Below are 57,671 nucleotides of genomic sequence, written 5' to 3' on the forward strand. Positions count from 1 at the left end.
GCCAGCGAAATATCGGCGTAAACATTCCCAAACACATTGACATTGTTCCGCTGGTCCCAGTTATTGATATCCAGGACCATATAAGGGTTTTCATCGTCTGTAAACGCCCCGGTTATCGGGCCCGAATAGTTGCCGTCGTCCGTCAGAACCGGCAGGATCGGGCGCACACTCAATGCCCTTTCCAAAGGCAGCAAACCGCTGAACCCATTATCCATCACATTGGAAACAGAAAGATTTTGTCCAATTCTTACTTTCTTGTCAAAAAAGTCCTGCCGCGTGTTGATCCTGGTACTATACCTTTTGTTGTTCTTGGCATGCAGCACATATTTATCGTCGTAAAACCGGAATGATATCACAGAACCTGTGTTTTTGCCACTGGCCGACAGAGACAGGTTATGCTCCTGGATAAAGCCCGTCCGGCTGATCGCCTTGAACCAGTCGGTATTCGCGGACTTCACGCCTGGGATCAGGTATTCCGGAATATTTATTTTATTTAAAACCGCCTTCCCACTGGCGTCGCGCGACCAGTCGTAGTCAATGAAGGGGATATTGTCCGGGTTTCCGCCGTCGTTGATCGTGGCCTGCCAGTGTACCCTCGCCCGCTCCATGGTATTCAGCATTTTGGGCATGCTGATGTATCTGGAGTGTGTAAAAGCAGACGAATAGTTGATCTGAAAACCTTCCGATTTGGCTTGTTTGGTGGTAACGATGATCACACCATTGGAAGCCCGCGAACCATAGATCGCCGCAGACGCCCCGTCCTTCAATACCTGTATGGATTCTATATCATTGGAATTCAATATATTAAAAGCGCTGGATTTGGTGGGCACGCCGTCGATGATATAGAGCGGATCGTTGTTGTTCAGCGTGCTCACGCCCCGTATCCTGACCGTCGCGCCGCCCGCGGGATTACCGTCTGTCTGAATGGAAACGCCGGGAACCTGTCCCTGCAATGCTTTGATAGGGTTCGGGTTTGGGCTGTTTTTCAGCATTTTGGTATTGACAATGGAAACTGCGCCGGTGAGGTCCACTTTCCGCTGCGTGCCATAGCCTGTAACAACCACTTCCTCCAGTGAAGCGTTTTCGATCATCATCCTGAAATTGAGCACAGATGATTTGCCGACCGTTAACTCCTGCGTCAGGTAACCGACATAAGTTACCTGGATCACTGCGTTTTCGGAAGCTACCGGCAAAGTATATTTCCCGTTTGCATCGGTCACCGCGCCGTTGATGCCGCCGGTTTCCCTGACGGTGGCGCCCACCAGCGGTTCATTGCTGGCCTGATCCATAACAGCGCCTGTTATGGTAATCTGTGCTTGCGTATGCTGTATGACCATGCAACAGCATACGATTGAAAATAGAATTTTCAGTCTCATATCATGCGTTAAGGTTTAATTGGGTTTAAGATTTTTTCAAAGGATTTGCGTTACATACAGGCAACAGCGAACCAGGCGGTGCCAGGTGCGGCAACGTCGGTATAGTGTGTGCGAAATACGGTATGCGGGAACCTGTCAGTTTCCCGAAGCGATGATCAGCCCCAGGCCTGCCACGAACAGAGCCAGCATGGATTTGATCAGGAGCGAAATGGTTTTATCCCCGCCTTTGAATTCCTTCCAGATCACCACGCCCCACAACGCCGCCACGAGGGTAGCGCCCTGTCCAAGCCCGTAAGAAATGGCCGGCCCCGCCTTTCCGGCCGCGATCAGGTTGAAGAGGTTGCCCAAACCCCAGATAGCTCCCCCCAGTATGCCGATACTATGCGTGCCAAAGCTACCCTGGAAATATGCCCTGTAACTGGTAGGCGTTCCTTCCAGCGGCTTGTACATGAGATAGCTGATAAACAGTATATTACTGACCAGAATACCGGCTGCAAAAATGACAAACGCCGTGTAAGGTGTCATTTTTCCCACAGCCGGTGAGATGAAATTGTCCAGGTCCATGGCGGACGCTACAAAAGAGTAGAATGTCGACATCAGGATCCCCGCAACGATGGAAACGATCACCCATTTGGTCACATTCTTTTTCTTTACATTTCCCGCATAGCGCTTGTAGGCGGTGGCGTTCAGTACAATCGCGATGGTGACCAGAAGTACACCAGAAAAAAGCAGGAAAGGATCGCCTTTGCTGAGCATCAGATAATTGATCAGTACTCCGATGATGAGCGCAATGCCGATCCCGATCGGAAACGCCACAGCCATTCCGGCGGCTTCTATGGCGGCTGTCAGTAATATATTGGCCAGGTTGAACACCACGCCGCCGATCAGCGCGCTGATGATATTATCGGGATCTGCCTGCAAAAGATCATCAATAAAGGCTCTCCCCGATTCGCCGGTACTGCCCATGGTAAGCGCGCCCAGCAACGCGAGCAGAAAGATCCCGACGGCATAATCCCAGTAAAAAAGCTCGAACCGCCATCGGTCCTGTACGATCTTCTGGGTATTCGCCCAGGATCCCCAGCATAGCATGGTCACGACGCAGAACATCACGGCCATCGGGTAACTTTCGACAATAAACATAGTTAAGGGTTTGGTTTAGTTTTAAAGGTTCGTGAGCGGATTGATGTTGTTGAGCAACGGCAGCTGGTCTACTTCTTTTCGCAGCGGAATGGAGCTTTGCGCGCCCATGCGGGTTACGCTGATCGCCGCCACTTTGCAGGCAAATGATACTGCTTCGTCCAGGGCCATACCTTCGGATAAACCCACGGCAAGCGCCCCATTGAAACAGTCACCTGCCGCGGTGGTGTCCACTGCGGTCACAGCGGGTGCAGGGATAACTTTGCGGATATTTTCGGTGTATAAAAAAGCGCCCTTGCTGCCCAGCGTGATGATCACATTCCTGCATCCTTTCGCCACTAAAATGGACGAAGCCTGCTCGGCAGTTTCATCGTTTACAACCCGGATCCCGGTCAGCAGCTCGGCCTCTGTTTCGTTGGGGGTGATCAGGTAAAGGCATTGCAGGACATCGTCCGGCAGGTACTGCGCCGGTGCCGGATTCAATATGACCTTTACATTTTTTTCAAATGCGGTTTTAATGCTGAAGATGACCGTTTCCAATGGTATCTCCAGTTGTATCAAAAGAATATCGCTGGGTGTCAGATCTTCGAATGCCAGGATAACCTCGCTCGGCTTTAAAGAACTGTTCGCGCCCGGCGCTACCGAAATACAGTTTTCGCCGTCATGGTCTACATTGATCAGCGCCACACCGGAAGGCAGGAGCGCATCGGTAACAATAAAATCCGTTCCGATCTTTTCTCTTTTAAACTGCTGCAATGCCTGTTTGCCAAAAAGGTCGTTGCCCACTTTGCATATAAAATTCACCTTCCCGCCTAGCCTGGACGCGCTCAAAGCCTGATTAGCTCCCTTTCCGCCCGGGTTCATCAGGAAATTTCCGCCCATTACTGTTTCCCCCGGCATGGGCAGCTTATGCGACTTCACCACCATATCTGTATTGGAACTTCCCACTACGTAAATCATACTATCCGATATATCGCTTGATTGATTATTGAAAAATGCTGAGTGTTTCTAAACCCTATGATCCAAAACTATCTCTAAATAATATCATTTTAAATCCACAAATTGTTCATTTCAGTCAATGCTATAAAAGCATTAAAATGACTTAAAATCCCTCCATAGCAGTATTTTATCAAAAAATGCCTCTTTTTTATCAATAAAAATCAATACTTCCATTCAATGCTATGCTTTCCATACCCGAACTGTTTTCTCTGACAAAATCCCTGACCAAATCAGAAAAGCGTTATTTCAGGATGTGCCAGAATTTTCAGGAGGGAGATAAAGGCTATATGAAAATGTACTGCATCCTCGAGACCGCGGACATGTATACCGATGCTTTGCTGGCCCAGATCGTTGCCGAACTCGGCGAGAGCACCGTGGAACCAGCCCGGAAACATCTGGCGCGCGTGTTATCGAAAAGCCTCAGTCAGTTTGAAGGCGAAAAATTGATCGATAATCAGCTTTGGAACCTCTATCAGAACAGCAATACTTTGTACCGGAAAGGCCTGTACCCGGCTGCGATGCGGCTTATATTAAAAGGCGAAAAGCTCGCTATGGAGCACGGGAAGCATATATTTTACAATATGCTGAACAGGAAAAAGATCGAATATATGATGCACCAGCAGTTTATCGACTGGGACGAATCGGAGCTGGTTCTGATGCAGGAAAAATCCAGGGACGCTATTTCCAACGAAAATGCAGTGCAGCAGCATGCCTCACTTTACGAGATCCTTTTGTGCCGGTACTGGAAAAACGGCACCATCCGCAGCGTGCGGGAGCAAACGCTTCTCAACGACCTGATCCTGGAAGAGCACCTGACGATCACCAATAACAAGAATACGTCTTTCGAATCCAATATCACCCACCTTCATTTTCAGTCAGTGTTTTTTTTGGTGACCGGGGATGTGGAGGGCAGCCTGCAGATATTTTACGAGCTGGACCATTTGTATCAGGCCAACCCGAAGGCCTGGGCAAACGCCCCGCAGTACTACGTGCAATTTCTCAACGGGATTTTGCAGACGCTGAGAAGGGTGGAAAAATTTGATGAAATGCCCTTTTTCCTGGAAAGGTTAAGGTCGTTGAACAGCGTGTCGGAATATCAGGACATACGGGTCCGCTATCATGTTTTGGAACACGAGCTGCACATTCTGATCGCCAAACAGCAGATTTCAGCGATCCCCGGTTTTCTGAATTCCCTGCCTGCCGAGAACGAAAAAACGCTGGCACTGATCCCCTACCAGGAAAAAGCGCAGTGGTGGTTTACATTGGCAAGAGCGCATTTCGACACAGGCCATTACGATAAGGCGCTTTTTTATATCAATACCATTCTCAACAGCAGCCACGGCCAGATCAGCCGGCTTTTGTACGTGACTTACCGCATCTTAAAGCTTATGGTACACTACCATCTGGGCGACCATGATTATCTGGACTACGAAATGCGGTCTATTGAGCGGAAATTGAAAAAAGGGAACCAGTGGTACCGGACTGAAAAATGTGTCATTTCCCTTTTGAGAAAAAACCTGAATTTAAAATCCGTATCGGGCCTGATACAGGAGCTGATCGATCTGAAAAATGATCCTTACGAGCAGCATATCATTACCGAGCTAGCACTGATTCCCTGGTTTAATAAATGGTTCGGGCATATTGCACCGGAACTTAAGACTTCTAGGCCGTTTTCGGTACCCGGGTCCTTGTCAGCAAATGGATGATCAGCCAGGCGACGGAATACGTGAACCCACAGAGCGTGAAGATCACATAATATCCTCCCTGCAGATCCCCCTGCGCTTTGTACATGTCCAGCAGGTAACCGATCAGCATCGGGAACAATATCCCGCCGATAGCACCCGACATCCCGGCAATCCCGACAACCGAACTGACAGATTCTTTGGGAAAAAGATCCGCCGCCAGCGTGAAAACATTGGTTGCCCAGGCCTGATGCAATGCTACGGCAAAACTCAGCAGTCCCACAGCTACCCACACATCGGTTACAAACTGTACCAGTATCACCGAAAATTCGAGCATGGCCAGGGCCAGCAAAACACTTTTGCGGGCTTTCAGTACAGGCCAACCCTTTTTGATCAGCCAGGAAGAAAGATATCCTCCGCCCACAGACCCGATGGTCGTGGCGGCGTAAATGACCATCAGCGGCAGGCTTGGCTTTTTGAGATCAAGGCCAAAAGTAGAGGCAAAATAAGAGGGCAGCCAGAACAGGAAAAACCAGTAAATCGGGTCGATCAGGAATTTGCCGGTAACTACCGCCCAGGTATGCGGCATACGGAACAATGCGCTCCATTTGATCGCGGGGGCCGCCTGCATCGCATGATCCTGCCCTTCCTCAATTAAAGCAAGTTCCTCAGCAGTAATGCGTTGATGCCGGGAAGGAAGCTCGTACACCAGCCACCATACGCCCAGCCAGACAAATCCGAGGACGCCCGTGATCCAGAAAACTTCCTGCCAGCCGTAGGAGCTCAATATCCAGGGCACGATCACAAGCGCGGCTACCACGCCCACACTCGACCCGGCATTTAATATGCCGGTGGCCAGCCCTTTTTCTTTTTTCGGAAACCATTCGGAAACCGCTTTCATCGCTGCAGGAAAATTTCCCGCTTCTCCGATCCCGAGTATCATCCTGACCACCGCAAATCCGGCAACACTGCGCACTACGGCGTGCATCATCCCTGCGACACTCCAGATGATCACCGCAATAGAATATCCTTTTTTTGTCCCAACCCTGTCGATGAGGCGGCCCATCAGCAACAGGCCCGTGGCATACGCGGCGCTGAAAGCCATCACGATGCGTGCAAAATCGGTCTCACTCCAGCTGAACTCCTTTTCCAGGATCGGTTTCAGCAGGCCTATCACCTGCCGGTCGATATAATTAATGGTAGTCGCGATCAGCAGCATGGTCACAATGAACCATCTGTAATTTTTCATTTTGGAAGAAGGCATCGGACCGGGGTTAATTTGGGAGCCGGACTGCCTGCCGCGCCAACAACAACCATTTGCCTTTTTGCTTTTGCCAAATCTGCAGAACTTTGAGCTTTACAGTGCCGGGATCTTTACCGGCGTCGTGGGTATGGGCAAAAAAGTCGTGACGGACAATGGCCGTATTCTCAACGATCTGAATGGTTTGCTGAGAAAGCTCCAGTGAGGTGAATTTGTACTTGCCCGTCACCATCGACTCGATACAGGTCTTTTTATCCTCAACCAGCCCAAGAGAATGCCCGTAGCTCAGCGACTCGGAGATAAGGCCATCGAACACTTTTGCGTCGGGACTGACCATGGTTTTACGTAACAATTCCACTGCGGAAGCCACTGCGGCTTCATCCTTGCCCTGCGCCTGAACTACGTTGATACTCATCATGAATAAGATTAAAAGGCTAAATAAATTTTTCATTGTATACAAGGTTAATCGAACGTTTATTTTCCATAATTACCGATGGCCGCGGAAGTCGTCAGCGCCCGGTCGTAAATTGTTACTTGCCTGATCGCACCATTGATTTTAGGGCCGATTAACAGTTGCGGTTCCCCCGCCACCGACTGAAGATAGGGATTAAACCTGCCCCAGCCAAACTGTCGCGTATCGCCCCCGTCGTTCAGGATACCGTTCACAACGAACGAAATGATGCGGGGCCCGCCGTCAACAATAATGCTCACATGCTGGTCGGTGGCTGCTTTTAAAAGACCTTCATCACTGCTCCATACTGATTGCGTACGGCCGTCGCTGAGTGTTATTTCCAATGTTTTTTTGTCAGTTAACCTTACACTCCAGCCTGTCCCTTCGGGTTTGCGGTTATCCAGTAATACCTGTCCGAATGTCAGGTCTTTGAGGTTAAAAACCATATCAATGGTAAAGCCGTTGCGCGTGGCAAACCCGCCGCCATCTACACGTTTCGCGTCTCTTTTGTAAAAATCAATAGCAGGACTTTTAACAGAAACAGGGAATTTTTCAGCCTGATGCTTCCAGCTGATCACTGCTCCGTCTTCCGCTTTTTTGTGGTTTTCAAATTGCGCCCAGAGGTTGTCCAGCAGCTTGTTATCGATCTGATGTACGGCCGCAATGTCTTTCTGTGTTTCCGTGATGTAATAGTTGCCTTTGTCCTCGACAAGGTCCGGGTAGCTCATACGGATGATCGGCTCGTCGTCGTACAGCAGGATTTCGGGCTGCGTCCAGCGAATGATCTTTCCTTTGGGAGAATCTGCTTCCACCCCGCCCATAATCCACACAGGATTGCGGTCATTGTAGGCCATGCTCCTCCGGTTCGGATGTTCTTTGATAAATTTCCCGCCGTGGTTATGAAACCAGTAGAGGTACTTTCCATTCTCGCATTTCCAGACAAAATTGGCGGCGCGCGGATGTTTCACCAGCCTTCCGTTGGCGTATTTCAAATATTGGGGCGAGTCCCAGGTGTGGCCCCGGTCGCGGCTGTAAGTGTATGCAGGATGCCCGTCGATGGTGCGGTAAACGCAGAAGAACGATCCGTCGCTCAGCACCGTAAAACTCTGCTCCTCAGCAATAGGCCCGCCGCCTTGGGAAGGTGTCCGCAGACCGATTTCTCCGTCGGGAAGCGTGTTCCATTTGGCCTGGGCAGGGTCGGATACTTTAAACAAATCCTCACTTTGCAGGAGCGCACCTTCGCTTTTTGTAAAAAATCCTTCCCCAAAACCCCCTACTTTATGCACCGGCACATAAGCCGAACCTTTGTCCGCAAAAGCCCGGCCCACATTCCAGAAGTACTGGATTTTGCCCTGGTAAGGGTTGTTTTTATCGATTTCAAAATTCCGCATCGGAATCGTATACCGCTGTTTCGACCAGCTTTTCCCGTTGTCGTCGGAATATTTGAATACAAAATATCCCTGGCTGTCCACCCGCTTCACCAGCCCGTCCTTGTATGGGGGATTGTCGCCTTTTACGGCGCGGGTGTTATCGGTATTGTGGTTATAAAAAACAAAAAGCCTGCCGTTCGGCGATTTCAGAAGTACCGCATAGGACGCTTCCGGGCCGTTTGCAGGCTCAACGTCCACTTTGTCTGTCCAGGTTTTGCCCTGGTCGAGGCTGCGCTGAGTGACCACATGCTGGCCGGTTTCGCCTTCATGGCTCTGGCCGGTGGTCAATACGCAAAGCCAGGCACCATCATTGGTTTTGACGATGTAGGGCTGATCGCTGTAACTTTCATCCGGGATCACCATTCCGGTTTTGATATTCCTTTTATCAGTTTCCTGGGCAAAAAGCGGGTTTTGCAAACAAAAAATCACCGCACAAAGCCATGCCTTTTTTGCCAAAAAATTTATAATTCCTGCCTTCATAATCATAATAAGTAAATTAGCGTATACAAATACCTCTTTCGGGCACCATTTATTCGGCAATGATCCGCGATTCAGCCTTCGGATATTCATGGCAGAGATAATACCGCCGCGCCTCATCTTCCTCGATTTCGGGAAAACGCAAACCATAATCCACCAGAAAAACATTGTCATTGAGGTCATCGCAGACGCTGGAAATTTCGGAGCTCAGCGTGTAGCCTACGCCGTCGATTTCCCAGCCGGTACCTTCTTCTCCCCAAAACTGGTGGATCGTGCGCGGGTGTATGGTGAGGCTTTCGCCGGGATGCAGCCTGACAATTTCGCCCGGACCCAATCTGCGGACGCAGCCGTCAACCTGGGTGGTAAATGTTTCGGACGAAGGATTTCCGTCGGGATCTGCTTTGGTAAGCTGTACCAGGATATTCCCGCCGGCGCGGCAGATAATGTCTTCGCGTTTGGACAAATGAAAATGAGCCGGGGCACGCTGGTTTTCAGGATCAATCAGCCATTTTTCAGCATATTGTTTGGGATACAAAGGATTGTTCGGGCGACCGTTCCGGGCTGTGAACAGCACCCGCCCGATGTTGTAAAAGTCCTTGCTGCCAAAGTCCGTAACATCCCAACCCAGCATACAGTCGCGGATTTCGTCATAATCCGGGCCTGCGGCGAGCCACTCGTCGGTGGTCAGATAAGCGAAAGGCGGCAGGTGTACACCATAATGTTTGATTACCTCTTTGGCAATGTCGATACTGTGATTGATGATGGATCTTTTCAGGTTCATTTTTGTAAGTTTTCTGTTTGTAAAAATGTTTTATTCAATCCCCGCCCGGAAACTCCCGATGGCTTCGGAGGTGGTGAGATAGCGGTTGTAGACGCGTATGTTTTTGATTTGATTTTGCCCGGCAGGCGAGATTTTTAATGGCGAAGATGTATTGATATCCGCCAGCCCGCCGCTGAACCACGTCCACCCGAATGGCCGGTAGCGTCCACCATCGCAGAGTTTTCCGTTTACGACCGTGGTAATGATATTGGGGCCGCCGTCGACGATAAATACCACGTGCTGCGGTTTGCCGGTTTGGATCACACCGGGATCGGTGTCCCAGGAACTTGTCTGCTTTCCGTCATGCAGCGTCACCGCGAGCGTTCGCCGGTCGGTAATGGTTACGGACATTCCCTTTCCCCGGCTGTCAAGGTTATCGAGCAGGATTTCGCCCGGTTTCAATTCGTTAAAATGCAGCCAAAGATCAATGGCAAAGCCGCCTGCATTGAGATCAGGAAGTTTAGGAACAGTAATTTCGGAAGTCGTTGTCAGATCGTGCTTTTCAGCGATCAACCCCGATCTGGCAATGGTTTTGAAAGTCGCCTGTTTCCACAGACCTTCCAGCAAAAGCGGGTCAATGGCATGTACAGCGGCAACTTCTTTCTGCGTTTCCGTGATCCAGAATTTACCGTTTTCCTCGATCAGGTCCGGGTAGCTCATGCGCGCCGACGAGTCCGTTTCGTACAGTAATATTTCCGGCTGGGACCAATGTATCACCCCGTCCTTTTCCACCCCGCCGCTCACCCAGGCCGGGTTCCGGTGCTGCCAGCGTACGACCTGGTTGTGGTTATGGTACCAAAGCAGGTACTTTCCATTGGCACATTTGAACAAACGCGGGCAAGCCCTGGGATTTTTAACAACCTGACCGCCTGGCTCATACGTCATAAATTCGGGTTTTGTCCAGGTTTTTCCGCCGTCTTTGCTGTAACTCTGCGCCGGGAAACCTTCATTGGTACGATACACGCAGTAAAGGCCGCCGCTATTGAGCCCCACAATATTATGTTCCTCCTGCACGAGGCCCAGGCCGGCGGTGCTCAATCCTTGCTCCCCGTCGGGCAGCAGCTGCCAGTTGAGTTTTTCAGGATTTTTTTCGGTGGCAATATTGTCGGATTTAAAAAACCAGCCTTCGCCCACGTCAGCATGGTATCTGCCCATTTTTGTGAGGGCAAAATACATGCTCTTTCCGATCTCGACAGGTTTGGATATACCCCAGAAAAGCTGCGCTTCGCCTTTCCAGTTGTTCATGTAATCGACTGTGGTTTTTCGCAGCGGCAGCCGGTAGCGTTCCGACCAGGTGCGGCCGTTGTCATCCGAGTATTTGTAACAATACCAGCCGAGCAAGGCCGAATTTGAGATCGGTTTTCCGTCAGGCGTATTGAAAACCGCGTCTCCATTGTAATTGTAAAACACATAAATACGACCGTAAGGCGTAACATAGGGTGTTGCCCACGAGCTCATCTGATCGGTCGCTTTTTCAATATCGATCGGTTTTGACCAGGATTTTCCCTGATCGGAACTGATGATCGCACAGACATGCTGGCCCTTCTGGCTTTCGCCCCCCGGCCCGGTAGTGATCACGCACAGCCATTCTCTGGACAGCGTTTTGACCACATACGGCTGATCGCAATACCCTTCGTCGGGAATAATGCTTACTGCGTTTTTCATGTTCCGCAGGTCCGCATATTGCGCAGATACGATGTCTGCATTCCGGCACAGCAATGCCAGCAACAGATAAAAAACAGATTTGTTCATCAATAAAAAATCTAAAAATGACATGCAGGAATTACAGCCCCGCATTGAAATTGGCTACGGCCTCGGACGTTCGCAGGTAGCGGTCGTAGACGCGTACACGATGGATTTTCATTTCCTGCGGGGCATCGAATGTGCATTTATACGTATCGTTCATATCCCGCATGAAGGTATGCACCCTACCCCAGCCGTATTTTCTTCCGCCCGGGTTTCCATCGCTCAAAATGCCATCGACAACGATGGAAACGATTTTAGAAGCTCCGTCGACGATGAACACGATATGGTGTTTTTTGCCTTTTGACAAAACATTGGCATCCGAAACAAACGACTGCCCGTTCAAAAATTTCCCGTCCGAATCGCGCATTTCGCCGTCGTGGATATGCAGTTTAATGGTATTGCTGTCACCCACAGAAACCTCGATCCCTTTGTGTTTCGGACCAAAAGTCGACAGGATTTTCTGACCTGCTTTCAGATCACCCGGCGTAAGCCAGAGTTCCACGGCAAAGCCGCCGCCTTTGATCAGATCCGGAAGTGCAGGAAACGGTATGGTACCAGATTGCAACATTTCCGAACCCGCATCCAGAATAATTCCCTCGCGGACGACTTTTTTGACAGTATTCTGCGCCCACATACCATTCAAAAGATCCGGGTCAAGGGGATGCACGCGGGCCTTGTTTTTCTGGGTTTCGATCAGCCACATTTTACCATTCTGCTCGATGAAATCGGGATAGCTCATTCCAAAAGCCTCGGGATCATTGTCATACAATGCAATTTCGGGCTGCGACCACACAATCTCCCCGTCCTTTTCAATGCCGCCGCTGAGCCAGGCCGGGTTTCGTCCCTGGTAGGAATGGTCGCGGAAATTGTTGTGAAACCAAAACAGGTACTTTCCCTCGGCAGTACGATGGATTTTAGGGCAGGCCCTTGGATTTCCCATCGGCTGACCGTTGGCATAATGCATGATTTTAGGCTGAGAAAAAGTTTTGCCGCCGTCTCTGCTGACCGCATAAGCCGGAAAACCTTCCTCCGTCCGGTACACGGTATAAATGTTTCCGTTGCCCAGGATCACCGAATTATGCTCTTCCTGCACTTTTCCGAACGCTGGATTATTGATTCCTGTGTCCGCTTCCGGCAGCATATCCCATTTGATATCGTCGGGATTTATTACCGTCAGGATATTGCTGCTTTTCATGATATACCCCTCCCCCCGGGACGCAAAACCCTTTCCTTCGGGATTCGTCAGCAATATTTTGGAAAAAGTAATGTAGGCGGCTTTATCGGTCACATCCGGCTTATCGATACTCCAGAAGAAATTGTACCTGCCTTTTGAGAAATTGTCCCGGTCGATCTGCGTTTTGCGCATTGGCACTTCGTAACGTTTTTCCGACCAGGTTTTTCCGTTATCATCCGAGTATTTGAACATGAACGGCCCGCTCATCACCCCGGCAAGACCCGGGTGACGGTTCTGGTTATAGTTGTAAAAAACATAAACCCGCCCCGAAGGCGTTTTCAGCGGCACTGCCCAGGACGACTGCGGCACACCCGAAGTTTCCACGTCGCTCAGCGCAGTCCAGGTTTTGCCCTGGTCATAACTTTTCGTCGCTACGATATGGTTCATGTACGCGTACTCGGTGCCCGACGAGGTGGTCATGGTGCAGAGCCAGCTCCCGTCGTTGCAGACAATCACGTAAGGCTGGTCGGCATAGTGTTCCGTGGGCAGCGGGTAGCCGTTTTCGATACACCGCGGGTCGGAATTCCGGGTTGCTATATACTGGGCCGCGGCGTCAACATATAGCAACATCAGAACCGACAGGCTGCATGCTTTCAATCCGTAATCAAAGTATTTTTTCAAGCCTGAATCAATTGAAATGAAAAGTGGGTTTCTGTGTTAAAATGCCGGGTCCTGGATTAGTACGCCTTTCTGGATGTCGATCTGGCTCTGCGGGATCGGCCAGTGATCGTTAACTCCTTTTTTATACTGCGCACCTTTCATGAAAACCCTGAACTTGGAATCGTTTTCTACAAACTTCGTCAGTACTTCCGCGTCCTTTTCCCAGCGTACCAGATCAAAAAAGCGGTTTCCTTCCATGGCCGTTTCGAGGCGCAGCTCCATTTGCAGTGCTTCCCGGGCATAAGCCTGGCTAGGGAATGTTTTGTATTCACCCAAAAGATAATTGGCTGCCGGTTTGGTATAATCTACGTCAATGGTGACGCTGGAAGGGAATGCATAAGTATTTACTTTCCCCATCACGAAATCATCCGAAGCCCGTTTTCGGACCTGATTAATCAGCTGCATGGCTTTGGGCAGGTCATTTTCTTCGATGGCACATTCAGCCCGCCATAGTAAAATATGTGCATAGCGGTACAAACGGTAGTTGATCGCCGTCGCCCGGGCAAAAGTGGTGTGTGACGCATCTTTCTGAGCAGCTTTGGTAAACATTTGCTTGATCGGAATATAAGGCCCGCCATTCACCTGGTCCCTCACCCACTCGTTGCCGGTGTTGATTCCCCAGTCCAGGTACGGTATGCCCCGGCGCCCAACCGTCCAGTCGAGGCGCGGATCGAGGAGGTGGGTGTCGGGCACGAAATTGTCTGCGGAATTGATTCCCATGTCATTTTTGAGGTTGGTATCATTGTATTTCGGGCCTCCAATCCCCAGCAAAGGCAAACCGTCTTTGTCCACTTTGAAAGCATTCACCAGATCCTGCGAAGGCTGGTACATCCCGCAGCAGGTCGGTAAAAAACGGTTGTAAGGATTGGTTGTCCAGGAATCGGGGTTACCATTGAAGCCCTGGCTGGTACCATCATTGACGGCAGATTGTATCTCAAAAACCGACTCTTTGTTATTCTCGGTCGAAGCCGTATAGTTGTCGCGAAAATTATCGACCAGCGCAAATCTCCCGCTTGCTATGATGGCGTCCAGTAAAATCTTGGCGGCTGGAAATTCCTTTTGAAACAAATGAACATGTGCCTTGGCAGCCATCACAGCCCATTTGGTGGCACGGCCCGGCTCCCCGGGAAAACTCTCGGGCAGGTTGTCAATGGCGAACTGCAGGTCCGTTTCCACTTCGTCCCAAACCGGGTGATCATTTTTTACCAATGCCGGATCGGCCACATCTTCGGTAATGTAGGGAATCTGGAAATGCATCTGCTGTAACCGGAAATGGAAAAACCCTCTCAGGAATCTGGCCTGGGCACTGAGCACATTGACATTGGCCTCACTCATGTTCACTTTGGCCTTAGCCAGCGCTTTCAGCACATCATTGGCGCGGGAAACGCCGTCGTACATTACATACCATTTCTGCTCGATCAGCTGATTGGTAGGCAGCGCTTCATATCTTTCCACCTCCCCGCCCGTGGCAAAATCGCCGAGGGTGGTGCCTTTATAGGCATCGTCAGAAGCACAATCCCAGACCCAGTTCCGGATGGAAGCAGGGTATGCATAGGATGGAAACCCGTTGGAACTTCCGGCCCCGTCGAGTAAAGAATATGCTCCGATCAGCAGGTTATCGACACCTTTTGGCGTATTCAGCAGATCGGCCACCACTACCCCTTTGGGTTCTTTGGTGAGAAAATCGTCACTGCACGAGAGCAGGCTGATGACGAGCGCAGAGAAGATACTTTTTATATATAATCGATTGATGCGTTTCATGATGTTGATTTTATAATTCAATATTGATTCCGACTAAAAACCTTTTAGGGGTTGGCCACACTGCTATGTCTACACCGTAACCGTTGTCCCCTGTCTGTATCTGCGGATCCAGTCCGGTGTATTTGGTTAGGGTGAACAAATTCGTCGCCATCGCGTAAACCCGGAGTTTTTTGGCAAAGATCTTTTTGGCGATCCCGTCGGGCAGGTTATAACCCAGTTGCAGCGACTGCAGTCTCAAAAACGAGCCGTCTTCGACATAGTAGGACGATGGCTGCTGGCTTACCGCGTCGTTGATTTCCGCGATCGGCATTTTAGCGTCTGCATTGTCTTGCAGGTAAGGGCTTCCCCAGGATTCATACAGCCTTCTTTTGCCGCGGTTTCTCTGGAAAAGGTTAAAATCAAGCGAACGGCGGTTGAGGTTCAGGATATCATTGCCGACGCTGGCATAAAATACAGCCGTGAAATCAAACTGTTTATACTGTACATTTCCGTTCAGACCGGCGGTAAAATCCGGGTGCGGGTTACCAACATAAGTACGGTCTCTGGTATCGATCACATTATCCCCGTTCACGTCCCTGAACTTGAAATGTCCGGGCGCATTATATGCCGAACCAAACGCAACCGGGTAATTGGTGGCTTCTTCCTGTGTCTGGAAAATCCCGTCTACCTGATAACCGTAGAACTGAGGGAAAGAAGTACCTTTTTCGGCCCTGGTATACACTTGTTCGCGAATCGCGCCTCCCTGGATCGCTTCCAGGTCATTGCCCGACAGCCTTACGATCTTGTTGCGGTAATGCGAAATGTTCGCAGTGACATTGTACTTCAGATCCTGCCCGAGCGCGGTACCATGCGTTCCGATCTGCAGGTCTATTCCCCTGTTCTGCATATCGCCTATGTTCACCGACGGATTGGTCGCTATTCCATATACGTAAGGAACGCTCAAGGGGTAGAGCATGTCATTGGTATTACGCTGCCAGATGTCTACGGTGATATCCAGTTTTTTGAAAAAAGTAGCATCCACCCCGAAATTGGTCGTTGTGGTGGTTTCCCATCTCGCATTCGGATTTCCGAAAGTACCTGATTCGAAACCGGTCGCAAGGGCTGTATTGGAGCCTGTGATCGGATAATACGAGGTAATAGGCGATGTTTTAAAGGTTGTAAAACCATTGTAATTCCCGATCTGGTCATTACCCGATTTCCCCCAGCTCGCACGTACTTTCAGGAAGTCGAGCCAGGTAGCGGACGATTTCAAAAACGCTTCTTCGGATAGTATCCATCCTGCCGAAAACGCGGGGAAATTACCGTAACGGCTGTTTTTACCGAATCTCGACGAACCGTCCCGGCGTATGGTCGCATCAATCAGGTATTTGTTGGCAAATTCATAATTGATCCTCCCAAACAGCGAAAAAGTAGACCAGTCGCTGGCATTGCCCGAATTCTGAATGTTGCCCTCGCCTGCATCCAGCACCCAGTAATCTTCGGTCGTGGCGAAAAACTGGTTCCGGGACGCGCTGATGTTCTGTGAAGTACTGTTGATAGCCTCCGTACCCAGCAGCACGCCGATATTGTGTTTGCCTCCCAATGTGGTATTGTAATTGACGGTGTTGGTCCAGTTCCATTGACGGCCTTCGCTGTAACCCTCGCTCAGCTCGGGGTATGGCCGGGCCACGTAACTTTCAGGATTGGGCTCGTTGGGTGATTTGCTATGAAAATTGCTGAAATTGAGCCCAAACAAGGATTTAACGGAGAGGTTTTTCAGGATATTAACTTTGGCATAGGCATTTCCGGATATACCGAGGTTTTTTCCTGTAAAGTCTTCCTTGCGGTACAATTCGGCGATCGGGTTGTTATTGGTCTGAATCCCGGTCATCCGCGAAGTCGGCGCCCAGTTTCCCCGGATATCGCGGACAGGCATGATCGCGGTCAGTTCGAGAAGCTGTCCGAACGGAGAATCCTCGCCGCTCGCTTCCTGGTTCCCGTGGTCGTTGGTATAGCTGAAACCCAGGTTTTCTCCCACTTCCAGCCATTTGTTAACCTGCGTGGTGATATTGGACCTCAGCGTGTAACGTTCGTAGCCGGTCTTGATAATGATCCCGTCCTCTTTCAGCATGCCCGCGCTGAAACCGTAAGTCGTGTTTTCCGAACCTCCTGTAATAGCCAGCGAGTATTCTTTGGTCATGCCTTTTCGGTACATTTCTTTGTACCAGTCGGTGCCCTGCGGATTAGCCTCGGTGATCGGGAAAGTGTTGATATCGTATTTTGAAAGATCTGCTTCATCGGCTCCGGTCGGGATCAGGTATTTGGGAACCCGGGGCGTGGCACCACTTCCATAGATCGGATGCGTGGGCGTTATACCCGAATTTTTTGATTGCAGCCACAGCATTTCGCCGTATTCATCCACACTGAGCATATCGTGGCGGCGCGTATTTTTGGTAGTTCCCACGCGCACATTCAGGCTGATGCGCGGCGCCTGGCCTTTTTTACCCTGAATGGTCGTTACCAGAATTACCCCGTTGGCGCCCCTGGCGCCATAGATCGCCGTGGCCGAAGCATCTTTCAGGACGGTCAGTGTCTGGATATCGTTCGGACTGATCTCGTTGATGCCTCCATAACGCGGCACGCCATCAACGACCCACAAAGGATTGTTGTTATTGATCGTACCCAGTCCTCGGATCCGGATCGTAGCGTCGCCTCCCGGGGTATTGGCCGTGGTGACAGTAACCCCCGGAACGCTTCCCTGCAATGCCTGGGTCAGGTTCCCGACTGCATTGGACTGCAATGTTTTAGGCTCAACAGTGGCTATACTTCCCGTCAAAGTCACCTTTTTCTGAGTGCCATAACCTACCACCACCACATCGTCCAGTGTTTTGCTGTCTACTTTCAGCACCACATCAATGGTACTTGACGCACCAACATTGATTTCCTGTTTTTCAAATCCCACAGAACTGAAAACAAGCACTGCATTTGCGTCCGCCACAGCAATCGCATATTTACCGTCGGCACCGGTGGTAGTTCCGTTGGCAGTGCCTTTTACGAGTACGTTTACACATGGCAGCTCTTCGCCGGTTTCCGAAGTTACCCTGCCGCTGACCTCCTGAACGGATTGCCGCAGCCAAAGTTTTGCGGATTTGGTGTTGACATTTTCTGCGAATATCTGGTGGCTTATCCCCATGACCGGGAACAGGCAGCACCATAATAATCTTGCTGTAAATTTTGTCATATACTGAACATTAAGGTTTAGATAATTTGATAAATTATGGGTTACATCCGAAGCGGAAAAGACCTTTTCAGAGCGCACGGATTTCCGTTCAGACGCTTTCCCGGGATAGAATTATTCCTAAATATAAATGAACAATTCCCTTAAATTTTGCTTAAAAACGCTTTTCAAGCCCAATTCCGGCAAAAAAACGTTACCGGAAACGTTGCCGGAAAATTGAAAATTTTCATATTACTTCTTGAAAAAGTAATCCTGAGGAAAAATAACAAGGCCGCGATGTTACGAACAGAAAAATATAAAGGTTACCTTAAAGGAGTTGACACCGGCGTCTCCCGATTGACATGCCGCGTAGCTATATTTACAGCCAAATACCTTTCCGATTCAGTACGCTATGAGAAGTAAACAAACCACGATATGGGACATTGCAGTCAAATTGAATATATCCATTTCAACGGTTTCCAGAGCGCTCAGAAATGCGGGCGATATCAATCCCGAAACAAAAAAAGCGGTGCTTAAACTCGCGGACGAGCTGGATTACCAGCCCAATTCCATCGCCGCCAGTCTGAGGAACAGCAAGACGAACATCATCGGGATCATTGTTCCCGAATTCATACACTCCTATTTTCCGAGAGTGATCCTGGGCGTGCAGGAAGAGGCCTACAAATCGGGTTACAAGCTGATGATCAGCCAGTCGGGAGAGTCACTTGAAATTGAGAAGGAAAACATTCACGCCATGATTTCCAGCCGGGTCGACGGCCTGATCATGGCGTTGTCGAGAGAAACTGACGAGTACGACCACATCCGGTCGGTACAAAAAAGAGGGATACCGGTGGTTTTTTTCAACCGTTTTGCAGACGAACTACAAGGTTCAAAAGTACTTGTCGATGACTACAAAGGAGCATTTGAGGCTGTTGATTATCTGATCAAAACCGGCTGCCGGCGAATAGCGCACCTGGCCGGCCCGGAAAAACTCACCATGAGCGGCAACCGGATCAATGGCTACATCGACGCGCTGAAACTGCACGGTATACCGGTTCTCGAAGAGCTGATCATTCCCTGTGATTTCATGGAGGGAAAAGCACGGCAGGCTACCCAGCATCTGCTGAATATGCCTGACCGTCCCGATGCCATTTTTGTGGTCAACGACCCTACCGCTATCGAAGCGCTGATCTGTTTGAAAGAGAATAATGTGAAAATCCCGGAGGAAATTTCGCTGGTTTGTTTTTCAAATGCGCCCCACAGCACCTTTGTGGACCCGCCCCTGACGGCGGTTGTCCAGCCGCTTTTTGAGATCGGGAAAACGGCGGCCCGCCTGCTGATCGAACAGATCACCGAGGGCAAAGCCTTTGTTCCCTCAATCAAAAAGCTGGAAACTGAAATGGTGATCCGGAAATCTACCCGGCTGGTCAGCCCGGCCGGTCAGTTTCCCAGTTCGCTGAGGTAGCGGAGCAGATCGCGGAGTTCTTCTTCCGAATAATTGTCCATCAGCCCCGACGGCATGAGCGAGCCGGTTTCCGTTTTACTGGCAATGATCTTTTTGCTCACAACCTTCGGTTTTTTGGATTCGGTGGTTTCAATCTGTATTTCCTCCGCATTTTCAAAAATCTTGATACCCTGGATCAGTTCACCGGTTTTGGTTTCTACGGCCACACGGTTATAGCCCTCCTTCACATTCTGGTTGGGCCAGAGCACTTCTGAAATGATCTCCCGAGCCGACAGACCTTTGCCGATAGCCGACAGATTGGGACCGATATTCCCTCCTTTTCCATTGATCGTATGGCAGGATGCGCAGCTGGGATTTGCTGCATAAATCGCCTGCCCTTTTCTCGCATCGCCGGCCTCTTTCACTTGTTTTGAAAGCTTGTCCACATACTGCTGATCGTAAGTTCTGGTCACGAGGTTTTTCACGCCGGCCTGCTTGTTAAGCAACGTTTTCAGCTGGGGTGCATTGATACCTTTCACCGCCAGTACTTCCAGCATCAGACCTGCTTTTTCCTTGGACAGGCTTTTGGCTGTTAATGCTGTGGTCAGCGAGGTAATCCCACCTTTGCGTTCCAGAACCGGGGATATGATCTCTTTAAATTCCGTAACAGAACTGCCGGAAAGGCCGATTTCGTTGAGGGTAGCATGGGTAGCGAGGCCGATATCCAGCGCACTCAGGCTTTGCAATGCCGCCAGCCGGATCTGCCGTGGCGTCTGCGGGTCTTTGACGAGTTTTTGTAAAGTCGGCAAAGCAGCACGTCCGTTCAGCTGTGCCAATGTCTGCAAAGCTTCTGCACGGAGCGACGCATCATTTTGTCCGTTCACAACCAGATTCTGTACCGCCGGTGCAAGCGGTTTCAGCTTCCACGCCCTGATCAGCCGCACTGCCGATTTGGCAACCTCTTTGTTATCCGGTTTTTTAAGAATACTTCTCAATTTATTCAATGAAACCTGCGTGACAGGCCGGGGTTCGGTTTTGGCAAGATGATCGAGCAAAACCGCATCATCAACCACGTTTTCCGGAGACAGCACAAATTCAATATCCGAAGTACCCCCCGTTTTTGCCAGACTGATCAGCAGGCTTCGTTTTACTTCTTTTGGCAGGTTGCCGGAAACCAGTTTACGATACATACCGGCGGTATACCATGACGGAGGAATGACACTGACTATATAGGCCAGATGCGCAGGATCTTTGAATACGAGCATATTTTTCTTTAAAGCCGGCTCCCAATCCTGCTGCAATGCATACACCGTTTTTTCCAATGCATAACGGATAAATTTGTCCGTCGGGAAATTGAGTACCTGCGTAGCAACCGCCATGGCTTCTGGCCGGTGCACATCGCTGACCGCCACGAGTGCCTCCAAACGAACTCTTGCCACGGGATCATTGACCAGCGGTTCGAGGATGCCCAGCGGGTTTTTCAGGCGGTCGGCCCAGCGTCCGGCCACGTGCGCGGCGTAACCTCTGGCGCCAGGCTCTTTGCCTTTTGCCAGTATTTGTAACAAGTCCTCGTTCACGATCTCGTGACTTTCATACACATGGATCGCTTCGAGACTATGATGTTCAAAATCACTGTCCGACGGGCTTAATTTTGCGACCCAGTCGGCCAGCGGCTGGCGTATTTCCTCAAAATCACGCTCCGCCAGGAGCCTTCGTACCTGGTACCTCGTCCAGTGTTCTTTTGATTTGAGGTGATCGAGTAATGTCGGAACGGATTGTCCGGCGAGTACCGGAGGCGTAAGCAGCGGCTGGCCTGTGGCAGTGATCCGCCAGATCCTGCCGTGGGTTTTATCGCGGTCGGGATGCCGCATGGAGGCCTGGTAATGTCCGATGATCGGGTTATACCAATCGAGCACATACATCGCCCCGTCCGGCCCGATCTTGATATCGATCGGGCGGAAGCTCCGGCTCGAAGAGGTCAGGATCGGGTCCAGCAATGTCGCCTTGTAGCCGGAAGAATCCTCCGCCACGCGCATACGCTCTACTTTATTGTTATAATAACCGGCGATCACAAAATCGCCCCACAAGTCTTTGGGTAAATGTTTGGTACGGATAATCTCAATGATCGAACCTTTGATCACCAGCTTACCTATCGGCGGAAGCAATGCGCGGTGGGTGGTATTGACCATTCCCGGAACGGTATAGAACAGTTCGGGATCGTTGGCTTTGTGGAACATTTCGCCCCACTCACCAAAATTCATCCCCCAGGGATTTACGCTGGCAGTAGACCCGTCCAGGAATCCGTCGAGCCTGTTTTGCAGCGGGCGGTACCTCCATATCGAAGCACGATCTGCTTTTTTGATACCCCACGCGGTTTCTATCCGGCTGTAAATGCTATGCCCTTGTGAAAAGAAAAGCTCGCCTCCGGGGCTCCACAAAAAGGAGTTGATCGTCTGGTGGGAATCGTGCGTTCCAAAACCTGAAAGCAGTACCTTGCGGCTGTCTGCTTTCCCGTCATTGTCGGTGTCTTTGAGGAACACCAGTTCCGTCTGCTCGCCCAGGTAAACGCCTCCGTGCCCGAGCTCAAACCCCAGCGGAATGTTCAGCCCTTCTGCAAAAACTGAAGAATGATCTGCTTTACCGTCCCCGTCCTTGTCTTCCAGGATCATCAGCTTGTCATTGGGATTTGAACCGGGCAGCGGTTGCGGGTAAGAAGGGATCGTCAGCACCCACAAGCGGCCTTTTTCGTCCCAGCGCATCGCACAGGGATCGGCAATACCCAATGTTTCGGAAGCGAACAATTCAATTTTGTAGCCATCGGCAATCTTGAAAGAAGCCATTTCCGCCTCTACCGAGTTGTCGGTCTCGGCGGGGGCAACGGACATCAGATTGACCTGGGCAAAACTTGTGAATGAAAGTAAAAAGGCAAACGCTATGAGGAATGATAGTCTTCGCATGAAAAATGGATTTATCAGTTTTGCGTAACCAACAGGTTTTGTTGTTCGGAAATCCGGTTCTCTGCTTCCCGGATCAGTGGTTCAAAACCTTTTATTTCTTCCGGAAAAATTCGTTTTTCGGTATTTTTCCAATCGTGGCTAAAAGGCACTGTGGTACGGTCTCCCCCCAGAAAAGCCCAGTTTCCGGGACGCCAGTAACCGATCCAGAGCTGATTTTTGGTCAAAACTTCTTTCCGCAAAGGTTCCAGCTTTTCCGTATACCGCTGATGCATTCCCAGTTCCTGCAAGATCACCTCTGCCGCAAGTTTCTGTCCTTCCGGCGTGAGATGAATGCCGTCGAAAGTAAGCGACCCGGCCAGCGGGGATTTTTGGAGGGGATGATACAGATCGACATACAAAAAACCTTCGCGGCTGGCAAGGGCACTTATTGCCTCCGCATATTTTCCGGCTGGCGCATTTTGCAAAGGATTTTGCGCCAGATTACCTTTCCCTGAATTCAGATTTTGGGGCTCAAAAGGGATGGGTGAAAGCAAAATGATACGCCTTTTCGTAGTCCTGATTTCTGAAAGGAGCTTTTTATATGCTTTGATAAATTCAGGAATTGCGGCTTCTCCTTGCAAAGATTCCATTTGCCCGAACTGCACAAAAGCAATGTCGGCGCCGAGACTGTCCAGGTTTTTAGACCATTTTCCAAAACCTACATCCCTGAACTGTTCGTAGGCCGTGTCCCCGTCCCAGCCCAGGTTCCGGATGTGGAGCCGGGTGTGCGGGTTAGCAGCCATGAGTAGCGTTTCCAGGTAACAGTCCTTGCGCATGTTCACGATATTGGTGCCACCGGCAAAAACGACCACTTCATTTTCCCCGAATGTCACAGAAGACGCTTTGCCGACCGGCTTGTTCAGCGGAAGTTTCAGCTCTTTCACCAGCTGCGCCTTGGATAATCCTGCGAGTTCAACCTTCGGGTTATGCACCAATGTATTGATCTTGTACCGGACGGTCTGCGCATCACCGGCGTGAATTTGCAAAGCGATGTATCCCGACGGGTCACCGCCCGGATCTTTCACAGACACCGCCAGTTTTCCGTTGATGGCAGTCCAGATTCGATCGCCCGAAACCAGAATTTCATATTTGTTCCACTGACCGGGTTTTACCGCTTTTCCACCCCGGTCCGACCAGTCGAGCTTTTCCCGACCGTGCTCGTGATAGAGCCGGCCCCATACACCCTTACCCATATCAGCCTGGTAGCCAAGCGCCTGACCCGACGCGTCCGCTTTTTTGGAACGGAACTGTATTCCTGCATTGCGGTCATTGGTTTCCAGCAGCACGTCCACGTTCAGATAAAAATCGGTCACTTTTACGTCGGACCATAAAAACTGGTTTTTCGCCACTTTCTGCGTTGCCCGGCCTACAATCGCGCCGTCTTCAACCGACCAGTACTGCATGTTGGTGGCCGACCAGCCCGTCAGGTCTTTTTTATTGAAAAAGCGGGTTTCCGTTTTTTTCTGTGTAAAACCCTTGCAATGGACCAGGCATAATAACAATATGACCAGACCTGATTTAACCTTAAATGCTTTCATGGATACATGTTTATGGATCAAAATAGTAAGGCTCAATAACCTGTATTCTGCGTCAGTTCAGGATTGATAATGATTTCGCCTATCGGAACAGGGTAAAGCAGATCTCTTTCGCTAACCTGAAAAGCAGCGTCCGCGGGTGCGCTACCCGCCGGATAATAATACTTCTGGGGATTGGCCTTTACTCTGGCACCATAGGCATTCATGGTGGTGACGGCCTGTCCGCTCCGCACCAGATCGTGCCAGCGCTTGTTTTCGAATGCCAGCTCAATCCTGCGCTCTTTAAAAATCGCGTCCCTCACCGATGCCTGGCTTCCTGCAGGTACATCTTTTAACCCAGCGCGCCTTCGGACCAGGTTCAGCTGGGCCACTGCTTCCGCGGGACGGTTTTGCTCATTCATTGCCTCGGCCAGCATCAGCAGTACCTCCGAATACCTGTAAACCGGCCAGTTTACGGCCGTTTCGCGGTAACGGGCGTGCGGGAACAGATACTTTTTGACATAGGGCGTATGGTTATATACGACGCCTACGAGCGGGGAAGGCCCGCTGTAAAATCCGATTGAAGCGGCAAAACGTTTGTCTGCCAGGGTATCTTCGTAAGCAGCCAGCATATCCGGCGTAGGAGTGTTATAAGATCCGTCGGTGTTGGATGCCGAAGGTTTTACTCCCGTAATTACCGACGGATCGGTCAGTACCGGCATAAATTTATAAGGCAGAAAATTGCTGACAGCCTGCGCGGTTCCCTCCGCGTACTGGACATCAAATATCATTTCAGTATTGCTTTCGTTCGACGGGCTAAAAACATCGGCATAATTAGCCAGGAGTGTGTAACCCATGCCTGTAACTTGTTTGAGCGCGGTTTCTGCGTCCGCCCAACGTTTCAGATTGATATAAACATCCGCAAGAAGCGTGTAGGCCGAGCCGGAAGAAACTCTACCCACAGCCTGATTTGCCCTGTTCGGAAGCAAAGTTGTAGCTTGTGCCAGATCAGAAAGGATCTGTTCGTACACGGCGGAAACCTCCGATCGGGGTTTGAAAGTGGTCTGATATGAATCCGCGGGATCCGTAAAAATGGGTACCCCGCCGAAATTTTTGACCAGATCAAAATAGGCGAATGCCCTTAAAAAATAAGTCTGCCCTTTCAGGTTGTCCTTTGACGGCTGATCAAACTCAACCGCATCTATACTTTTCAGCACCTGGTTGGCACGGGATATGATCAGGAAGTTGTTATTCCACTTTGCTCCGGTGTTCACATTGTTGTTTTCGACTGTGAAAGTGGAAGGGTCTTCATCCTGTTTTGGACCGCGCTGGGCAACATTGAAAATAAAATGGGTATTGTCCGAACGCATCTCATTCAGTATCCAGTCCTGATTGTACAGCGGCTGCAAAGGTGCATAAACACCGCCGACAGCTTGTTCAAAGTCGGTTTTTGACTTGTAAAAATTGGTGGAGCTCAGGTTTGTTTCCGGCGAAATGTCGAGAAAGTCGGAGCAGGCGCTGACCGTCAGGAGCAGCATTCCGGCAAGTAATATTCTAATATTCATATCATTCCTTTTTTGTCTTGCTGTAAATTAAAAACCGATGTTGACGCCCAGGCTTACTGTTCTTGGCACCGGATAAGAGTTCTCATCCACGCCGGGAGAGCTTCCGCTGGCGGAGTTCCGTGTGTTCACCTCAGGGTTCGGCCCTGTATATTTGGTAAAAACATGAGCGTTCTGAACACTGGCATATACTCTGAGATTACGGATCGTGTTTTTACTGACGGGTATCGTGTAGCCAACTGTTATGTTTTTCAACGACAAGAAACTACCGTCCTTGATATAGCGGGTATGCCACCGGTCACGTTCCAGGTAAGTGGTACCTTGTTTTACACTGCCGTATTTCCCGGCCCCGGGGTCTTCCGGTGATTTCCAACGGTCTTTGACTTCTTCCAGGACATTGAAAACGCCGTCGAGATTCGTCGTCCAGTTTTCGTGGTGGGCCAGGATATCGTTTCCTTTCGAGCCGGTTATTGTCAGCCCGAGGTCAAAATTCCGGTAATTCACCTGATTGGAGATTCCGAAAATAAAATCGGGCCACGGGTTGCCGATTGTAGTATAATCCTCAGGAAATGAGATCTTCCCGTCTCCGTTGAGATCTTTGAATTTGATCGTACCGACTTGTGAATCAGCATATTTGGGTGAGCTGTCAAAATCCTCCTGATTTTTATAAACACCCTCCTGCACAGCTCCATAAAACAACCCGACCGGCTTGCCTACCTCCGACACATGGCTGTAAAACCCATAGCTGAGCATACCATGATACAATGCTTTCGTTTTTTCGGTAGATAGCCTCAGTACCTTATTTCTGTCGAACGATATATTGAAATTGGTATTCCACGAAAACCGGTTCTTATTGATATTGTAGGTCGTAATCCCGATCTCATGTCCCCACAGTTTCAGCTCGCCGATATTGGTCTGGATATTGGCAAAACCCGATGACTGCGGCACCGCCACGTTGAAGAGCAGGTCGCTGGACCTGGTTGAATAATAATTGTACGTCAGCTGGATACGATCGTTGAGAAGATAAATATCAGCTCCCAGGTTCATTTGCTTTTTCCGCTCCCAGCCGAGGTTGTTGTCGCCGAGATTGTTGGCTGCCCTTCCCTGGAACAAGCCATTATTGAAGCCGTAATAAACCGGCCCGACGGTCGACCGGAAGGTATAATTCCCGATCTCAAAATTTCCCGTGACACCATAACTTGCCCTCAGTTTCAGGAAGGAAACCGGTTTTACATTCCAGAAACTTTCTTTCGACACAATCCACCCCAAAGACGCAGAAGGGAAATTACCCCAGCGGTTATTCGGCCCGAAACGTGAGGAGCCGTCCCGGCGAATGGAAGCCGTGAACAAGTATTTGCTTTTGTAGTTATAGTTCAGTCTGGCAAGGTAGGAAAGTACGGCCCATTCCTGTACATCGCTGGTGACCACCTGTCGCCCGGCTGCGCTGACGGCCTGGATTTTATCATCTGCAAAATTGGTGGCAGTCACAACAGTTGCATCGCGGCGGTAACGCTGGGCTGTGAAGTCTACGAGCGCATCAAAGCTGTGCCCGCCAAATTCATTCTGGTAGGTAAGCGAGTTCTCATTGACCCAGTTGTACATCCGCGCCGTGTTATCGGAACCGCTTGGTATCCTTGGCGGAGGCGTGAACAAAACACCGATCGTAGAAGGATTGAACTGGAAAATATTTGCATTGCCAAGCTGCACATTGGCCGTAGTTTTAGCGGTAAGACCCTTCAAAATCTTGTATTCCACATAGGCATTGGAAAGCATCTGAAGGTTTTTGTTTTTGTAAACCTTCTCTTCGGCTACTCTAAGCCAGTTGGGATTACCGAAAGTGGCCGGATCGGAGGCTGTCAGTGCGAGGCTGCCGTCGGCATTGTAAGGACTCGCCAATGGTGTGGTCGCGAGGGCCGATGAAACGATATTTTCCGTACCATAAGGGCCTCCGTCGGTCGCAAAGTTGGTATTGGTCGCATAGTTTGGCGCCACATTAAAGCCGATTTTAACTTTGTTGCCAGGCGTAAACACCGAATTGATCCTTAACGAAAGCCTCTGAAAACCGGTACCTACAACCACTCCTTCTTCTTTGAAATAACCTCCTGTGACGGCAGTGCTGAAGTTTTTCGCTCCGGAAGTTACCGTCAGGTTGTAGCTCTGAACAGCAGCAGTACGCGTCACTACATCGAACCAGTCGGTACCTTTTCCTGCATATTCGGAAGGATTAGCAAATACCGGGTTCACGGTCCGGCCGTTGAGCTCAGCGATCTCTTTCTGAAACTGAGCATATTCCTGTGCATTCATCATTTTCACCCTTCTCGAATCCGGGACTTTTTCGAAACCGTAATAGGCGCTGAAATCAACCTGGGTTTTTCCGGCGACTGCAGATTTCGTCTGGATCAGCACCACGCCATTGGCGGCCCTGGAACCATAAAGGGAAGAAGCAGCGGCATCTTTCAGCACACTGATACTTTCGATTTCAGCAGGGTTGATGGTATTGATGTCCCCTGAAATTGGCATACCGTCTACCACATACAAAGGATTGGCACCCGCAGTAATGGAAACGGAACCCCTGATCTTGATATTCATACCTTCACCAGGTCGGCCGGAGGTCTGGTCGATGCGTACCCCGCTGAGTTTCCCCTGGAGCATCTGCGCCACTTGCGCCACCGGTGCGTCGCGTAGCTCCTTGGCGGATATGGTGGAAATAGCACCGGTGATATCTTCTTTTTGCTGCGTTCCGTAACCTACTACCACCACTTCGTTCAGGGCCTTGGTATCTGCCTTAAGTACTATCTCTACGGAACTGCTATTTCCCACGTTCAGCTCCTGGGCGAGGTATCCAACATAACTGAAGACCAGAATCGTCTGTAAATTCTGCCTGTCTGCATCAGAAATTGACATGGTGAATTTCCCCTGTGCGTCCGTAGTAGTGCCACGCTGGGTACCTTTCAGCAAGATACTGACGCCCGGTAAGCCGTCACCTTTTTCATCGGTGACTTTTCCGGTGATATCTATAGCTCTGTTTACCTGGAAATTAAGCTTGTTGATCAGCAGCGCGGCCATCCTTTTCTCGTCGCCAGCCACGTAGGGCATGTTTTCTGGGAGTTTTTCGATCAGCATTGCGCCGCTTTTGCCTTGCAGCAGCTCTTTCTTTTTAACGACAATCGTTTTATCGATAATGGAATAGGTCAGCGGTTGATTTCTAAAAATCTCCTCCAGCACCGTTATCAGCGGAGAACCGGCCGTTTTGACGGTAACGGGCAACGTATTTTTCAATAACCTGTTGTTATACAAAAAGTTATATCCGGTTTGTTTTCGAATTTCTGTAAAAATTTTTTCCAGACCGCTGCTTCGCTCATTCAGCCTAACGGTCTGTGAATATACGGACGCTTGTACTTGCATAAAAGCTACCAAAAAGAAGAGGAAGGTGAGCTTCATGATTCGTATAAAAAAAACATATTGCATACCTTTACAATGTTAAGGTTAAGTGATACATGATTAGTATTTCGCAAAAACTACGGGATCGGGTCCTTTCTTGACGTACTCCAATGCCTGCCGGTCCAACGGCGTGGCTTGGATCAACCGCCCCGGGGCCTAATCCGGAGCGGTTTTGTTTTTAAAGGTACCTTCCTTTTTCGGTCAACTCGTGTCGGTCTTCATCTGAGGATACTGGAAATGATGTCTGAAAAATTTATTCTGCCCTGGTAACTTCTACTTTCTTTCCTTTAATGCTGAATTTCACTCCGCCGCCTTCCTGCAGGATTTTAAGGACATTGGACATTCTGATGTTGCGTGACACAAAACCTGTAAACTGTTCAGAGGAAAAATCCCCTTCGTAACTTACTTCGATATCGTACCACCGTGCCAGTTGGCGCATCACATCCTGGATACCCGCATCTTTAAACCTGAAATATCCTTCTTTCCAGGCCACAGCCTCCTCTGAATCCACATTTCTGACGGTGATACCCGCTCCCGGGGTTTGCTGCGATTTGATACGCGCCGGTACCAGCGCCTGTTCGCCCGGCCGCAGCCTGACTTCGCTTTTAACATTTTGACCCTTTTTTGCGGCCAATACTCTTACGCTGCCTTCCAGCAGCGTGGTTCTGGTCGCCGATTCATCCCGGTATGAATTGATGTTGAAGTGTGTACCCAAAACCTCGACCACCTGATCCGCACTGGACACATGAAAGGGTACTTTTTGCGTCTTACCATCGATGCTATTCATTAATGGTGCAACTTCAAAATACACCTCTCCGGTGATTTCAACAGTCCTGACAGGACCATCGAAACTGGCCGGGAAACGTATGGATGAAAGGGAATTAAGCCACACCTTTGTACCGTCGGGCAGGTTAACCTTGAACTGTCCGGCTTTCGGGGTGGTAATGGTATTAAAAATCCCGGGTTTGCGGCTGGCTTCATCATCTGTTATTTTTTCGCTGCTGTAAATGAGCTTTCCGTCGGCTGTTTTTGTAATTCTGATACCTTCCTGTACTGCAATCTCACCATTACGTGCGTCGTCTAGTACGATATCCGAGCCGTCAGCAAGTGTCAGGATCGCTTTATTACTGCCGGGGAAGGCGTCGTTGGTGACCATTTTTACTGACGCGACTTCCGGCGCCTTTTTCCTGAAAATTGTGAAATAGGCAAAGGTTCCGGCCAAAATAAGGATAGCCGCCGCAGCATACCGCAGAAATCCAAGGTAAAAACGGGTTTCGGACTTGCCGCTGCGTTCGGGCTCACTGAGTTGATCGAGCCGCTGCTCTATGGAGTTGATGAGTGATTTTTGTGGAGGAAAAAGTGTCTGAACAGATTCGTATTTTGCACTGATCTGTGCATATTGGTCCATCACAGTTTCCGCCTCTATCGGATCCAGATGATCAAACCAATTCAGAAACTGTATGTGTTCAGACTCGGAATGCAGCCCCTGCGCATACCTTTCCAGAAAATAAATATATAGTTTCGCGTCCTCCATACTATGAAGACGAACGACCGGGAAAAAAGAACCCCTCAGTTCATAAAAAATTAAATTTTATTTTGGATTTTACTTTGCGGAGCAGAAAAAATAGAAGAAAATAACCAGTTCAGTGGTCATTTCGGCATGTTTGCGGAGGTACTCGCGAACAAAATCAGTCGCCGCGTAAAGTTGCTTTTTAACAACTGTTTTGGAAATTGAAAGGCTTTCCGCTATTTCGTCCAGAGACAGCCCTTCTTCTGTTTTCATTTCAAAAATGCGTTTTCGCTTTTGCGGCAGCAGGTTTTTCGCCTCGTGTGCAATCTGATGGTATTGATTGTATATCGCATACGTATCGGAATATTCACTGCTTTCCTCTGTAACCGGACGGAGATAGTCCAGCATTTTCGTTTCCGTTTCTCTTCGCCTGATCAGGTCGAGGAGCTGATTTTTGGCTGTTTTAAAAACATACGGCCTGAACGATTGGACGGTCACGAGGTTTTCCTTTTTTTCCCAAATTTTCACAAACACATCCTGAACGATTTCTTCACTGTCCTCTTTTGACCGGGTAAACAAAAACAAATAACGGCAAAGCGGCGACACATAGCGGGTGTAGAGAAGCGCATAAGCCTGCCTGTCGCCTTTGGAGCAACTGACCAGTAATGCTTTTTCCTCTTCCGGGTCGATCATTTTATTCACGGTACAAGAATTCTGAGAAAACAGGCAGGGTAACTCTGACCATTGAAGCCATCAAAATTAGTCCAAGTTGCGAAATAGTATCAAATTTTTATGAAAAAATGTTATTTTAATCTTTTGAGGGGGAAACAAAAAAGGACCGGATTTTCATCCGGTCCTTTTTACTAAATCTATAACAATGTCCTAGCGTACAATAATGTCTTTTGCTTTCATATCCTAGTGCTGTTAATGTAATGTGAAGTAAAGATAGCAAATTCAAAATTAAAGATAACAAATTCAAATCTAAAAGTAAATGCTACACAATCTCAAAAGTGTTTCCTGATTTAAACGTCCCTGATTTGATATCGGTTCGCGTGTATTCCTTCGTCCACACATTCCCTAATCCCTTCAACGCGTGCCGGCAAGTGACGCGTATTTCCACCTTTGTATTTGGCGTAGTATTTACAATTGACTGTAAATCACTGTATGTTATAAACCAAAGAGCAAAATCTGTATTTGCATTGTTGGAAAATACCATCCTGAATGGTGCTACGTGCGGATACTGGTCTCGTAATAACGGCAGCGGAATGGTTCTGTAGTTAGGCGCGCCGTTCGGACCAAACGATACCAGCTTTTGGCAAACCTCCACTTTTAAGTCGTACGCGCAAAAAATGACCTGTTTACAATCTTAAATGCGCAACATGATCGACGACCCGGGTCGAGGTCGTCAACATGGCAAGCAATTGAAGAGCCAACCTTAATTCTCGGCCGCAACATAAAAAGCAGAAAAAACAAAAAGACAAATGAGGTTACAAACCCCGAAACGAGGCTTGCAAGAAACTCCAGCGTAAGTATGTAATCCTGAAAGAAAACGACCATCGTAGCGATCAATCAAATTGCTCGCGCACAAGGTAGCGGTAATGCTCTTTGTATTTTCAGCTAATTACCAAACCAATTATCCTAAGGCAGCTTTGACTTAGTTAACGTTTTGCATTTCCAGTTTGGCGAAAGCATCGTCAACAGCCTGGCAGCATTCCTTATAAAGTTGCGCGTTTCCTTTATCGATTTTCCAGATGTAACGGTTTACCTCGTTGAGATAAATCCTGGCAAAACCTTTATCATGCAGCAGGATAGAATTGAGGTTATCAAGAATATCCGCATATTTCACCGTTTGCGAAAACGGCTTTGACTGAATGACCCGCATTGCTTCAAGTTCTTTTCGTTGCGAGCGGTTCAGTGTCGGATATTTATCATGGGTATATACATCCGTGAGATCAGCCACGCCGTTCAGAATCTTGGCATCCTGATTTACATCATAGCCCAACCGGATAAGCTGATCGGACAAGTCCGCCAGCGAACAGTGTGTATCCTCAACGAGGTCGTGGCACAAAGCGATCTCCATTTCATGAAACCCGCTTTCGTACTGGCTAACTTTGTCCGCAACACTCAGCAGATGTATATAATAAGGCTCGCCCGAATACCTCCTTTTTTGATCACCGTGCATTTGTTTTACAAAATCAAACAACTGCCATTGCCGTTCAGTCAATTCCATTTGAAAATAGATATATTCAAATTATTATCCGAATATAACAATTTAACACAGAATCCAAATCTGGTGAATAAAATGAAGATTACTTCACCAGGAAGTCAGCATCGGCGGAAATATGTGTCGCGTCTTCCGTCAGCAGATTACCTTTGAACGCATCGATAGGCGTATAACTGCAAACGTGCACGTCTTTATAGGGCTTGTTCGATGCCAGATTATAGGCCGTAATGATAGACCAACGGGGATTTTCAGAAAGGTTGGCTGCAGAAGCATGCAGCACATTGCAATGAAAAAAGGCTGTATCTCCGGCATCCATTTCGAGGTAGTCCAGCGGCAGGATTTTGAGTGCTTCGTTTACTTTTTCCATATCGGCCCCGATTTGTTCCCCTGAAAAACCGTGCTCAACCCTTCCCATTTTGTGGGAGCCGCGTATCATTTGCAGGCAGCCGTTTTCTTTGGTAGCGGGTGTAAGGGCCGTCAACACACTCAGCATATCGGGAAAAAGGAACCCGTTGTTTTTATACCAATAGCCGTAGTCCTGATGCCATTCCCATGCACCTCCCTTTTTAGGCTCCTTTTGCATCAGCTTGGAATGATAATGTGCTGCTCTTCCTTCAAGGATCTGTTCCACAGCGCCCACAGTCCTTTCCGAACTTGCAAACTTACTGTAGATACTGTCATCAAGAGAGTACCACAGTGCTAATTTGGTTTTTAAACCGGACGCATCGGTCCGATCGTAGCTTTTTTTGCTGATCACATCATCGTCCACCGCGATCTTGTAAAGCAGTTCTACTTCCTCTTTGGAGAAAAAATTCCGCACAACCACGTATCCATCGCGATGGTAGGTTTCCAGATGTTCTTTTGTAAAGTTCATTGTTAAGTATTTAAGATTTCACGCGATCTATGTCCGGTACCAGAAGGTGGATTACAAATAAGGCTATGGCATAGGCGGAAGCCGCAACGATAAATATGCTTTTGTAGCTTCCCGTAGCTTCCAGCAAGTGCCCTGTGGCCGAAGCCATCAGCATCCCGCCAACTGCGCCCGACATTCCGATAAAACCCACCACTTTTCCGATGTCTTTTTTAGGAAAAAAATCTGTGGCGAGCGTGTACATATTGGCAGACCATCCGGTATGAGCGGCCATTCCGAGGCCTATCAGCAATATTGCCGGCCAAAGCTCCGATACCTCAGACACCCAGTAAATGGGAATGACCATGATGGCCAAAATCAGCAGGGTGGTCTTTCTGGCTGCGTTTACCGACCAGCCTTTTTGTAAAAACCTTGATGAAACCCAGCCTCCTCCCACACTCCCTACATCCGCGATCAGATAGGCTGTAATAAGCGGCAGCCCTATTTCATTTAATTTCAGATCGTACGTATGATTTAAAAATTTGGGTAGCCAGTAAAGGAAAAACCACCAGATGGGATCGGTCATAAATTTCCCGACGGCAAGCGCCCACAATTTCCGGGTACTCAAAATTTCCCAGAATGATGAAGGCGCTTCGATGACTTCCGGAACATCGGCGCCGATCAGTATCATTTCTCCGGCGTTGACCCTTGGATGTGTACGGGGATGATCCATCAGGATCAGCCAAAAAACAAGCCACACAAACCCCAGTAACCCCGTAGCAATGAAAGCCCATCTCCAGCCATAATTGAGTGCGATAATAGGTACGATCAGCGGCGCAACGATGGCCCCGACATTGGACCCGGAATTAAAGATACCCGTCGCCAGAGCACGTTCCTGCCTGGGAAACCATTCGGAAACGGTTTTGATAGCGGAAGGAAAATGCCCCGCTTCCCCTAAACCCAGTGCCAGACGGGCCAGGCCAAAACCGGCGGCACTGCCCGCCAAAGCATGCGCCATCGCCGCCAGCGACCATATCACAATGGATACCACAAAACCGCGCTTCGTGCCGAGGATATCGATCAGCTTCCCCACCAGCAATAAGCCAATGGCGTAGGAAAACTGAAATGCCGTGACAATGTAACCATACTCGATCTCGGACCAGCCAATCTCTTTCTGCAGGTTCGGTGCCAGAATAGCCAGCACCTGCCTGTCGATGTAGTTGATGGTCGTCGCGAAAAACAGAAGGGCACATATCCACCATCGTACAAATGTCGGTTTCGGCATTACAACTTCGCGTCTTATGGGTGCTACTGTTTTCATTTTCGTGACTCTGTGCGGGTTAGATGGTTTTGCCGGAAGGTTCCGGCGTGGCCTTGAAAATTGAGGTTTTCATAACGTATTTGAGTAACATCTAAATATCATTTTACGGGCACCTACATCGCCCATTCTTTTCGGGCTATCGGAACTGCCAGCAAAGCATTGGCTGCATTATTCCCTTCGAAAAGCTCTTTATCGGGATTCCATTTGAGCTTGCCGCCCACCTGACATGCGATAAGACCGATCTGGGCAATGGAAATCGTGCGGTGTCCGATCTCGATCGGCTCCAATGTTTTGCGCTTGGTTTTTATTGCCTCGATGAAATCGATTTTATCCCATAGTGTCTGCGACAGGTCCAGTTCCCCTGCCCCAGGTTTGGAAAGAAGGATTTTGGGATCACTGGCTGAAACCGTTCCCGGATAATTTTCGATAAAAATCCAGCCCTCAGAGCCTATATACCGGATGCTCGGCTTGCTGACCGGAGATTGCAGACAGGTCATTTCCACGCCGTTGGCATAGTGGTAGGTCACCTCGAAATTGATCATAGAATTCCAGAGGCTTTTGGGAAACTCCCCCTTACCTTCCACCTCCGCCGGTCCGGAGTATTCTGAATTATTGGCCCACTGAGCCAGGTCAAAATAGTGTGCACCCCAGTTGGCGATCATTCCCTGTGCGTAGTTGTCCACCCGCATCCAGTTCGGCCTTTTTTTCATGTCGAACGGCGTATGCACACGCATGTCAGTATACGGAACATGAGGCATCGGGCCCAGCCAGAGATCGTAATTGAGCTCCTTTGGTACCGGCATATCAGCCTGTGGCGGCACAGGATCCGGATCAGCCGGGAACATTATTTCTATTTTCTGAAGTTTTCCGATACGGCCGTTACGAACCATTTCAACCGCCTGATTCTGCTGTCTTACCGAACGAAATTCACTGTCAGTACGATTCACGACCGGGTATTTTTCGAGTGCATCCACCAGTTGTCTTCCCTGGTGGACACTCATACTCAACGGTTTTTCACAACTGATATGTTTTCCTGCCTTTGCCGCCATAATGCCCATCGGGACATGCCAGAAATCCGGCGTCGAGATCATCACGGCATCAATATCCTTTCTGGCTATAATTTCGCGAAAATCGGTGTAGGCTGCGCAACCTTTATAGGAGCCGGTCGGGGATTTCTTTGCATAATGTGCATCAACAGCTGTTTTCGCCTGCCCCATTCGCCAGCTGTCCACATCGCAGACAGCTACTACCTGCGCTTCGTCGAGATCAAACAGGCCCGGTATCCTCATCTCCTTTTTTCCATCGCCGGATCCCTGCATATTTTGACCGAATCCCTGTCGGCCCGTTCCGATCATGCCTACGGTGATACGGTTTGAAGGGGCATTTTTACCAAAAACAGAGGACGGGACAATAGCGGGCATACCCATGGCTGCCACAGCGAACGTTGACTTTTCGATAAAATTCCTGCGGTTCATAATTCTTTGATTTTGATATTTCTGAAGCCTACGCTATGGCCGTGGTCCTGCAACAAAATGTGCCCTTCGGTAATGTCACCAAACCCCGGATAATCCCTGAACTTACTGTCGGCAACGCCATTTTTAAATGCCTGGGACGAGCGGTCCGTGTCCAGTACTTTTACGCCGTCAAGCCAGTGTTCTATGTGGTTCTTTCTGACAACAATTTTCGAAGAATGCCACACTTCCATTTTTGTATCCGTTTTTTCCGGCGCCACCACATCATAGATCGACGCCGTTTTCAGGTCCTGAGGCAGCTTTTTGTCCTGATAAATATATTCTGCGTCATCAATAAGCTGGTATTCGTATCCAGCCTGGGAACCCTTTTCCGGTTTCGGCTGCCGTTCTTCAATAAAATATTTCACACCCGAATTTCCGCCCTTGCCTAATTTCCAGTCGAACACAAGTTCAAAATCGCGATATTTTTTCAAAGTAACAATATCACCTGCATCGCCGGATTCGGCTCCGTCGGAGAGGTCACCGGACAAGATACCATCAGCAACTTTCCAGCCGTGTTTTGGAAAACCGGAGCTGTATGCTCCCCGCCAGCCGTTGGTCGTTTTGCCGTCAAAGAGTAATTTCCAACCGGCTTTTTTCTCGGCCGGCGAAAGGGTATTTATTTTTTGGGCGACAGAAACAGTGCCCGAAAAGATAAGGATGATGATAGAACAGATCGTGGGCTTCAAATCGATATGTGTTATTTGTGTTCACAAAAATCTTACAAAAATCATAATGATTGCAACGTGCTTTTTGCAAAAAATACCGTCAATTTTGCAAATTTGCAAAACGAGACATTTTATTCGCAAATCCAATAGTATAACATACACTAAACGTCATGAAACAGCCAATGCGTCCCAATCTGCTGAGCGTGCCCCAGAACGAAAGCCGGTCTTTTGATCTGCGCCATGAAATTGTCCCTTATTTCAACAATCCCTGGCACTTTCATCCTGAAATCGAACTCAATTTTATTATCTCCGGATCAGGTACCCGTTTCATCGGACAGAGCGTCGAGCGGTTCCGGGACGGAGAAATTGTGCTGCTTGGCAAAAATTTACCCCATTACTGGAAAAACGACAACAACTATTACAACCCGGCCAGCAACCGTCCGTCGGAAGCGATCATTGCCCGTTTTTCAGAAGATTTTGCAGGGAAAGATTTTTTCCGCCTTCCCGAGACGCAGCTGATCCATACGCTGCTGGAACGTTCTGCCTTCGGCCTGCAGCTCCTGGACCCGGTTCGCACGCAGATTCAAAAGGATCTGTACCAACTCCTAAAAATGGAAGGATTTGAACAATTGATGGCATTGCTGGCGATCTTGCAAAAAATTGCGCTTTCGGGTGCTTTCGAGGAGATTTCACCGAACTATATCCCCAGCCAGCTGATAAAAAAGAGCAATGAGCGGCTGAACAAGGTGATTGCGCATGTGCTTGAATTTTTCACCGGGGACATCTCATTGAAAGAGGTTGCCGACCTGGCCAATATGAGCGAGGCTGCTTTCTGCCGTTATTTCAAGGCACAGACGGGGAAAACCCTCACAGGATTCATCACCGATCTGCGGATTCAATATGCGTGTAACCTGCTGAGCAACACCGACGAATCTGTCTCCCAGGTTTGTTTCCAGATCGGGTTTGAAAATGTGTCCCATTTTATCCAGACCTTTAAAAAACTGCGCAACCAAACCCCGTTTGAGTTCAGGCAGAACACCAGAAAGCTGAAATGAACCAGGCCTGAACAACCGGGTAAGTCGCCCGGAATAACTGTTTAAAAGTCGATCCGGTAAAAAAACAACGGTAGAAAGCCCAGCTGATATTCCTGCCTGTAATGGGGCGCTTCTGGCATGTAGGAGAGGTTTAATAAATTCCGCATGCCTAACACGTTCACAAGGTCAACCGCAATCGTATGTGTGAGGCGGTTTCTGTTGATCTTGTATTCCATTTTTATATCAAACCGGTTGTAGGGCCTGAACTGTCTGCTGTTCCTTGTAGCGTCTTCATATACAATATCCTGCGCAAGGCGTGAGGCTTCGGAATCAACAATTCCATACCAGCGTCCGCCGGTAGCCGTAAACTTGGCCCCGATATTCAGTATTTTTCTTTTCTTGAAAACGAACTCTCGGCTGAACAGTGTATTGACCGCAAACTGCCCGTTGACATTGGTATTTCTCCAGACCATATCTGTCCCCCTGTATTTGGCATTAAAAATGGATGTTGTCAAAAGGAAAGAATAGTTGTTGCTAAAAAATTTTTCAAGAGTCACTTCCATTCCATAATTCCTGCCCTTACCTGTGTTGACCAAGGCTTCCGGCAACAACCTGTTTGCCCCGTCAACTGCATTTAAAATTGAAAAAGAAGACGTCCTGTAAGTTACCGGAACATTGAACAGATGCTGGTAATATATTTCCGACAATAATCTCATGTTTTCCCCAAGCGATCTTGCATATCCGACGACGACGTGAATACTCTTGGTTAACCCGACCTCCCCGGGCGAAAAAGGCCGTACGCCGGAAGTAACTGCCGGACGGTAAGCATACAGGTAAGTAGGCAATGACTGACTATGCAATCCTGCTGAAAAAGTGAGTTTCTGACGTCTTGGCAACTCCAACGATAGTCCGCCCCTGGGTTCCGCCCAGGATTTGCTTTTGCTGTTAGCGAAGCTCAAAAAGCTGGTAACACCCAGGCTTACCGACAGGTTTTCGGTCAGGTACCGGCGGTACTGTATAAAAGGCTGTAAATTGGCAAAACTCTGACCTGATACATTGCTTCTGACATTCCAGGGAGACCACAGCTGACGGTCCAATTCAAATATCCTGACACTGTCGGTACCGGTAAACGAGATAATATCTGCATTCAATCCCGCCCTCAGCGTACTGCGAGCTCCCCATTTTTTATTGATAGCCGCAGAAACGGAATATCTGGTTTCTGAAAGTCTGAAATCCAGCATAGGCCGTATGGAATCAATGCGGTAGCGATCATTTTCGACTACCGCATGGCCTGCATGATCCTTTTGCAGGAACAAGTAACCATGTTCAGAATCCTGGACATTATTGGAAATCGCCACAGTAGATTTAAAAAACAAGCTTTTACTAAATGAGTGGCTGTAGGTAGCTCCGGCGACTTTCATATTGGAAGCGTAGTGCTGGTCGCGGTCGTTCTGACCAAAGATATTGCGGTCCGATACTGTTTGCGTACTCGACAATATAGTAATGGCGCTGGTACCTCCCAGTGCCCAAAATGCAAGATTTCCCTGCCTTAATGGAAAATTCATCCGCAAAAAGCCATCTGCGTAACTGGGCGTAGCAGCGGTGCCGATGTCGATACCCAGTTTCTTGAAGAGCCACAAGTTGGCGTACCTGCCCGTAACCAGGTAAGACGATTTGTTCTTTTTGGAAATTGGCCCTTCTGAAGTAAGCTCGGTTCCCAAAAAACCGAACTGCGCTGCCGTCTCATACTTTTCATTGTTGCCGTTTCTTAATTTCAGATCAAATACCCCCGAAACGGTATTCCCGAATTCGGCAGGAAAGGCGCCGGTAAAAAAGTCGGAATTCGCTAGATACTTGTTATTGATAATGCTCACCGGACCTCCGGAAGACCCGGCTTCGGCGAAATGATTAGGATTGGGGATGGTAATTCCCTCTATTCTCCATAACAGCCCAGACGGAGCATTGCCTCTGATCACAATGTCATTTCGGGAATCGTCCGCTCCCTGCACCCCGGCAAAATTGGAAGCCATTCTTGCCGGTTCTCCTCGGCTGCCTGCATACCGGCCGGTTTCTTCCACCGAAAATTGTTTGGCACTGGCCACCGCCATTTCATTAGACGCCTCCCCATTTTTCTTTGCCTTTACTGTAACCATCTGTAGCTCGGTGACAGATTCTTCCATTTCAAGGTTCAGGATAAATTCTTTGCCGGCTTCCACCGGAATATTGTTTAAAAAAATCTCTTTGTAACCGACCAGTGTCAGTATCAGCGACTGCCGTCCCACAGGTACTTTTAAAATTCTGAAATATCCTTCGGCGTCTGTAACATCACCCTGACCGGTAATGCCTGCAGCGAGAATTCTCACGGTCACACCCACCAGCGGGTATTTTGCTTCTTTGTCCAGCACACGTCCGCGAACAGTTTGTACCGGCTGGGCCAAAGATGGAGAACAAACAAAAATGAAGAGGAAAAGGGGGAACAGCTTTTTCATTTGGAGTTGCGCTTTAAATGGAAAGTTCAGAACTGGGAAGGCCGGATGTGGAACTGAATTGTTCTGACAAGACAAAAAAGATGGTAGGCGATGCAAAGAGCGAGCAATAAAGGCTTTTCGGTAAGACCGCAAAAAACAATCATTACTGGCAGGGCAATAACTATACGGATCATCTCAGATACAAAAAGCCAAGGTTTTCCTTCCAAAATTCCGGCCCAGTTGATTACAAAATGCCACAATAGAATGCTTAAAACTACCCTTTGTGCTGTGGAGAGGGTGCTGGCCGGGCTGATAACCAGCAACATCAGAATGATACCGAATGCTGCCGCCGGAACCAGATATGACTTGGCTCCCGGGAAAGGGAACGTCTGGATTTTCTGCTGTGAGGCCAGGGTAATTTCCTCAAAAGTGGGCTTCGGTGGAAGATCTGCTGGCCGCCAGCCCACCGGCATGAACCATATCCGTATCTTATCCCACCTGTTAGCCGTCGCGGCTGCATCCTTCCAGAGAATATGATAATAATGAAAATTAATAATGACCGGGTTCCACGTATGCGCCTGGCCGTACATCCCGTAAACTACCTTATTCGTTTCTTCTTCGTAAGAGCCGAACATCCGGTCCCAAATAATCAGAAACTCGCCGAAGTTCTTGTCGAGATATTTGAAATTTACCCCGTGGTGGACTCTGTGACTCGAGGGAGTGGTAAATATATATTCAATCCAGCCCCAAAGTTTTGGAACACACTCTGTATGATGCAGAAAAGCGATGAACAAATGTACTGCGGTAACCAGATAAATATCAAATGGTGTAAAGCCGATGATCGTAAGCGGCCAGAAGAAGAAAAATGCAAATAACCGTTGCGTCACACTGGCGCGGAGCGCGACCAGGAAATTCATTTCCTGTGCGCTATGATGTGGCGAGTGGGCGGCCCACATAATGTTGATCGAATGCCCCCACCTATGAACCCAGTAGAAGATAAAATCAATGCCCACCAGCAATAACAAATAGGTAAACCAGTTCATTACAATCGTATCGATGAGCCGGAAATTCTCCCATAAATAACCATAAACCGCGTATACACCGGCAGCCACCAGCACATTGACGGTCTGGCTGGCCAACATCGTACCGAAATTGGCGATTGCCTCCGGGAAAGAGATGTAATCCTTTTTGTACCAAAGACAAAAAATAAGTTCGAGGATGATAAATAAGAGCACCAGCGGCGTCAGGAGCGTGTAGATATTTTCAGACGATATCATAATGTTTGGAATTAAACGATATGTATAACAACCTTGGAATTCTATTTGTGGTAACCATCAAAAAATCAACCGTCAGCAAAAGATTTCCCGATCGTACCGTCGAAGACCGGGAGCACGTAACGATCTGTCTTCGAACCAAAACTAGCTATACCAAACGCGCGTTGCGAATTGATTTCTGAGCCTGCCGAGGGGGTTGTTGCAGAAAATGCGGACGAAGCGTAAATTTTGTCAGCGGGGAGCTCCATGGCATCCGAGAATTCCTGATTATTAGCTATTTTCAAGTAATTTTTAAGAATAAAAGGACGGCCCTCCAACAAAACGCTCCTCTATATATGAATGCCGAAAAAATCCAAGCCATGCTCTTCCGGGAAATCCGTGAAAAGATTCCCCGGAATATATCCCTGGCCGATTCCGTAGCTGAACTTCTATACATCAGCCAGGACAGCGCATATAGAAGGATCAGAGGTGAAAAACAAATATCGCTCGACGAACTGCAGAAACTTTCCTCGCATTACGACCTGTCCGTGGACCGGTTACTGAACCTTCAGAACAAAGCTTTTACTTTTCAGGGGCATCTGATGGATGAGACAAACTACGACATCGAAAATTGGCTCAAAAACCTCAGCAACATCACCAGTTACATCAAGGCAAAACCGAATCACCACGTTTATTACCTTGCAAAAGACGTCCCTTTTGTGTACCTGCTACAATTTCCTGCCCTGGCTTCATTCAAAGAATTTTTCAGAAAGCGTTCTTTTCTTTCTTCCAGCCAAACACGCGGGATTAAATTCTCGATCGGCGAGATACACCCCATGTTCAGTCATACGGCCGCCGAGATTGTGAAAATGTACAACACTATTCCAAGTACCGAGATATGGAGTTCGGAATGTTTTAATGGTGTGATCAAGCAAATACAGTTTTATCAATATACCGGACAAATTGCATCGAAAGATGATTATAATTCACTCTTCGATACACTTGAGCTAATGGTCAACCATCTGGAGAACCAGGCCGAATTGGGAAAAAAATACAGTTTCGGAGAAAAACCCGGGCCCCAGGCATCTGCTTTTAACTTATATAATAACGAACTGTTTATAGGAGAAGATACCATTGTGGCCGATTTGGGCGACACAAAAATCACGTTCCTTAACCACAGCTTTATCAACTACATGACCACTAGTGATGAAACGTTCTGCGGCTTCACATTCAAAATGCTGCAAAATATGATCTCCCGGTCCACACCTGTCAGCTGGGCTGGAGAGAAAGACCGAAAAATATTCTTTAATGCGTTAAAAAAGAAGATCGCGCTGGCTCGGAATTCCGGATAAGGTCAGTTGGTTTTTCTGGCGTCATATATTTTATGCCTGAGACGATTAAAAAAACTAAGTCTGCCTTTTTCGTTCACATTGTTCAGTTGCTCCGACTTTCTGATCATATTCTCAATACCTGCATACATGTAATTATTAAAACGGTCGTCCTGCGTTGATATGTAATTGATTACCGAATGATTTAAGAATGTCAGCTTAAAGCTACCAAAATCGGCAAAAACGGTATTGTTACCCAAAATAAGTTCATTGTTAAACATCTCGTAAGACGCCATGCCCGGCTGTGGGTGCTGTCCGAAGGCAAATTTAAGCCCGCACTCGGCCTGTCTTTCCAGATGGTTGATAAGTTCTTCCATAATATCCCACATCATCAGTAATTCAGATTTGGAATAAAAAATATCAGAATCCCGATAGAACTCAATTTGCCGGATAGTACTGTTGACGCTCTCAGCATTCCATATTTCTATGGTCGATATGCTGTTGTAGGTTGCTACAATTTTTTCGGAAAGCATTTTGCAAGTCGGGTCTATTTGTCCGATCTCAAAACGGGAGCCCCGCATTTCGTCGTACTGGAGAATGGATTTTTGCCAAAAGAAAAACTTAAAAGCGGCCAGCTCCGGAATCTGGAAGAAATGTGCGAGGGGCAGGTCCTTGGCCAGGTAGTACAGCTTACAGCCAGGGTAACTGCGCATGAACTCAAACTGAGCCAGTACATTTTCCAGCCATTTGTCCAGGATATGATCCTGGGTATTGGCAAGCTTACCGTTGAAAATATAAGAATCTGCTTTGACATTCAGCAGTTTATCAACAGACACTTTGAAATGCCTGCTTAATTTGCCGATTTCGTCAAAACTGATAGGTGTTTCACCCCTTATCCTTCTGTAGGCACTGTCATTGCTGACGCGTAGGATATCGGCGACAACATCGACCAGCGTTTCGTGGGACGGAAGGCTGGCCCGGATCTGATTAAAAAACTCGAGCTGTACAGGAAGTCTGTCAATGTCCATGATACCATCCGAAATTATTTTTTTAAAAATCTATCCCAAAGCAACATCGAGGCTCATCATCACGACGAAGCCTCCGATAAAACCGAGCGTTGCTATGTCGGTATTTTTATCCTGCTGTGTTTCCGGGATTACTTCTTCCACCACTACGAAGATCATCGCTCCGGCAGCAAAGGCGAGCGCGTAAGGCAATACTGGTGTAAAAAATGAAACGGCGACCGCACCGAGCACGCCCGCTACCGGCTCCACCAGCGCAGATGCCTGCCCGTACATAAAACTTCTTGTGCGGCTCATACCCATCCGCCGCAAAGGCATGGAAACTGCGATGCCTTCCGGGAAATTCTGAAGACCGATGCCGATCGCCAGGATGGCAGCACCGGCAACGGTCGCATCCGGTACACCCGCAGCCACGCCTCCAAACAACACCCCGACCGCAAGACCTTCCGGAATATTATGCAATGTGATGGCCAGCACGAGCAGCGTAGTCCGCTGCCACGGGGATTTGATACCTTCTGTTTCCTTGAAATTGATGTGGATATGGGGAAGTACTTTGTCCAGCATGAAAAGAAATATCGCACCTAGCAAAAAGCCCACGACCGAGGGTACCACCTTTTGAAAACCTTCGCCCTCACTCATCTCTATGGCAGGCGCAAGGAGGCTCCAGTAACTTGCTGCTACCATTACACCACCCGTAAAACCCAGCATGCCATCAAGGACGGTCCGGTTAATGGTGCGGAAAAGAAATACTGAAGATGCCCCGGCTGCGGTTACAAACCAGGTAAACAGCGTTGCATATAGTGCGGCTGCGACAGGATCAATGCGCTCAAGAAACTGTATAGCTGATTCGAACATACGATTTGGAAAGATTGCCTTAATTATTTTAGACAAATAAAAATCAAATTTTTAGACAAAGCTAAATTTTTACAAATCAATCTCAGATTAATTGAAAGCTGAAGGCCTGATCAGAATTTGTAGTCTACATCATCCGGCAGCGGCGCTACCACTAATTTCATCCATTTTCCGTCGACCTTGATCACCACAATATTATTGTCTTTGTCGTAGAACATGGTACCGTTACCACTGGTTTTCAGTTCCTTATAATTAACAAATCGCGCATCTTTTTCAAAATTGCTTTCGTCATCGCCCTCCGGCTTTGTCTCAGACACATCCTCTTTCCCAATGTTACCCAGCGTGAGGGCATTGGTGAGTTTGAGGGACCCATAGAAAAGTGCCTTGTCCCGGCTGAACATAAAAGAATGCTGCCGCACATCGGATCCGATCCTGAACCAGTTGTAGGCACTTTCGTCGTGGTTATAAACGGTCGAATAATAATACAGCTCGGCCACGGGTTTTGCCGCCTCGACATGCTTGTTGACCAGCATCGTAATCCTTGATTTATCATCTTTGGCGTAGCCTTCAAATACATGATAACCCCACCGTTTCTTGTTCTTTTCGTCCGGATTGCCTCTGACCTGGATCATGTACGGCGTACTCAAAATCCCGTTCACGGTGCTGTACATAGGTGTTCTTGCCGGAAGAAAACCAAAACTGTAGCCTCTCTCCTTCCACCTCGCCCAGGTTGTATCAATATCGGATGTTAATTCAATCCGTTTGCGGTCAGACAGGTCGCTGCCACTGATAAGGCCATAATACGGATCCGGAGCGGGCGAAGCCTCGGGTTTGCCCTGAGAAAATGCGCTGTGCGCAACGATGATAAAAAGCAATACAAGTCGCAGCAATTTCATAAGATCGATCATGTCTGAGTTACTTAAAATCAATTTCAATGAAACGCAATATCATTAAAAAATTACTTCCAGTATCATTTTTGCGGCATTATGCCGGTAATCACCCCTTTTTCATCGTTCCAGGGATATCTGTATTAAGATTAAATATAAATTTTGTCCAAAAATTAACAAATCCGTTGATACCCGATGAATGCTCTCCGGAGCTGTGTAATTTTGAAATATTCTCAATGATTACACACATGATACGTCAAAAAAGGCTAAGAAAAAGCGTCACACTCACCGACGCACAAAGCAAAAGACTCTATGAGCTGAGCGAGTTTGACGGAACGGATCCCGTTGAGCACGCTATGAGGGCTATTGACGAGTACCTGAAAAAGCAAAAGCTGGATTTTACACCTCCCAAAGAGAAAGATATATCGGCTGAATTTAAAGACCGCTCCGGCGACCCTAACATTCAGGGCGCAGTATGGTTGTCGGGAACGGTGGACAGGTATGAGTTTTCTGCCCTTATCACCAAGGTTCCGACAAAATCAGCCATTGATAAAGGAAAGATATCGAAGCTGTCAATATGGGATCCTGTTATTCTGCAAAACACCAACAGTTTCATCGGTTCCTGCATTGTAAATTACGACCGCGGCTGGGATATTAAACCCAGCAAATTGGCCGAGCCTTATTTTAACAAGGTCAAAGTTCTGCTTGACAGCTCTGCCGAGAAATTCATCAAGAAAAAAACGTTCCGGTAAAACCCGCAATTCCCCGCCCATCCCCGACGCTTCACCTTCGGGTTTCTACGCTTGAGCCGGGCCCATGTTTTAATTGGAATGTTCATTGGTAAATTTTGTGCTGTTATTTATCAAAAACAGCAGACAATGAAAGCATTACTATTAGCCATGATTATTTTTTTATCGGGTACTCTTTCCGCACAACAGTCTACCCAAACCGTCCGGGGAGTAATCCGTGACGAAGTTTCGCAGTCGCCGGTGATCGGCGCGACCGTTTTGCTCACACAGCCTGAGGGCACTATCCCGGTAGGTACGACCAGCGATGTCAACGGAGAATTCCGCATCAACGGTGTGGCTACGGGCCGGCAGTCGTTCCGGGTCACCATGGTGGGTTACGAAGAACAACGTTTGTCAGACATAGTCGTGACAGTTGGCAAGGAAGTGATCCTTAACCTCAGCATGACGGAGGCGGTGCAGCAACTGAATGAAGTAATGGTAACTACGGATCGTTCGGGCGACAAAAGCAAAACCAACAACGAACTGGCGCTCGTCAGCGGGCGGTCGTTCAATGTAGAAGATACGAAACGCTATGCAGGTTCTCTGAGCGACCCGTCGCGTATGGCGGCCAACTTTGCCGGCGTGGTGTCGGGTGACGATTCACGAAATGATATCGTTGTGCGGGGTAATTCTCCGAGCGGGATGCTATGGCAGCTGGAAGGCCTCAATATTCCAAACCCGAACCATTTCGGTTCATTTTCGGCTACTGGCGGTCCGGTGAGCATGCTGAATAACAACGTGCTCAGCAAATCCGATTTTATGACAAGCGCATTTCCTGCACAATACGGCAATGCACTGGCGGCGGTATTTGATCTCAGGCTCCGGGAAGGAAATAACCAAAAACATGAATTTATGGGCCAGATCGGCTTCAACGGATTTGAACTGGGTGCGGAAGGTCCGATCGCCAAGAATTCAAAAGCTTCGTTTCTCGTGAATTACCGCTACTCAACCATGGGCGTTATGAAAGCGCTGGGGATCCAGGTAGGTACCGGTACTGCGGTACCCGATTATCAGGACCTGAATTTCAAGTTAGCCGTACCTTCCGGCAAAAATGGCAAACTTACCCTTTTCGGTATTCTTGGCAGCAGCGATATCCAGTTTCTGGGGAATGAAGTGGATACGACCCTCACGAATCTTTACGGAACCGAAAACACCAATACCCGCGTCAGATATGCGACAAACATTGTGGGCCTTTCCTATGAGCATACCCTTTCGCCCAGGACCTTCGCCAAGTTGACGCTGGGTATGAGTACTACCCGAGAAAAATTCAGCGGGGATTCCATCAGCATTGTTACCAGGGAGGCCTTTCTGAGCGGGGAATCGAAATACAATACCGGCAAATATTCGGCTGTGCTTCATCTGAGGCATAAAATCAACGCGAAAAGCAGCCTGTACGCAGGTGTGACCATGGACATTCTTGGTTTTGACCTTTATAACCGGGCCATTTATCAGGGCGGGTTGATTGATACTGTGCGGGTTGATGTTAAAGGTGAAAAAACCTTGCTGACCCAGGCGTATGCCCAATGGAAATACCGTGCATCCCCAAAGTTGGTTTTCACAACAGGCCTTCATTTACAACATTTTAATCTCAACAATAATGTCGCCCTGGAACCCAGGATCGGACTGCAGTATGCAATGGGCCGCGGTCAGTCGGTAAACCTCGGTTATGGTCTTAACAGCCAGGCCCAGAACATTTACACTTATTTTATCCAAACACCTACCGAGTCGGGTGTTTCCTATACCAACAAAGACCTTGATTTTACAAGAAGCCATCATTTTGTGCTGAGTTATGAAAACCGCCTGACCGACAACCTCTTGCTGAAAATCGAGCCTTACTATCAGGTCCTGTACAACGTTCCTGTGGAGCAGCGGGCTTCTACTTTTTCCGCATTGAACACGGGAAGCTCTTTCGGACCGTCTGACCGCGACAGCCTGATGAATGAAGGTTCCGGAAAGAATCTGGGCATCGAACTGACCCTGGAGAGATACTTCAGCCAAGGCTATTATTTCCTTGTGACCACTTCTCTTTTTGACTCCAAATACAAAGGAAGCGACAAGGTTGAGCGCAACACGGCTTTTAATACAAAATATGTTCTGAATGTACTGGCCGGGAAGGAATACAAACTGGGCAAAAACAAAGATCATGTGCTTGGCGCGAGCATAAGGACTACGCTGGTGGGTGGAAAGTATTTTACACCTCTCAACCTCGAAGCCTCAAAAATCATAGGGCGTGCGTCCTACGACGATACACAGGCATTTTCCGTCCGTCAGAACCCCTATTTCCGCACAGACCTGCGTTTTACATTCCGGAAAGAAATGCGGAAGAGTACCATGGAATTTGCATTGGATCTTCAGAATGTAAGTGCCAGCAAAAACATTTTCCAGCAGACTTATAACCCCAGGACCAACCGGCTGGTCAACCAGTACCAGCAGGGGTTTTTCCCGGTGCCTTATTTCCGTTGCACATTTTAATTGGAATTTGCGGGGCTAATCATTTAATTTCAAGCACTTAAAAACCAGGCCGGTATGACCGTACTTCCCGCGTATAATGAAAGAAACAGCTTACACACTGAATGACCGCAAACTGAGGCTGATCGGGATTCCTCTCCTCGGTGCGGTCATTCCGATCATGCTCAATTTTGAGAATTTCTTACAGCTGAACCGCCAGTTTGCATTCAGTGTCCTCTTTTCAACTTTGATCACGCTTGCGCTGTGGGAGGGTAACAGGTTTATTATTATCAAAATGTGGCGGATTTTTCCTGAGCTCAGTCAGACCAGCCGGCGAATTCTCGCTGAGGCAGTTTTGGCCTTCATTTACGTTTTTGCTGTTTCATTTGTGATGGATGAGCTCTTTTGCAAACCTTATTTTCATCAGAGTGCATTGCTGGCAGGGTTCCGGATCAGCATAGTACCCACCATATTGGTATATCTGGTTTATGAAGCGGTTTATTTCTTTGAAGCCTGGAAACTGAACGTCCGGAAAACCGAATCGCTCATGCTCGAAGGTGTCCAGTCGCAACTGGAAGTGCTTAAAAACCAGCTGGACCCCCATTTTCTGTTCAACAGCATGAATACGCTCGCCGCCCTGATCGATGACGACAATACCGATGCGCAGGATTATCTGGAAAGGCTTTCGGACGTATACAGATATGTGCTCGTAAGCCGCAACAAGAATACTGTGCTGGTGGAGGAGGAAATCGCTTTTGTGGAGGCCTATGTGTATTTGAATAAAATCCGCTTCCGGGAAAACCTTCAGGTGGAAACAAAGCTTTCGGCAGATATCTACCGGAAGCATGTCACCCCGCTGAGCCTTCAGATGCTGATCGAAAATGCTATCAAACACAATGTTGCGTCACGGGAGAATCCGCTGAAAATAAGGATACAGCAGGAAGGCAGTGATTACCTGGTCATTGAAAATAATATTCTTGAAAAAACAATCCTTGAAAAAACCACACGGGTGGGCTTGCAAAACATCATCAACCGGTATGGTCTCCTTACCGACAGACAGGTGGAAATTATCAGAGGACAGGACATTTTTACCGTCAAAATTCCGCTGCTGGCCCATCTCGCATAAAGCATTGCATAGAAACTGATATGAAAGTGTTGATCATCGAAGACGAATATCCGGCAGCCGAGCGGCTCGAAAAACTGATCCGGAAACTCGACCCGCGCGTTGAAGTAGTGGCGGTACTTGAAAGCGTGGAGTCGGCACGCCGCTGGTTCGGTTCCGGTCAGCCGGTGGATCTGATCTTTTCGGACATACAACTTTCGGACGGCCTCAGTTTTCAGATTTTTGAAGATTTTCCGGCACACAGCCCGATCATCTTCACTACTTCCTATGACGAGTACGCGATCAAGGCATTCCGGGTCAAAAGCATTGATTATCTGCTGAAACCCATCAAATTGCCAGAGCTGGCAGATGCTATCAAAAAGTATGAAAACATTAAAACTGATTTTTTGCCCGATGCTTACGCCCGAAAAGTCGAGTCCCTGCTCGACAGCCTGGAAATGACGAAAAAGACTTACAAAACCAGGTTTTTGGTGAAAAGCGGCGAACAGCTGATCCCGGTCAATCAGGAAGACGTCGCCTATTTTTATACCGCCAATGAAATGTCATGCCTTGCTGCCGCTGACGGACGCCAGTATCTGATCGATTACAAGCTGGAAGAGCTGGAAGTACTTGTGGACCCGCTCAGTTTTTTCAGGCTCAACCGCCAGTTTATTGCCCGTATCAACGCCATACAAAAGATCCATACTTATTTCAACGGCAAACTGAAAGTAGAGCTCCGGCCGCAAACACCCCAGGAAATAGTGGTAAGCCGCGAAAAAGCACCGGCATTCAAAGCCTGGCTGGAAACCTAGAAGATATCCGGCTTATATTTTTTATATCAGGAAAGGATAGCTAATTTAGCGACAGTGGCAAACATTCAAACTACATATCAAAACAGGTTGATTTCGGACAGGAGCGTTTTTTCTGTTACGGAATCGTTGTTTGCTTTCAATCCAATGTCTTTTCAAAGCTTTTGTGTCAAGCTTTATTTTATCTCCAATTTCAAGGACTTCAACACTTCCACCCCGGACCAATACTGACATCCAGGTTCGGGGAGTATCATAATTTTTCAGCGAAAACCTATACAACCAGCCGGTAGCCGCTACCGGTTCGATGCTGTGCTTTAGGTTTTTCCTGCTTCATTTTTTACCGTATAAAATACTAAAATATATCATGGACAATTCGAAAACCCCTGTCATCCTGGGGGAAGAAGACTTCCGCATGCTGAAACAATTTGCAGAACAATTTCCATCGGGAAATATGCATCAAATGTCATTATCCTACGAGCTCAACCGGGCAATAGTTATTGAAGACGACAAAGTACCTCCCTGCTGCGTACGACTGAATTCCCTTGTAAAAGTGCGGGAAATGATGAGTAACACCGAAATGGAATTCAGCATTGTAATGCCCGCGCTGGCCAATATTGCCGAGAGGAAAATTTCAGTACTTACCCCTATGGGAGCCGCCCTGATAGGCCTTTGCAAAGGTGAAAAAGTAGAGTGGAAAATGCCCGGCGGCATCAAACATTTTGAAATACTGGAAGTGAGGCAAGAAGGAGTTTAGCATTGAAAAGGATTGGCACTTCGTCACCAGGAACATTTATAGTGAATGGTGTCGAAGTGCCTTGGTTTAGGAAGGAGCCGAATTCATGAGGCAGTTATATTTCAGCCAATGGGTATGGGGAATTTTTATAATCTGCGATGGGCGACATCGACGAGAGCGGCGATATTGACGTTTTTTCTAAAAGTAATAATGGAGATATGGAGGCTGTTCTGGCCACAGTCATCAACATTATAACACATTTTTTTAAACATTATCCCGATGCCAAAGTATATGTTAAGGGAAGTACTCCTGCAAGAACCCGACTCAATCAAATTGCAGCAGAACAGGAGTTAAAAAATTTTGAAGAAACACAAGAATAAAGAAAAAGTCAAAGGCAAAACCATTTCCAAACATCCTTTGGACAGGACATTTTCTTCCATTGAAGAGGCAGGAAATGCGAAAATTGACTATATCATCTCCAATAAGCCGGCTTCGTACTGGCCAAAATTAGAAACGGCGATCGGCAAATAAAGCTACCCATCTCGATTTCCGAAGTGTTGTAATCACTGTATTTAATAATCCTTTCAAATGCGTACAGCCACGAACGTTGGTGTACGCTCATGTCTCTGGCACGGCATTTATCTGGTTCACTCCCTATAACATTATTATACTATTCAATTTCGGGGATTGCATTATTATGGCCGGTAAAAAAAATAAAAAACGTATTGCCATTCTTGGGGGAGGGCCTAGCAGCCTGTTTGTTTACAAAAGACTTGTCGAGTCCAGAACCGGTTATGAAATTGATATTTTCGAAAGAAAAAAAGAGCTGGGCTCCGGCATGCCTTATAGTGCGGAGGGCGCCAGTGCCGAACATATTACGAATGTTTCAGCCAACGAGGTTCCTGACATTGCAACCGGGATGGAGGACTGGATCAAAACGCTCGATGAGGCTACCCTCAAACAGTTCCATATCGATCCGGACAAATTCACAAAATACCACGTGGTCCCGCGGTTGTTGTTTGGGCGATATCTATCATCGCAATTTGAGCTATTACAAAAAAAGGCACAAAAACTCGGTATAGTTACGCGGATACATCTCGGGTGCAATGTCGTAGATATTGCTGATCAGCCTGAGCGGGAAAAGGTACAAATCGAAATACAAGGAGGAGAATTCGCGGAATTCGATGCGGTAGTGATCTGCACAGGTCACAACTGGCCAATTGAGCACGAGGGGACTGTTCCGGGCTATTACGACTCTCCATATCCGCCCTCCAAGCTTAAAATGAAGATCGACCATCCAATTGCAATCAGGGGTGCATCGCTGACCGCAATCGATGCTGTGCGTACACTGGCGCGCCAAAACGGATCTTTTCAGCAAAAAGACGATGGAAAACTGGTGTATATACCAGCTGACGAAGACAGCAAGTTCAGGATGGTTATGCATTCCAGAAACGGACTGTTACCGGCAATCCGTTTCCATCTCGAAGAACCGCAGCTGTCCAGCGACTCCCTGCTGACACATCAGGAGATTGCCGAAAACAGGGCAAAAAACGATGGTTTTCTGTCCCTGGACTTTTTGTTTGACGAAAATTTCAAGAAAGGCTTCCGTAAAAAAGACGCGAAGTTTTACAAGAAAATCTCCAATATGAATATCGAGGCGTTCGTGGAAGCTGCAATGGCCGTCAGGGAGGGAAAAGATCCGTTTCAGCTTTTCCGCGAAGAATATGCGGAAGCTGAAAAATCGATACGTGAAAAGGAATCCATATACTGGAAAGAGATGCTGGCAGAGCTGAGTTATACTATGAATTATCCCGCAAAGTATCTTTCTGCCGAGGATATGCTAAGGTTGAAAAAAGTGCTGATGCCGCTGATTTCTGTCGTGATTGCTTTTGTCCCTCAAAGCTCCTGTGAGGAATTGCTGGCACTGAACGATGCCGGAAAACTCACCATTGTTGCCGTAGATGCCGACAGCAAGGTAGTGCCTAAAAAGGAAGGTGGCGTTGTTTACAAATTCAAAGACGAACAAAACAAATCCCACGCTTTCAGCTACAAAACATTTATCAACTGCGTCGGACAACCGCACCTGAACTACGGCGATCTGCCCTTTAAGAGTCTGCTGACAAGAAAGACTGTAAGCCAGGCAATGCTGCGATTCAAATCTGCAGAGGAGGGGCAAAAACAGTTGAAAGAAGGACATGACGAAGTGGTGCAGAATATGAACGGTGATTATTTCCTGAAGGTTACCGGCGTTACGATCAACGACTATTTTCAGGTCGTGAATGAGTACGGGATTGCAAACGAGCGGATCTTTATTATGGCGGTACCTTATATCGGCGGCTACAATCCCGATTACTCCGGACTGGATTTCAGTGAAGAAGCATCAAAGTGCATTGTGGAAAAACTTCATGAAACCATGTAACCAGTATGCCTATACGCCTCGCAGAAATCTGGATTTATCCCGTGAAGTCGCTTGGCGGCATAAGGCTGAAAACTTCGTCCGTAGAGGAAAAAGGACTGCAGTATGACCGACGCTGGATGATCGTCGATAAAAACGGAGTATTTCTGACGCAGCGGGCCAACCCGAAAATGGCGACCCTGGATGTCATGCTCCATGATAACGGCCTGATATTATCCAATAGGTTTGAACCTGGAGATCAGGTTTCGGTACCTTTCATTCCCGTTACAGAATCGCCCGTTCAAGTCAAGATCTGGAATGACACCTTCTGGGCTCGTAAAGTAAGCGACGAGGCTGACCAATGGCTGTCGCGGCAACTGGGCAAAAATGTCGGCATAGTAACTATGTCCGTGCACACTCACCGGGAAATGAATCATGCTGATGCAGCGCCCGGACGGACCGTAAGTTTTGCCGACGACTTCCCTTATCTGATGATCTCGCAGGCATCCCTGGACGACCTCAACAGCAGGCTTGCTGAGCCGGTAGCCATGCGGCGGTTCCGCCCTAACTTTATCGTTTCCGGCACCGATCCGTTCGCCGAGGACTCCTGGAAGCAAATTAAAATCGGGAATGTTGGATTTGAGGTTAAGAAACCTTGCGAAAGATGCGTCGTCGTGAATATTGACCAGCATTCAGGTAAGAAAGGAACCGAACCCCTAAAAACCCTCGCTACCTATCGGAAACAAAATAGAAAAGTGCTTTTTGGGCAGAATGTGATCAGTATCGGGAATGGAGTTTTGCGGGAAGGGGATGAAGTAGTGGTATTGTGAATTGATAGAAAACTAAACACAATACTTGTAAAACCATTTTGCTACATCTGCTTCATCAATTTCGTCCCACATTTTTTCATCTCCAATTCTTTACGCTATTTCTGATGCTTTTCTGGCCAATTGCAAAGATCTGTAATACCGGCTTTCAATTTTGTCAACAGGAACGTCGTGACCGTTTTTTTCAACTCTCAAAGTAATCGTATTGTCAGGGTAAAGTTTCACAACCCAGCCATCTTTAACTGTCACAACGTACCCCATTAACTCCATAGCTTCCTTAGCCGCAGCTTTGCCTGCTTGTTGCGCTTTGCTTACCAACAATCTTTTCGTCAAATAAGCATAACCGTCCCTGGTAGTGTGTCCTGATGAATTTTTTGTTTTTTCTTTCATAGCAATAAAAATACTTTAACGGGCTCGCGCGCAACCTCTGCTTTTCCTTTTTTCACACCGAAAGGATAGGAGTTGTGTAAAGGAACGTATAACAGTATCATCATCTTCCTAAAAACCTTGTCAATATTCCTTTGAGAATGTCCAGCAAAGCCTTAAAAGAGTTTGGTTTTACTACAAAGTCATTTGCACCAGCTTCAAGCGCCTTCTTTTTAAGCTCGGGGCTACTGGAAGTGGACATCATTACGGCCGGAACTTCTGCCAGCCCAGGCTCGGATTTCAGCTCTTTAATTGCTTCAACTCCGTTCATTTTAGGCATATTCATGTCTACGAGCACAACGGTTTCACTCAGGTCATCCGATTTCCTGACGTTTTCGACCAGTTCTTTCCCGTCCTCCGCCTCAACAACGGTCAAATTGGGATTGGCCTCTTCCAAAGCATCCTTTATAAGCATTCTATCATCCTCGTCGTCATCCGCGAGATGAACTGTCTGACCTTCGTCCATAGTTATCATTGTACCTTTGACATACAAAAATATTAAATAATTCTGTATCCGCATTTTTCAGGGCGTTACTTGGTCGAAGACTTTGGAATAATGGGCACCAAAACGACTTGCCGAGACGCTATCTTCGTATCACATTTCTTTGTCCAGCGTTTCCACAAGCCTGTTTACGGCTTTTAGCCACACGCGCTTTCCCCGTGCGTTCCAGTGGCCATCCCCTTTGTGAAAATATTCAGGGTGACCGCTGATCACGTTTCGAATGGACAACAACGGAACCTGAAGTTCGGGATGCCGCTCAATACGTGCTATCTGATTGTTATATTGAAATCGCTCCGGCTCACAGACAGTGACTTTGTTAGGGATCATGCAGAAATAAACATCATCGAATCCCAGGCCCCGGTAGTGCGCACGGATCGCATTCATGTTTGCTACCACCGTGTCAATGGAAGAATCGGGTATGACGGAAAAGGAAGAGAGATTATGTTTTGGGCTGGCTTCCGCTTCATAAAATAGGTGCTCGTGATTTTTTGATATGATTGCGCCCGGATGTGTTCTACCAAAGAGCGACAGTACGAGTTGGGCCTTTAGTTCTTTAATCAGTAAAATGGGCCTGAAATTAAAAAGCATGTACTCCATCCGCCGGTCGGTCTGCTCCGTTAAATTACAGAACCAGAAAGAAGGCGACTTCTGCGTCAGCTTTTCCGGCAGCTTCTTTCTTACCCCGACCTGAAATCCTTGTTCGAAAAATACCTTTTGATAATCCTCTTTCAGCCGCAACTGAATATTCCTTTCGATAATTTCTATAACAAGCACAGATATCTTTTCAGGATCAGGTGCGACGGTGTCGGTATTAACCTCCAGCCAGACATGATAGTTGCGGTCACCGGCATAAAAACTGGTATCCATCGTAGTAAAACTGTCCCCGATGATGTATAAATCGACATTACCATGTCTCCTGACGGGTTTATCGGAATCTTCCAGCGCATCGGTTTGGCCCAATTCGTGCTCTTTGAATTTTCGTAAACAGGAAAAACCATAAAGATCACCGTAACGCGCCTGCCCAGATATCCAGCCCCAGGACTCGAGCCGCCTTTGTAACTTGTGAGACAGCCCCACAATCAAAACGAGGGCAGCTGTTGAACATAAAACAATGCGGAACAGGCGTTTGAAGAAATCCATATTGAACCAGAAATTAACCTGCTTCAAAAAACTACACACACTTCCATCCGCCAAAATCGATTATTCACCGGTCTGTTTCCGTTATTAACTGGAATAGCTTGTTCGAAGATCTTCTTCGCGCCAATTATCTTCGCGCCGGGTATCCAGCGAAACAATCTGTGATATATACTCCGTCGGCAGGATCAGGTCCCTCATGGCCTTGTGCAGCCGAAAAACCCGCATCAGCTTATAAACCGGCAATATAACCGACAACAAAGACCAGCTTCCGAGTGAGAGCAGCTTTTTCACGCGTTGGGGCGCGATCCGGGTCTGTACTTCTTTCAGCAAAAGATATCTTCCCAGACCAAGATGCTTTCTGTATTGTTTGTACAAATCGACCGAAAAAT

Annotated in this window: 46 protein-coding genes (2 of these 46 running past the window's edge); 13 read left to right on the forward strand and 33 right to left on the reverse strand. The window is 48.1% G+C overall.

Annotated features, from left to right (window positions below):
* The 3 genes from FBF61_RS02365 to rbsK form a co-directional block, all read right to left on the reverse strand.
* Positions 1-1,376, reverse strand: partial view of a SusC/RagA family TonB-linked outer membrane protein gene (locus FBF61_RS02365; protein WP_138475558.1) — the 5' end (the start) only. 1,708 nt of this gene lie to the left of the window's left edge; 1,376 of the gene's 3,084 nt are visible here — the first part of the coding sequence; the start codon lies at positions 1,374-1,376; the stop codon falls past the left edge of the window.
* Between the two features lie 135 nt (positions 1,377-1,511).
* A complete protein-coding gene (locus FBF61_RS02370) occupies positions 1,512-2,516 on the reverse strand; it encodes a GRP family sugar transporter (protein WP_138475559.1) in 1,005 nt (334 codons plus the stop codon).
* 21 nt (positions 2,517-2,537) lie between these two features.
* Positions 2,538-3,473 carry a ribokinase gene (gene rbsK / locus FBF61_RS02375; RefSeq protein ID WP_138475560.1) on the reverse strand — a complete coding sequence of 312 codons (936 nt, stop codon included), beginning with the start codon at positions 3,471-3,473 and terminating at the stop codon, positions 2,538-2,540.
* A 221-nt stretch (positions 3,474-3,694) separates the two neighbouring features.
* Between rbsK and FBF61_RS02380 the strand changes: the two genes are divergently transcribed.
* Positions 3,695-5,218: a hypothetical protein gene (locus tag FBF61_RS02380; RefSeq protein WP_138475561.1), complete on the forward strand. Its 1,524-nt coding sequence runs from the start codon at positions 3,695-3,697 to the stop codon at positions 5,216-5,218.
* Here FBF61_RS02380 and FBF61_RS02385 read toward each other — a convergent pair.
* From FBF61_RS02385 to FBF61_RS02420, 8 genes are all read right to left on the reverse strand, one after another.
* Positions 5,175-6,458, reverse strand: a complete 1,284-nt coding sequence (locus FBF61_RS02385; RefSeq protein WP_138475562.1) for an MFS transporter — start codon at positions 6,456-6,458, stop codon at positions 5,175-5,177. The genes FBF61_RS02380 and FBF61_RS02385 overlap by 44 nt on opposite strands.
* A gap of 10 nt (positions 6,459-6,468) precedes the next feature.
* Complete coding sequence (locus FBF61_RS02390) at positions 6,469-6,906, reverse strand: nuclear transport factor 2 family protein (RefSeq protein ID WP_138475563.1); 438 nt, start codon at positions 6,904-6,906, stop codon at positions 6,469-6,471.
* 23 nt (positions 6,907-6,929) lie between these two features.
* Positions 6,930-8,792 carry a LamG-like jellyroll fold domain-containing protein gene (locus FBF61_RS02395; RefSeq protein ID WP_229214886.1) on the reverse strand — a complete coding sequence of 621 codons (1,863 nt, stop codon included), beginning with the start codon at positions 8,790-8,792 and terminating at the stop codon, positions 6,930-6,932.
* A 73-nt stretch (positions 8,793-8,865) separates the two neighbouring features.
* Positions 8,866-9,594 (reverse strand): D-lyxose/D-mannose family sugar isomerase, encoded by a 729-nt coding sequence (locus FBF61_RS02400; RefSeq protein ID WP_138475565.1) that lies wholly within the window; start codon positions 9,592-9,594, stop codon positions 8,866-8,868.
* A gap of 30 nt (positions 9,595-9,624) precedes the next feature.
* Complete coding sequence (locus FBF61_RS02405; RefSeq protein WP_166444399.1) at positions 9,625-11,385, reverse strand: exo-alpha-sialidase; 1,761 nt, start codon at positions 11,383-11,385, stop codon at positions 9,625-9,627.
* 31 nt (positions 11,386-11,416) lie between these two features.
* On the reverse strand, positions 11,417-13,234 hold the full coding sequence (locus tag FBF61_RS02410; protein ID WP_138475567.1) for a LamG-like jellyroll fold domain-containing protein: 1,818 nt from the start codon (positions 13,232-13,234) through the stop codon (positions 11,417-11,419).
* A 36-nt stretch (positions 13,235-13,270) separates the two neighbouring features.
* Positions 13,271-15,034 (reverse strand): RagB/SusD family nutrient uptake outer membrane protein, encoded by a 1,764-nt coding sequence (locus tag FBF61_RS02415; protein ID WP_138475568.1) that lies wholly within the window; start codon positions 15,032-15,034, stop codon positions 13,271-13,273.
* A 10-nt stretch (positions 15,035-15,044) separates the two neighbouring features.
* Entirely contained in the window at positions 15,045-18,254 is a 3,210-nt protein-coding gene (locus FBF61_RS02420) for a SusC/RagA family TonB-linked outer membrane protein (RefSeq protein WP_138475569.1), read from the reverse strand.
* A gap of 388 nt (positions 18,255-18,642) precedes the next feature.
* Between FBF61_RS02420 and FBF61_RS02425 the strand changes: the two genes are divergently transcribed.
* Positions 18,643-19,695 carry a LacI family DNA-binding transcriptional regulator gene (locus FBF61_RS02425; protein WP_138475570.1) on the forward strand — a complete coding sequence of 351 codons (1,053 nt, stop codon included), beginning with the start codon at positions 18,643-18,645 and terminating at the stop codon, positions 19,693-19,695.
* Here FBF61_RS02425 and FBF61_RS02430 read toward each other — a convergent pair.
* From FBF61_RS02430 to FBF61_RS02485, 12 genes are all read right to left on the reverse strand, one after another.
* A complete protein-coding gene (locus FBF61_RS02430) occupies positions 19,671-22,631 on the reverse strand; it encodes a PVC-type heme-binding CxxCH protein (protein ID WP_138475571.1) in 2,961 nt (986 codons plus the stop codon). The two genes, FBF61_RS02425 and FBF61_RS02430, sit on opposite strands and share 25 nt — an antisense overlap.
* 14 nt (positions 22,632-22,645) lie before the next feature.
* Entirely contained in the window at positions 22,646-24,208 is a 1,563-nt protein-coding gene (locus FBF61_RS02435) for a 3-keto-alpha-glucoside-1,2-lyase-like domain-containing protein (RefSeq protein ID WP_138475572.1), read from the reverse strand.
* A gap of 32 nt (positions 24,209-24,240) precedes the next feature.
* Positions 24,241-25,749 (reverse strand): RagB/SusD family nutrient uptake outer membrane protein, encoded by a 1,509-nt coding sequence (locus FBF61_RS02440; protein ID WP_138475573.1) that lies wholly within the window; start codon positions 25,747-25,749, stop codon positions 24,241-24,243.
* 27 nt (positions 25,750-25,776) lie between these two features.
* Positions 25,777-29,187 carry a TonB-dependent receptor gene (locus FBF61_RS02445; protein WP_229214887.1) on the reverse strand — a complete coding sequence of 1,137 codons (3,411 nt, stop codon included), beginning with the start codon at positions 29,185-29,187 and terminating at the stop codon, positions 25,777-25,779.
* Between the two features lie 253 nt (positions 29,188-29,440).
* The gene (locus tag FBF61_RS02450) at positions 29,441-30,721 is read right to left on the reverse strand and encodes a FecR family protein (RefSeq protein ID WP_138475574.1); all 1,281 of its coding nucleotides are present in this window, start codon (positions 30,719-30,721) and stop codon (positions 29,441-29,443) included.
* 69 nt (positions 30,722-30,790) lie between these two features.
* Positions 30,791-31,390, reverse strand: a complete 600-nt coding sequence (locus FBF61_RS02455; protein ID WP_166444400.1) for an RNA polymerase sigma factor — start codon at positions 31,388-31,390, stop codon at positions 30,791-30,793.
* Between the two features lie 301 nt (positions 31,391-31,691).
* Positions 31,692-32,024, reverse strand: a complete 333-nt coding sequence (locus FBF61_RS02460) for a hypothetical protein (protein ID WP_138475576.1) — start codon at positions 32,022-32,024, stop codon at positions 31,692-31,694.
* A gap of 327 nt (positions 32,025-32,351) precedes the next feature.
* Complete coding sequence (locus FBF61_RS02465) at positions 32,352-32,927, reverse strand: HD domain-containing protein (RefSeq protein WP_138475577.1); 576 nt, start codon at positions 32,925-32,927, stop codon at positions 32,352-32,354.
* 79 nt (positions 32,928-33,006) lie between these two features.
* A complete protein-coding gene (locus tag FBF61_RS02470) occupies positions 33,007-33,795 on the reverse strand; it encodes a phytanoyl-CoA dioxygenase family protein (protein WP_138475578.1) in 789 nt (262 codons plus the stop codon).
* A gap of 10 nt (positions 33,796-33,805) precedes the next feature.
* A complete protein-coding gene (locus FBF61_RS02475) occupies positions 33,806-35,092 on the reverse strand; it encodes an MFS transporter (RefSeq protein ID WP_138475579.1) in 1,287 nt (428 codons plus the stop codon).
* Between the two features lie 113 nt (positions 35,093-35,205).
* The gene (locus FBF61_RS02480; RefSeq protein ID WP_138475580.1) at positions 35,206-36,567 is read right to left on the reverse strand and encodes a Gfo/Idh/MocA family protein; all 1,362 of its coding nucleotides are present in this window, start codon (positions 36,565-36,567) and stop codon (positions 35,206-35,208) included.
* Entirely contained in the window at positions 36,564-37,292 is a 729-nt protein-coding gene (locus FBF61_RS02485) for a 3-keto-disaccharide hydrolase (RefSeq protein ID WP_138475581.1), read from the reverse strand. Before FBF61_RS02485 ends, FBF61_RS02480 begins: the two co-directional genes overlap by 4 nt.
* Before the next feature lie 149 nt (positions 37,293-37,441).
* Between FBF61_RS02485 and FBF61_RS02490 the strand changes: the two genes are divergently transcribed.
* A complete protein-coding gene (locus FBF61_RS02490) occupies positions 37,442-38,326 on the forward strand; it encodes an AraC family transcriptional regulator (protein WP_138475582.1) in 885 nt (294 codons plus the stop codon).
* Positions 38,327-38,367: 41 nt separating this feature from the next.
* Here the strand turns inward: FBF61_RS02490 and FBF61_RS02495 are convergent, their stop codons facing one another.
* From FBF61_RS02495 to FBF61_RS02505, 3 genes are all read right to left on the reverse strand, one after another.
* The gene (locus tag FBF61_RS02495; RefSeq protein ID WP_138475583.1) at positions 38,368-40,794 is read right to left on the reverse strand and encodes a TonB-dependent receptor; all 2,427 of its coding nucleotides are present in this window, start codon (positions 40,792-40,794) and stop codon (positions 38,368-38,370) included.
* Between the two features lie 26 nt (positions 40,795-40,820).
* The gene (locus FBF61_RS02500; RefSeq protein ID WP_138475584.1) at positions 40,821-42,050 is read right to left on the reverse strand and encodes a sterol desaturase family protein; all 1,230 of its coding nucleotides are present in this window, start codon (positions 42,048-42,050) and stop codon (positions 40,821-40,823) included.
* Between the two features lie 65 nt (positions 42,051-42,115).
* Positions 42,116-42,331, reverse strand: a complete 216-nt coding sequence (locus FBF61_RS02505) for a hypothetical protein (protein WP_138475585.1) — start codon at positions 42,329-42,331, stop codon at positions 42,116-42,118.
* A gap of 51 nt (positions 42,332-42,382) precedes the next feature.
* Here FBF61_RS02505 and FBF61_RS02510 point away from each other — a divergent pair, with 51 nt between their 5' ends.
* Positions 42,383-43,378, forward strand: coding sequence for a helix-turn-helix domain-containing protein (locus FBF61_RS02510; RefSeq protein WP_138475586.1), 996 nt, complete (start codon positions 42,383-42,385; stop codon positions 43,376-43,378).
* A 2-nt stretch (positions 43,379-43,380) separates the two neighbouring features.
* On the opposite strand, the gene FBF61_RS02515 is transcribed toward FBF61_RS02510, so the two are convergent.
* The 3 genes from FBF61_RS02515 to FBF61_RS02525 form a co-directional block, all read right to left on the reverse strand.
* Positions 43,381-44,382, reverse strand: coding sequence for a helix-turn-helix domain-containing protein (locus FBF61_RS02515; protein ID WP_138475587.1), 1,002 nt, complete (start codon positions 44,380-44,382; stop codon positions 43,381-43,383).
* Between the two features lie 30 nt (positions 44,383-44,412).
* On the reverse strand, positions 44,413-45,231 hold the full coding sequence (locus FBF61_RS02520) for a ZIP family metal transporter (protein ID WP_138475588.1): 819 nt from the start codon (positions 45,229-45,231) through the stop codon (positions 44,413-44,415).
* 110 nt (positions 45,232-45,341) lie between these two features.
* Positions 45,342-46,136: a hypothetical protein gene (locus tag FBF61_RS02525; RefSeq protein WP_229214888.1), complete on the reverse strand. Its 795-nt coding sequence runs from the start codon at positions 46,134-46,136 to the stop codon at positions 45,342-45,344.
* A gap of 227 nt (positions 46,137-46,363) precedes the next feature.
* Here FBF61_RS02525 and FBF61_RS02530 point away from each other — a divergent pair, with 227 nt between their 5' ends.
* From FBF61_RS02530 to FBF61_RS02565, 9 genes are all read left to right on the forward strand, one after another.
* Positions 46,364-46,867, forward strand: a complete 504-nt coding sequence (locus FBF61_RS02530; RefSeq protein ID WP_138475589.1) for a DUF7678 domain-containing protein — start codon at positions 46,364-46,366, stop codon at positions 46,865-46,867.
* Positions 46,868-46,993: 126 nt separating this feature from the next.
* Entirely contained in the window at positions 46,994-49,375 is a 2,382-nt protein-coding gene (locus FBF61_RS02535; RefSeq protein ID WP_138475590.1) for a TonB-dependent receptor, read from the forward strand.
* A gap of 76 nt (positions 49,376-49,451) precedes the next feature.
* Complete coding sequence (locus FBF61_RS02540; RefSeq protein WP_138475591.1) at positions 49,452-50,477, forward strand: sensor histidine kinase; 1,026 nt, start codon at positions 49,452-49,454, stop codon at positions 50,475-50,477.
* Between the two features lie 20 nt (positions 50,478-50,497).
* A complete protein-coding gene (locus FBF61_RS02545) occupies positions 50,498-51,265 on the forward strand; it encodes a LytR/AlgR family response regulator transcription factor (protein WP_138475592.1) in 768 nt (255 codons plus the stop codon).
* A gap of 361 nt (positions 51,266-51,626) precedes the next feature.
* Positions 51,627-52,016 carry a GreA/GreB family elongation factor gene (locus FBF61_RS02550; protein ID WP_138475593.1) on the forward strand — a complete coding sequence of 130 codons (390 nt, stop codon included), beginning with the start codon at positions 51,627-51,629 and terminating at the stop codon, positions 52,014-52,016.
* Positions 52,017-52,153: 137 nt separating this feature from the next.
* Positions 52,154-52,375 carry a DUF6934 family protein gene (locus tag FBF61_RS02555; RefSeq protein WP_138475594.1) on the forward strand — a complete coding sequence of 74 codons (222 nt, stop codon included), beginning with the start codon at positions 52,154-52,156 and terminating at the stop codon, positions 52,373-52,375.
* Positions 52,356-52,526 (forward strand): hypothetical protein, encoded by a 171-nt coding sequence (locus tag FBF61_RS34420; RefSeq protein WP_166444401.1) that lies wholly within the window; start codon positions 52,356-52,358, stop codon positions 52,524-52,526. Before FBF61_RS02555 ends, FBF61_RS34420 begins: the two co-directional genes overlap by 20 nt.
* A 166-nt stretch (positions 52,527-52,692) precedes the next feature.
* A complete protein-coding gene (locus FBF61_RS02560) occupies positions 52,693-54,414 on the forward strand; it encodes an FAD/NAD(P)-binding protein (RefSeq protein ID WP_138475595.1) in 1,722 nt (573 codons plus the stop codon).
* A 5-nt stretch (positions 54,415-54,419) separates the two neighbouring features.
* Positions 54,420-55,220, forward strand: coding sequence for an MOSC domain-containing protein (locus FBF61_RS02565; protein ID WP_138475596.1), 801 nt, complete (start codon positions 54,420-54,422; stop codon positions 55,218-55,220).
* A 90-nt stretch (positions 55,221-55,310) separates the two neighbouring features.
* Here FBF61_RS02565 and FBF61_RS02570 read toward each other — a convergent pair whose 3' ends face one another.
* The 4 genes from FBF61_RS02570 to FBF61_RS02585 form a co-directional block, all read right to left on the reverse strand.
* Entirely contained in the window at positions 55,311-55,607 is a 297-nt protein-coding gene (locus FBF61_RS02570; RefSeq protein WP_138475597.1) for a hypothetical protein, read from the reverse strand.
* Between the two features lie 100 nt (positions 55,608-55,707).
* A complete protein-coding gene (locus tag FBF61_RS02575) occupies positions 55,708-56,109 on the reverse strand; it encodes a response regulator (protein WP_166444402.1) in 402 nt (133 codons plus the stop codon).
* A gap of 129 nt (positions 56,110-56,238) precedes the next feature.
* Positions 56,239-57,285 carry a hypothetical protein gene (locus FBF61_RS02580; protein ID WP_138475599.1) on the reverse strand — a complete coding sequence of 349 codons (1,047 nt, stop codon included), beginning with the start codon at positions 57,283-57,285 and terminating at the stop codon, positions 56,239-56,241.
* A gap of 84 nt (positions 57,286-57,369) precedes the next feature.
* On the reverse strand, positions 57,370-57,671 hold the 3' portion of the coding sequence (locus FBF61_RS02585; protein ID WP_138475600.1) for an oxygenase MpaB family protein. The gene runs 505 nt beyond the window's last position; 302 of the gene's 807 nt are visible here — the last part of the coding sequence; its start codon lies beyond the right edge, outside the window; its stop codon occupies positions 57,370-57,372.

The sequence above is a fragment of the Dyadobacter bucti genome (assembly GCF_005869225.1).
Classification (GTDB): domain Bacteria; phylum Bacteroidota; class Bacteroidia; order Cytophagales; family Spirosomataceae; genus Dyadobacter; species Dyadobacter bucti.

Bases quoted from the DNA above. Each gene is read 5' to 3' on its own strand.
- FBF61_RS02380 (WP_138475561.1), top strand. From the start codon at position 3,695: ATGCTTTCCATACCCGAACTGTTTTCTCTGACAAAATCCCTGACCAAA.
- FBF61_RS02520 (WP_138475588.1), bottom strand. From the start codon at position 45,231: ATGTTCGAATCAGCTATACAGTTTCTTGAGCGCATTGATCCTGTCGCA.
- FBF61_RS02565 (WP_138475596.1), top strand. From the start codon at position 54,420: ATGCCTATACGCCTCGCAGAAATCTGGATTTATCCCGTGAAGTCGCTT.
- FBF61_RS02415 (WP_138475568.1), bottom strand. From the start codon at position 15,034: ATGAAACGCATCAATCGATTATATATAAAAAGTATCTTCTCTGCGCTC.
- FBF61_RS02470 (WP_138475578.1), bottom strand. From the start codon at position 33,795: ATGAACTTTACAAAAGAACATCTGGAAACCTACCATCGCGATGGATAC.
- FBF61_RS02465 (WP_138475577.1), bottom strand. From the start codon at position 32,927: ATGGAATTGACTGAACGGCAATGGCAGTTGTTTGATTTTGTAAAACAA.
- FBF61_RS02575 (WP_166444402.1), bottom strand. From the start codon at position 56,109: ATGGACGAAGGTCAGACAGTTCATCTCGCGGATGACGACGAGGATGAT.
- FBF61_RS02435 (WP_138475572.1), bottom strand. From the start codon at position 24,208: ATGAAAGCATTTAAGGTTAAATCAGGTCTGGTCATATTGTTATTATGC.
- FBF61_RS02455 (WP_166444400.1), bottom strand. From the start codon at position 31,390: ATGATCGACCCGGAAGAGGAAAAAGCATTACTGGTCAGTTGCTCCAAA.
- FBF61_RS02500 (WP_138475584.1), bottom strand. From the start codon at position 42,050: ATGATATCGTCTGAAAATATCTACACGCTCCTGACGCCGCTGGTGCTC.
- FBF61_RS02400 (WP_138475565.1), bottom strand. From the start codon at position 9,594: ATGAACCTGAAAAGATCCATCATCAATCACAGTATCGACATTGCCAAA.
- FBF61_RS02480 (WP_138475580.1), bottom strand. From the start codon at position 36,567: ATGAACCGCAGGAATTTTATCGAAAAGTCAACGTTCGCTGTGGCAGCC.
- FBF61_RS02420 (WP_138475569.1), bottom strand. From the start codon at position 18,254: ATGACAAAATTTACAGCAAGATTATTATGGTGCTGCCTGTTCCCGGTC.
- FBF61_RS02570 (WP_138475597.1), bottom strand. From the start codon at position 55,607: ATGAAAGAAAAAACAAAAAATTCATCAGGACACACTACCAGGGACGGT.
- FBF61_RS02580 (WP_138475599.1), bottom strand. From the start codon at position 57,285: ATGGATTTCTTCAAACGCCTGTTCCGCATTGTTTTATGTTCAACAGCT.
- FBF61_RS02545 (WP_138475592.1), top strand. From the start codon at position 50,498: ATGAAAGTGTTGATCATCGAAGACGAATATCCGGCAGCCGAGCGGCTC.
- FBF61_RS02475 (WP_138475579.1), bottom strand. From the start codon at position 35,092: ATGAAAACAGTAGCACCCATAAGACGCGAAGTTGTAATGCCGAAACCG.
- rbsK (WP_138475560.1), bottom strand. From the start codon at position 3,473: ATGATTTACGTAGTGGGAAGTTCCAATACAGATATGGTGGTGAAGTCG.
- FBF61_RS02530 (WP_138475589.1), top strand. From the start codon at position 46,364: ATGATACGTCAAAAAAGGCTAAGAAAAAGCGTCACACTCACCGACGCA.
- FBF61_RS02540 (WP_138475591.1), top strand. From the start codon at position 49,452: ATGAAAGAAACAGCTTACACACTGAATGACCGCAAACTGAGGCTGATC.
- FBF61_RS02390 (WP_138475563.1), bottom strand. From the start codon at position 6,906: ATGAAAAATTTATTTAGCCTTTTAATCTTATTCATGATGAGTATCAAC.
- FBF61_RS02425 (WP_138475570.1), top strand. From the start codon at position 18,643: ATGAGAAGTAAACAAACCACGATATGGGACATTGCAGTCAAATTGAAT.
- FBF61_RS02535 (WP_138475590.1), top strand. From the start codon at position 46,994: ATGAAAGCATTACTATTAGCCATGATTATTTTTTTATCGGGTACTCTT.
- FBF61_RS02450 (WP_138475574.1), bottom strand. From the start codon at position 30,721: ATGGAGGACGCGAAACTATATATTTATTTTCTGGAAAGGTATGCGCAG.
- FBF61_RS02495 (WP_138475583.1), bottom strand. From the start codon at position 40,794: ATGAAAAAGCTGTTCCCCCTTTTCCTCTTCATTTTTGTTTGTTCTCCA.
- FBF61_RS02550 (WP_138475593.1), top strand. From the start codon at position 51,627: ATGGACAATTCGAAAACCCCTGTCATCCTGGGGGAAGAAGACTTCCGC.
- FBF61_RS02385 (WP_138475562.1), bottom strand. From the start codon at position 6,458: ATGCCTTCTTCCAAAATGAAAAATTACAGATGGTTCATTGTGACCATG.
- FBF61_RS02490 (WP_138475582.1), top strand. From the start codon at position 37,442: ATGAAACAGCCAATGCGTCCCAATCTGCTGAGCGTGCCCCAGAACGAA.
- FBF61_RS02560 (WP_138475595.1), top strand. From the start codon at position 52,693: ATGGCCGGTAAAAAAAATAAAAAACGTATTGCCATTCTTGGGGGAGGG.
- FBF61_RS02525 (WP_229214888.1), bottom strand. From the start codon at position 46,136: ATGATCGATCTTATGAAATTGCTGCGACTTGTATTGCTTTTTATCATC.
- FBF61_RS02430 (WP_138475571.1), bottom strand. From the start codon at position 22,631: ATGCGAAGACTATCATTCCTCATAGCGTTTGCCTTTTTACTTTCATTC.
- FBF61_RS02440 (WP_138475573.1), bottom strand. From the start codon at position 25,749: ATGAATATTAGAATATTACTTGCCGGAATGCTGCTCCTGACGGTCAGC.
- FBF61_RS02510 (WP_138475586.1), top strand. From the start codon at position 42,383: ATGAATGCCGAAAAAATCCAAGCCATGCTCTTCCGGGAAATCCGTGAA.
- FBF61_RS02370 (WP_138475559.1), bottom strand. From the start codon at position 2,516: ATGTTTATTGTCGAAAGTTACCCGATGGCCGTGATGTTCTGCGTCGTG.
- FBF61_RS02515 (WP_138475587.1), bottom strand. From the start codon at position 44,382: ATGGACATTGACAGACTTCCTGTACAGCTCGAGTTTTTTAATCAGATC.
- FBF61_RS02555 (WP_138475594.1), top strand. From the start codon at position 52,154: ATGGGCGACATCGACGAGAGCGGCGATATTGACGTTTTTTCTAAAAGT.
- FBF61_RS02445 (WP_229214887.1), bottom strand. From the start codon at position 29,187: ATGAAGCTCACCTTCCTCTTCTTTTTGGTAGCTTTTATGCAAGTACAA.
- FBF61_RS02405 (WP_166444399.1), bottom strand. From the start codon at position 11,385: ATGAACAAATCTGTTTTTTATCTGTTGCTGGCATTGCTGTGCCGGAAT.